Annotated in this window: 50 protein-coding genes, 3 tRNA genes, 1 other RNA gene and 2 riboswitches (2 of these 56 running past the window's edge); of the genes, 16 read left to right on the top strand and 38 right to left on the bottom strand. The window is 43.7% G+C overall.

Annotated elements, in window-relative coordinates; genetic code table 11:
• The 5 genes from QQL60_RS03820 to QQL60_RS03800 form a co-directional block, all read left to right on the top strand.
• Positions 1–1,201 carry the 3' portion of an aspartate kinase gene (locus QQL60_RS03820; protein ID WP_284722466.1) on the top strand. Its footprint begins 23 nt before the window's first position, so 1,201 of the gene's 1,224 nt are visible here — the last part of the coding sequence; its start codon lies beyond the left edge, outside the window; the stop codon is at positions 1,199–1,201.
• A gap of 242 nt (positions 1,202–1,443) precedes the next feature.
• Complete coding sequence (gene csrA / locus QQL60_RS03815) at positions 1,444–1,629, top strand: carbon storage regulator CsrA (protein WP_091711813.1); 186 nt, start codon at positions 1,444–1,446, stop codon at positions 1,627–1,629.
• 56 nt (positions 1,630–1,685) lie between these two features.
• Positions 1,686–1,775: transfer RNA gene (locus tag QQL60_RS03810), tRNA-Ser, on the top strand.
• A gap of 49 nt (positions 1,776–1,824) precedes the next feature.
• Positions 1,825–1,901 (top strand) — tRNA-Arg (locus QQL60_RS03805).
• Positions 1,902–1,977: 76 nt separating this feature from the next.
• Positions 1,978–2,054 (top strand) — tRNA-Arg (locus tag QQL60_RS03800).
• Positions 2,055–2,335: 281 nt separating this feature from the next.
• Here the strand turns inward: QQL60_RS03800 and QQL60_RS03795 are convergent.
• The gene (locus tag QQL60_RS03795; protein ID WP_284722465.1) at positions 2,336–2,911 is read right to left on the bottom strand and encodes a DUF2726 domain-containing protein; all 576 of its coding nucleotides are present in this window, start codon (positions 2,909–2,911) and stop codon (positions 2,336–2,338) included.
• A gap of 214 nt (positions 2,912–3,125) precedes the next feature.
• Complete coding sequence (locus tag QQL60_RS03790) at positions 3,126–4,826, bottom strand: methyl-accepting chemotaxis protein (protein WP_284722464.1); 1,701 nt, start codon at positions 4,824–4,826, stop codon at positions 3,126–3,128.
• Between the two features lie 265 nt (positions 4,827–5,091).
• On the opposite strand from QQL60_RS03790, the gene QQL60_RS03785 reads away from it, so the two are divergent.
• Together QQL60_RS03785 and QQL60_RS03780 are read left to right on the top strand one after the other, a co-directional pair.
• A complete protein-coding gene (locus tag QQL60_RS03785) occupies positions 5,092–7,131 on the top strand; it encodes an LTA synthase family protein (protein WP_284722463.1) in 2,040 nt (679 codons plus the stop codon).
• 65 nt (positions 7,132–7,196) lie between these two features.
• Positions 7,197–7,496, top strand: a complete 300-nt coding sequence (locus QQL60_RS03780) for a YMGG-like glycine zipper-containing protein (protein ID WP_007145415.1) — start codon at positions 7,197–7,199, stop codon at positions 7,494–7,496.
• Between the two features lie 44 nt (positions 7,497–7,540).
• Here the strand turns inward: QQL60_RS03780 and atzF are convergent, their stop codons facing one another.
• The 8 genes from atzF to QQL60_RS03740 all read right to left on the bottom strand — a co-directional run bounded on the left by atzF (position 7,541) and on the right by QQL60_RS03740 (position 19,032).
• Positions 7,541–9,340 (bottom strand): allophanate hydrolase, encoded by a 1,800-nt coding sequence (atzF, locus tag QQL60_RS03775; RefSeq protein ID WP_284722462.1) that lies wholly within the window; start codon positions 9,338–9,340, stop codon positions 7,541–7,543.
• Positions 9,340–12,930 (bottom strand): urea carboxylase, encoded by a 3,591-nt coding sequence (uca, locus tag QQL60_RS03770; protein ID WP_284722461.1) that lies wholly within the window; start codon positions 12,928–12,930, stop codon positions 9,340–9,342. The genes atzF and uca overlap by 1 nt, the downstream gene beginning before the upstream one ends.
• 72 nt (positions 12,931–13,002) lie before the next feature.
• Positions 13,003–13,641 carry an urea amidolyase associated protein UAAP2 gene (locus tag QQL60_RS03765; RefSeq protein ID WP_007145418.1) on the bottom strand — a complete coding sequence of 213 codons (639 nt, stop codon included), beginning with the start codon at positions 13,639–13,641 and terminating at the stop codon, positions 13,003–13,005.
• Positions 13,642–13,659: 18 nt separating this feature from the next.
• The gene (locus tag QQL60_RS03760) at positions 13,660–14,397 is read right to left on the bottom strand and encodes an urea amidolyase associated protein UAAP1 (protein ID WP_007145419.1); all 738 of its coding nucleotides are present in this window, start codon (positions 14,395–14,397) and stop codon (positions 13,660–13,662) included.
• Positions 14,394–15,173 carry an ABC transporter ATP-binding protein gene (locus tag QQL60_RS03755; RefSeq protein ID WP_007145420.1) on the bottom strand — a complete coding sequence of 260 codons (780 nt, stop codon included), beginning with the start codon at positions 15,171–15,173 and terminating at the stop codon, positions 14,394–14,396. Before QQL60_RS03755 ends, QQL60_RS03760 begins: the two co-directional genes overlap by 4 nt.
• Entirely contained in the window at positions 15,170–15,994 is an 825-nt protein-coding gene (locus QQL60_RS03750) for an ABC transporter permease (protein ID WP_007145421.1), read from the bottom strand. Before QQL60_RS03750 ends, QQL60_RS03755 begins: the two co-directional genes overlap by 4 nt.
• A gap of 23 nt (positions 15,995–16,017) precedes the next feature.
• Positions 16,018–17,085, bottom strand: a complete 1,068-nt coding sequence (locus QQL60_RS03745) for a putative urea ABC transporter substrate-binding protein (protein ID WP_007145422.1) — start codon at positions 17,083–17,085, stop codon at positions 16,018–16,020.
• Between the two features lie 56 nt (positions 17,086–17,141).
• Positions 17,142–17,240: riboswitch (guanidine-I (ykkC/yxkD leader) on the bottom strand.
• Positions 17,241–17,448: 208 nt separating this feature from the next.
• Complete coding sequence (locus tag QQL60_RS03740; protein WP_007145423.1) at positions 17,449–19,032, bottom strand: methyl-accepting chemotaxis protein; 1,584 nt, start codon at positions 19,030–19,032, stop codon at positions 17,449–17,451.
• Positions 19,033–19,249: 217 nt separating this feature from the next.
• Between QQL60_RS03740 and rimO the strand changes: the two genes are divergently transcribed.
• Positions 19,250–20,560 (top strand): 30S ribosomal protein S12 methylthiotransferase RimO, encoded by a 1,311-nt coding sequence (gene rimO / locus QQL60_RS03735; RefSeq protein WP_007145424.1) that lies wholly within the window; start codon positions 19,250–19,252, stop codon positions 20,558–20,560.
• Here the strand turns inward: rimO and QQL60_RS03730 are convergent.
• The 7 genes from QQL60_RS03730 to QQL60_RS03700 all read right to left on the bottom strand — a co-directional run bounded on the left by QQL60_RS03730 (position 20,557) and on the right by QQL60_RS03700 (position 29,471).
• On the bottom strand, positions 20,557–21,321 hold the full coding sequence (locus QQL60_RS03730; protein WP_284722460.1) for a TIGR01458 family HAD-type hydrolase: 765 nt from the start codon (positions 21,319–21,321) through the stop codon (positions 20,557–20,559). The genes rimO and QQL60_RS03730 overlap by 4 nt on opposite strands.
• Positions 21,322–21,411: 90 nt before the next feature.
• The gene (locus tag QQL60_RS03725) at positions 21,412–22,737 is read right to left on the bottom strand and encodes a DASH family cryptochrome (protein WP_007145426.1); all 1,326 of its coding nucleotides are present in this window, start codon (positions 22,735–22,737) and stop codon (positions 21,412–21,414) included.
• Between the two features lie 95 nt (positions 22,738–22,832).
• On the bottom strand, positions 22,833–24,788 hold the full coding sequence (locus QQL60_RS03720; RefSeq protein ID WP_007145427.1) for an alpha-amylase family glycosyl hydrolase: 1,956 nt from the start codon (positions 24,786–24,788) through the stop codon (positions 22,833–22,835).
• Between the two features lie 33 nt (positions 24,789–24,821).
• Complete coding sequence (locus QQL60_RS03715; protein WP_007145428.1) at positions 24,822–25,685, bottom strand: carbohydrate kinase family protein; 864 nt, start codon at positions 25,683–25,685, stop codon at positions 24,822–24,824.
• Positions 25,682–26,542 carry an HAD-IIB family hydrolase gene (locus QQL60_RS03710; protein ID WP_284722459.1) on the bottom strand — a complete coding sequence of 287 codons (861 nt, stop codon included), beginning with the start codon at positions 26,540–26,542 and terminating at the stop codon, positions 25,682–25,684. Before QQL60_RS03710 ends, QQL60_RS03715 begins: the two co-directional genes overlap by 4 nt.
• Positions 26,539–28,689, bottom strand: a complete 2,151-nt coding sequence (locus QQL60_RS03705) for an HAD-IIB family hydrolase (RefSeq protein WP_284722458.1) — start codon at positions 28,687–28,689, stop codon at positions 26,539–26,541. Before QQL60_RS03705 ends, QQL60_RS03710 begins: the two co-directional genes overlap by 4 nt.
• A gap of 149 nt (positions 28,690–28,838) precedes the next feature.
• A complete protein-coding gene (locus tag QQL60_RS03700) occupies positions 28,839–29,471 on the bottom strand; it encodes a 2OG-Fe(II) oxygenase (RefSeq protein WP_007145431.1) in 633 nt (210 codons plus the stop codon).
• 266 nt (positions 29,472–29,737) lie between these two features.
• On the opposite strand from QQL60_RS03700, the gene QQL60_RS03695 reads away from it, so the two are divergent.
• Positions 29,738–31,645, top strand: coding sequence for a cytochrome c/FTR1 family iron permease (locus tag QQL60_RS03695; protein WP_007145432.1), 1,908 nt, complete (start codon positions 29,738–29,740; stop codon positions 31,643–31,645).
• 47 nt (positions 31,646–31,692) lie between these two features.
• Here the strand turns inward: QQL60_RS03695 and QQL60_RS03690 are convergent, their stop codons facing one another.
• Positions 31,693–33,816, bottom strand: a complete 2,124-nt coding sequence (locus QQL60_RS03690; protein WP_007145433.1) for a molybdopterin-containing oxidoreductase family protein — start codon at positions 33,814–33,816, stop codon at positions 31,693–31,695.
• A gap of 224 nt (positions 33,817–34,040) precedes the next feature.
• Positions 34,041–34,120, top strand: a riboswitch (cyclic di-GMP riboswitch).
• A 35-nt stretch (positions 34,121–34,155) separates the two neighbouring features.
• On the opposite strand from QQL60_RS03690, the gene QQL60_RS03685 reads away from it, so the two are divergent.
• Positions 34,156–34,656, top strand: a complete 501-nt coding sequence (locus tag QQL60_RS03685) for a hypothetical protein (RefSeq protein ID WP_284722457.1) — start codon at positions 34,156–34,158, stop codon at positions 34,654–34,656.
• Positions 34,657–34,784: 128 nt separating this feature from the next.
• On the top strand, positions 34,785–35,225 hold the full coding sequence (locus QQL60_RS03680; protein ID WP_284722456.1) for a YqaA family protein: 441 nt from the start codon (positions 34,785–34,787) through the stop codon (positions 35,223–35,225).
• 52 nt (positions 35,226–35,277) lie between these two features.
• Here QQL60_RS03680 and QQL60_RS03675 read toward each other — a convergent pair whose 3' ends face one another.
• The 13 genes from QQL60_RS03675 to QQL60_RS03615 all read right to left on the bottom strand — a co-directional run bounded on the left by QQL60_RS03675 (position 35,278) and on the right by QQL60_RS03615 (position 47,814).
• Positions 35,278–36,000 carry a hypothetical protein gene (locus QQL60_RS03675; protein ID WP_284722455.1) on the bottom strand — a complete coding sequence of 241 codons (723 nt, stop codon included), beginning with the start codon at positions 35,998–36,000 and terminating at the stop codon, positions 35,278–35,280.
• 83 nt (positions 36,001–36,083) lie between these two features.
• The gene (locus QQL60_RS03670; RefSeq protein WP_284722454.1) at positions 36,084–37,700 is read right to left on the bottom strand and encodes an alkaline phosphatase; all 1,617 of its coding nucleotides are present in this window, start codon (positions 37,698–37,700) and stop codon (positions 36,084–36,086) included.
• 145 nt (positions 37,701–37,845) lie between these two features.
• On the bottom strand, positions 37,846–39,942 hold the full coding sequence (gene gspD, locus QQL60_RS03665; protein WP_284722453.1) for a type II secretion system secretin GspD: 2,097 nt from the start codon (positions 39,940–39,942) through the stop codon (positions 37,846–37,848).
• Positions 39,943–40,002: 60 nt separating this feature from the next.
• Entirely contained in the window at positions 40,003–40,581 is a 579-nt protein-coding gene (locus QQL60_RS03660; protein WP_007145439.1) for a hypothetical protein, read from the bottom strand.
• The gene (gene gspM / locus QQL60_RS03655; protein WP_007145440.1) at positions 40,578–41,147 is read right to left on the bottom strand and encodes a type II secretion system protein GspM; all 570 of its coding nucleotides are present in this window, start codon (positions 41,145–41,147) and stop codon (positions 40,578–40,580) included. The genes QQL60_RS03660 and gspM overlap by 4 nt, the downstream gene beginning before the upstream one ends.
• The gene (locus tag QQL60_RS03650; RefSeq protein WP_284722452.1) at positions 41,137–42,177 is read right to left on the bottom strand and encodes a PilN domain-containing protein; all 1,041 of its coding nucleotides are present in this window, start codon (positions 42,175–42,177) and stop codon (positions 41,137–41,139) included. Before QQL60_RS03650 ends, gspM begins: the two co-directional genes overlap by 11 nt.
• Positions 42,177–42,995 carry a type II secretion system minor pseudopilin gene (locus QQL60_RS03645; protein ID WP_007145442.1) on the bottom strand — a complete coding sequence of 273 codons (819 nt, stop codon included), beginning with the start codon at positions 42,993–42,995 and terminating at the stop codon, positions 42,177–42,179. The genes QQL60_RS03650 and QQL60_RS03645 overlap by 1 nt, the downstream gene beginning before the upstream one ends.
• A complete protein-coding gene (locus QQL60_RS03640) occupies positions 42,992–43,618 on the bottom strand; it encodes a type II secretion system protein GspJ (RefSeq protein ID WP_284722451.1) in 627 nt (208 codons plus the stop codon). Before QQL60_RS03640 ends, QQL60_RS03645 begins: the two co-directional genes overlap by 4 nt.
• Positions 43,615–43,986, bottom strand: coding sequence for a type IV pilus modification PilV family protein (locus tag QQL60_RS03635; protein ID WP_007145444.1), 372 nt, complete (start codon positions 43,984–43,986; stop codon positions 43,615–43,617). The genes QQL60_RS03640 and QQL60_RS03635 overlap by 4 nt, the downstream gene beginning before the upstream one ends.
• Positions 43,986–44,438 (bottom strand): GspH/FimT family pseudopilin, encoded by a 453-nt coding sequence (locus QQL60_RS03630; RefSeq protein ID WP_007145445.1) that lies wholly within the window; start codon positions 44,436–44,438, stop codon positions 43,986–43,988. The genes QQL60_RS03635 and QQL60_RS03630 overlap by 1 nt, the downstream gene beginning before the upstream one ends.
• Positions 44,439–44,443: 5 nt before the next feature.
• Positions 44,444–44,863, bottom strand: coding sequence for a type II secretion system major pseudopilin GspG (gene gspG, locus QQL60_RS03625; RefSeq protein WP_007145446.1), 420 nt, complete (start codon positions 44,861–44,863; stop codon positions 44,444–44,446).
• A 43-nt stretch (positions 44,864–44,906) separates the two neighbouring features.
• Positions 44,907–46,124 (bottom strand): type II secretion system F family protein, encoded by a 1,218-nt coding sequence (locus QQL60_RS03620; protein ID WP_007145447.1) that lies wholly within the window; start codon positions 46,122–46,124, stop codon positions 44,907–44,909.
• Complete coding sequence (locus QQL60_RS03615; protein ID WP_007145449.1) at positions 46,117–47,814, bottom strand: GspE/PulE family protein; 1,698 nt, start codon at positions 47,812–47,814, stop codon at positions 46,117–46,119. The genes QQL60_RS03620 and QQL60_RS03615 overlap by 8 nt, the downstream gene beginning before the upstream one ends.
• Between QQL60_RS03615 and QQL60_RS03610 the strand changes: the two genes are divergently transcribed.
• Both QQL60_RS03610 and QQL60_RS03605 read left to right on the top strand, forming a co-directional pair.
• On the top strand, positions 47,798–47,935 hold the full coding sequence (locus QQL60_RS03610; RefSeq protein ID WP_158005159.1) for a hypothetical protein: 138 nt from the start codon (positions 47,798–47,800) through the stop codon (positions 47,933–47,935). The two genes, QQL60_RS03615 and QQL60_RS03610, sit on opposite strands and share 17 nt — an antisense overlap.
• Before the next feature lie 83 nt (positions 47,936–48,018).
• Positions 48,019–48,201 (top strand): hypothetical protein, encoded by a 183-nt coding sequence (locus QQL60_RS03605; protein ID WP_007145450.1) that lies wholly within the window; start codon positions 48,019–48,021, stop codon positions 48,199–48,201.
• A 27-nt stretch (positions 48,202–48,228) separates the two neighbouring features.
• On the opposite strand, the gene QQL60_RS03600 is transcribed toward QQL60_RS03605, so the two are convergent.
• The 5 genes from QQL60_RS03600 to smpB form a co-directional block, all read right to left on the bottom strand.
• Complete coding sequence (locus tag QQL60_RS03600; RefSeq protein WP_007145451.1) at positions 48,229–48,753, bottom strand: hypothetical protein; 525 nt, start codon at positions 48,751–48,753, stop codon at positions 48,229–48,231.
• A 4-nt stretch (positions 48,754–48,757) separates the two neighbouring features.
• Positions 48,758–52,504 (bottom strand): EAL domain-containing protein, encoded by a 3,747-nt coding sequence (locus QQL60_RS03595; protein ID WP_007145452.1) that lies wholly within the window; start codon positions 52,502–52,504, stop codon positions 48,758–48,760.
• Between the two features lie 390 nt (positions 52,505–52,894).
• Positions 52,895–53,191, bottom strand: coding sequence for a hypothetical protein (locus QQL60_RS03590; RefSeq protein WP_007145453.1), 297 nt, complete (start codon positions 53,189–53,191; stop codon positions 52,895–52,897).
• 225 nt (positions 53,192–53,416) lie between these two features.
• Positions 53,417–53,777, bottom strand: a transfer-messenger RNA (tmRNA) gene (gene ssrA / locus QQL60_RS03585).
• Positions 53,778–53,832: 55 nt separating this feature from the next.
• The gene (gene smpB / locus QQL60_RS03580; RefSeq protein WP_007145454.1) at positions 53,833–54,312 is read right to left on the bottom strand and encodes an SsrA-binding protein SmpB; all 480 of its coding nucleotides are present in this window, start codon (positions 54,310–54,312) and stop codon (positions 53,833–53,835) included.
• A gap of 129 nt (positions 54,313–54,441) precedes the next feature.
• Here smpB and QQL60_RS03575 point away from each other — a divergent pair, with 129 nt between their 5' ends.
• Genes QQL60_RS03575 through QQL60_RS03565 form a run of 3 tightly spaced genes read left to right on the top strand, consistent with a single transcriptional unit; the run spans position 54,442 to position 56,570 of the window.
• Positions 54,442–55,809 carry a sodium-dependent transporter gene (locus QQL60_RS03575; RefSeq protein WP_284722450.1) on the top strand — a complete coding sequence of 456 codons (1,368 nt, stop codon included), beginning with the start codon at positions 54,442–54,444 and terminating at the stop codon, positions 55,807–55,809.
• 22 nt (positions 55,810–55,831) lie between these two features.
• On the top strand, positions 55,832–56,272 hold the full coding sequence (locus tag QQL60_RS03570; RefSeq protein WP_007145456.1) for a type II toxin-antitoxin system RatA family toxin: 441 nt from the start codon (positions 55,832–55,834) through the stop codon (positions 56,270–56,272).
• The gene (locus QQL60_RS03565) at positions 56,259–56,570 is read left to right on the top strand and encodes an RnfH family protein (protein ID WP_284722449.1); all 312 of its coding nucleotides are present in this window, start codon (positions 56,259–56,261) and stop codon (positions 56,568–56,570) included. The genes QQL60_RS03570 and QQL60_RS03565 overlap by 14 nt, the downstream gene beginning before the upstream one ends.
• Here the strand turns inward: QQL60_RS03565 and QQL60_RS03560 are convergent, their stop codons facing one another.
• On the bottom strand, positions 56,571–57,392 hold the full coding sequence (locus QQL60_RS03560) for a ferritin-like domain-containing protein (RefSeq protein WP_284722448.1): 822 nt from the start codon (positions 57,390–57,392) through the stop codon (positions 56,571–56,573).
• Positions 57,385–57,671 carry the 3' end of an ABC transporter permease gene (locus QQL60_RS03555; RefSeq protein ID WP_284722447.1) on the bottom strand. Its footprint extends 694 nt past the window's final position, so 287 of the gene's 981 nt are visible here — the last part of the coding sequence; the start codon falls outside the window, past its right edge — the gene reads right to left on this strand; it ends in the stop codon at positions 57,385–57,387. The genes QQL60_RS03560 and QQL60_RS03555 overlap by 8 nt, the downstream gene beginning before the upstream one ends.

The following is a 57,671-nucleotide window of genomic DNA, read 5'->3' as shown; positions in this document are numbered from 1 at the left end:
TGGTGGCACATCTGTTGGCTCCGCTGAACGTATCCGCGAAGTAGCCAAAAAGATCATTGATTATCGTAATCAAGGTCATGATTTAGTCGTGGTCGTTTCAGCGATGAGTGGCGAAACAAATCGTTTAATCGATTTAGCCAAACAACTAAGCGATAACCCGCGTGGCCGTGAGTTAGATGTGCTTTTATCAACAGGTGAGCAAGTTACCATTGCACTGCTCAGTTTGACACTTGCTCAAATGGGTATGCCCGCTGTTTCTTATACAGGCAGTCAAGTCCGCATCCTGACTGATAATGCACATAACAAAGCACGGATTATGGAGATTGACGACAAGAATATTCGTCAGGATCTCAATCAGGGCAAAGTGGTGGTGGTTGCAGGATTTCAAGGGTGTGATGAGAATGGTAACATCACCACTCTTGGTCGCGGTGGTAGTGACACAACGGCTGTTGCATTAGCAGCTGCACTAAAAGCGGATGAATGCCAGATATACACCGATGTCGATGGCGTCTATACCACTGATCCCAGAGTTGTTTCTGAAGCACGTCGCCTAGACTCTATTACTTTCGAAGAAATGCTGGAAATGGCCAGCTTAGGTGCAAAAGTTTTGCAAATACGCTCTGTCGAATTTGCGAGTAAATATAACGTCCCATTACGTGTCCTTTCCTCATTTACTGAAGGTGGTGGCACATTAATCGCGGCTGAGGACCCATCAATGGAACAAGCTTTAATTTCAGGTATTGCATTTAATCGTGATGAAGCCAAACTGACTATTCTTGGTGTACCTGATCACCCAGGCATTGCTTCACAAATTCTCGGCCCTATCGCAGCTGAGAACATTGAAGTCGATATGATCATTCAAAATACCGGTCATGACTCGACAACAGACTTTACATTTACTGTTCATCGCAATGACTATCAAGCTGCGTTAACTATCTTACAAAGAACGGCTGAAGAGCTGGGTGCCAGAGAGGTTAATGGTAACGAGAAAATTGCCAAAATCTCTGTTGTCGGTGTAGGCATGCGCTCGCACGCAGGTATTGCCAGCACAATGTTCGGTTCACTAGCAAAAGAAAACATCAATATCAGTATGATATCTACTTCAGAAATCAAAATCTCTGTGGTTATTGATGAGAAATACCTGGAGCTGGGGGTTAGAACATTACATAAGGCATTTAATCTAGAACAAGCACCTGCTTAAAAGCTAAATGCTTGAGTCTCGTCATGTTTTTGAGATGATTTTATCGCTTAGATGTTCTGTTCCTGATAAAATATTATCTGAACAATGGATAAAAAAGTTTTTTTTATAGTCCATGAATAAAGAGGCGAGAAGACCTCTACATAAATGAATAGGACAAAGGCACGAGGCCTGATCAATCGAAAGGAGTCATCATAATTCTCCTGATACCTCGGCCTAATTTTTGAGAGTAAGGGGAAAAAAACATGTTAATACTCACACGTCGTGTTGGCGAATCACTCATCATCGGTGACGATGTTGTTGTAAACGTACTTGGTGTTAAAGGTAATCAGGTAAGAATTGGTGTAGACGCTCCTAAAGACGTCACCGTGCACCGTGAAGAAATCTACGATCGCATTCAGGCTGAAAAAGATCAGCCAAATGTGAGTTAAATTTACAATTATCACTAGCCAAATCGTTATCATCTGATATACTAGGCGGCTTTGATGGAGAGCTGGCCGAGAGGCTGAAGGCGCGCCCCTGCTAAGGGCGTATAGGTTTACCCCTATCGAGGGTTCGAATCCCTCGCTCTCCGCCATAAATTTTATTGATGGCATCATTGGATGCTTGTATAATAAGCGGCTTTAGCGCCCGTAGCTCAGCTGGATAGAGTACCTGGCTACGAACCAGGCGGTCGCACGTTCGAATCGTGCCGGGCGCGCCATTTAAAGTACATAATCAAGCAGTCACCGAGAAATCGGGACTGCTTTTTTATTTCAATAATAGATTTCAGATAGATAGCGCCCGTAGCTCAGCTGGATAGAGTACCTGGCTACGAACCAGGCGGTCGCACGTTCGAATCGTGCCGGGCGCGCCATCTGTCTCTCCACTCCCCCTTCCCCACAATCATCAACCATAATCATTCATGATGGCTTGTTTCAGTCATCTGTTCTGAAAAACTATCTTCTGATGAGATTCACTCTATTAATAAGCGTGAGTTAGAAATATCATTTTTTTAACTCACAGAAATAATCAACCGATAAAAATAAAGGTACTTCTGCTAACTATAGCCTAGGCACCTCTATTATATGAGTATCGAATGGTGAGCAGATCAGATGAAGCTATCGAGCTATCTTGACGCAACCTGCACGACAAGAATTATCTATCCGGATTGATCAGAATTTTTATGTCATCCATCACGACATCAGATGAAAATTGAATAGCAAATTCAGGATGAATCGCATTCTTTATTTTCTCGGCTATCAATTGCGACTGATAACTTTGCTCTACTGTGAAACGTAATAAAGGCACTCTGGCAACTCGTAATACATTATCGAGGAAGTCATCACGGAGTTGTCTTGCAGGCTTGCTATGTGAAGCATCATCGAGTTCTATCGCACATAAAATATCGGCTGTTTTCGTGTCAGTCAGAACAAAATCAACGTGCTTGGACTGAATTTTGTTAAAGGCTTTTTGCCACTCAGATTTAGACTTCGTTTGCTTTACGATGACGATATCAGCCAGTCGCACTTTAGAAGAAATATCATACTGTCCATCGACGGCAAGTTTCAGGCTATGTTGGAATGAGAGTTCTGCCGGAGTGAGTAATGATGGTTGTTTACTGTAGGGATAGTCTGTTGTCTTTTCTGTTTTATCCTTGTCATCCTTCATCAAGGCGAGAAGCAGAACAGCCACTAATATGACAATAAACAATCCAATAAAAACAAATGACATCTTAATATTCCAGCTGAAAAGCTGATCTTAGAATAGATGCTCATCGCTCAGCAATGAATAAAGACATTATTCTACGATCATTTAATAACCATTTGTTTTAAATAAGAATAATTAACTGATGACGTTAATATCCATATCCGGATATTAACGTCTTATTCCAAGCCGCGACAGCAATTAAATGCATGTATACAAAGTCGCTATCAAAAATGCTCTTTTACGATACTTTAAACTGCTTGACCATACTGGTGAGTTTTTCACTCAATTGCGCAATTTCCTGGCTCGCCTGTGATACCTGCTCAGATCCTTCGGCTGTGTTTTCTGACACCTGTTGAATATTATGCACATTGCTATTAATTTCGTTGACCACATGACTTTGCTGCTCGGCTGCGGTCGCAATCAAGGTATTCATCTCAGTGATTGAGCTAACCGAATTGGTAATTTCTTTTAATGAATTAGTGGCATCTACCGCTTTTGACACAAGCCCTTCAATACTCTTCTGATTCAGTGCCATCGAGTTAACAGCATTATCTGATCCTTGCTGCAAAGTAAGGATCAGGTCTTCAATCTCTTTGGTTGAGTCTTGTGTTTTTTGTGCTAAAGAACGCACTTCATCAGCCACAACAGCAAAACCACGCCCTTGATCACCAGCTCGGGCCGCTTCAATAGCTGCATTTAAAGCAAGTAAGTTTGTTTGTTCAGCAATGCTTTTAATTACATCAAGTACGGTACCGATGTTTTCACTATCTGATTTCAGAGTTTTAATGACAGAGGTTGAAGTATTAATTTCTGCTGCAAGGTTATTAATTGAGGCAACAATTTCCTCAACAACTTTACGACCAGACTCCGAGTCTTTATCGCCTTTAATAGCCGCTTCAGAGGCCTTTTCAGCACTAATCGCAACTTCTTGTACGGTTGCTGTCATCTCGGTGATAGCCGATGCGACGTGCACCGTTTCATTTTTTTGTTTAGCAATATTCTTATTGGTTGAAATACTCACCACTGAGGTTTCTTCGGCTGCAGTCGATAATTGCTCTGATGCTTGAGTAATACTAATGACCAAACTCTGAAGTTTTTCGACAAAACGATTAAATGTTTTCCCCATCGCACCTACTTCATCAGCGCTGTCAAAGTTCATCCGTTTTGTTAAATCATTATCCTGAGCCATTGAGGTAAGAACAGCCATCACGCCTTTAATGGGGGTAACGATATTACTAATAATAATTTTTGAGATGAAAATACCAATTATTAGTGAAGCCACTGCCATTGCAATCAGGCTAAATAAACTGGAGCGCTGCACATTCTGAACATTTTTTACTGACCGGTTTGTAATATTATCAATGCTCGCTTGCATGGCTTGTAAGCTTTCAAATAATTTTGCTTCGATATCCTGTAGCTGTGCCTGCTCATCCTTTGATAAATAACCACCGCCCGACATACTTCCACCGCGTTTGATAATCTGAATCGCACTATCAACGTATTTCTGATAATTAGCCTGCTGCTCAACTACTTTAGCTGTATTTTCGTCCAGACTAAGCACATCCGCGTGTAAATCAGCATCAAGTACCTTGCCTTTCGATTTATCCAGGATAGTGACGATGTCTTGCATCGCTTGATTGGTTTGTGCAGTGATATTTTCTATGCTGGTGAAATGCTCTTTGATGATGTTTCTTCTCGCCCCTGATTTGGCATCAATCATCAACTGCTGTAATTCAGCCGCTTTTTTTAATTGAAGCTGACTCGCTTCAGACACATTTTTTTCAAGTGGCAGTGACATCTCATGAATAACAGAAAATTCCTCTGAAATATTATTCATTTTGAAGATAGCAAAAGCAGAGATGATCACTTGGGTTATGCCAAGAATAATAACCACACTGAAAATCTTTTTCCCGATAGGAAGGTTCTTAATAAACTGCATTCCAGCTCCAGCCTCAGTCAAATTTAATCGTTAATTATGTCAACCATGAATATTTCATAGTCTATGCAGAGAGTATATCGGCTGAATTTTTTGATAATTAAAATTTTTAATTGCCAACCGCTGATAAACAAGAACATAGCAGTCAATATACTGAAGGCTTCACCTTAAGTTTTTCTTAACGAAATCGATGCAAACTGGCGTTCACCGATCATTTCACTGCATCTACTAGCGATGAGTGATTCTGCTGATAACTGATGGACGCTCCATGCAAAAAAACGATAACAACAGTCTTTTTTCTGATCTTTATTTTATTTTTAGTTCAGCATTTATTTTGATGCTATTACAGACGCTATTGAGAGCAATTCTGTTGTGGCGAAACAATGATCTCAGTGCCGCCATTCCCAACCATGATCTCATTCAAGCTTTTATCACCGGGCTCCGCTTTGACTTAATCGTCACTGTTTATGTACTGCTGCCCTTAATCATTGGTTTGCTATTTAAAAAAGGGTTAAACAACCGCAAAGCCTACACGCTCTGGCTTACCTTTGTGTCCAGTGTGATGATCTTTCTCGCCATTGTAGAGCTCGACTTCTATCATGAATTTCATACACGACTAAACAGCCTGGTATTTGAATATATGAAGGAAGATCCGGCAACGGTGTTAAGCATGATTTGGTATGGCTTTCCTGTTGTCACTTATCTCATCATCATTGGTTTACTTATCACAGCATTGTTTTTTATCTTTACGCTAAACAGCCGAATTAACCAAACTAAATCTACAGATAAAACTCGATACAGCTTAAGAATGACAGCATTCTTTGTGGTCTTGCTGATATCTGTTGTTGCTGCGCGTGGCACATTACGTCAGGGACCACCACTTCGTTGGGGTGATGCCTTCCAGAGTCATTATCTTTTTGCCAATCATTTAGGTTTAAACGGTGTTTATACATTAGCTAAAGCGGTCATTGGTACTAAAAAAGGTGACAACAAATGGCTCAAGAAAATGCCAATAGCTGAAGCCGACAATACTGTGGAACAGATGGTTTTAACGCCATCGGATACACAACTAGACCCAGACTACTCGCCTGTCTTACGTACTTACCATGCCGGTACAGGTGAAAGCAAAAAGCCATTAAATGTTGTGTTCATTCTGATGGAAAGTTTTAGTGGTGAATATGTTGGTGCCTTGGGCCATGACGAAGCTATTACTCCAGAGTTCGACAAACTCGCCAAACAAGGCCTGTTATTTAATCGCTTTTTTTCTAATGGCACACATACTCACCAGGGCATGTTTGCTTCATTAGCCTGTTTTCCTAACCTGCCGCACTATGAGTATTTGATGCAACAACCTGAAGGCAGTAACCATTTTTCAGGTTTGATACAAATGACCGCCGACCGAGACTATCAAAGCATGTATGTTTATAACGGTGATTTTGCCTGGGATAACCAAAAAGGCTTTTTTGGTGCCCAGGGTATGCAACGTTTTATTGGCAGACATGACTTTGTGAATCCTGTTTTCTCCGATCCTACGTGGGGTGTATCGGATCAGGATATGTTCGACCGGGCTGCCGAAGAGTTACAAAAAATGCCTAACGATAAGCCGTTTTTTGCCTTTTTACAGACTTTATCCAATCATACGCCATATGCCTTACCTACCCCACTGCCTGTTGCAAAAGTCACTGGACATGGTGAATTGAATGAGCATCTAACAGCGATGCGTTATGCCGACTGGGCATTAGGTCAGTTTTTTAAAAAAGTGGCCAAATCAGATTATTTTGACAACACATTATTTGTTTTAGTGGGTGATCATGGCTTTAGCACACCCAATCAAGTCACCGATATTGATATGCTCAAATTCCATGTGCCGCTATTAGTGCTTGGTCCAAATGTTGTTAAAAACTATGGACACAGTAATTCAACAGTTGGTGCTCAAGTGGATATCGCACCGACTGTAGCTGGTTTACTGGGTGGAGATACTACTTATAGCTGCTGGGGCCGTGATTTACTGAATATTCATGACGCCGGATTTGCCGTGATCAAACCATCTGGTTCAGATCCGACTACAGCCATCATTGATGATAATAAAGTACTGGTTAAATCAACCGATAATTCCGCCTCGTTGTATCAATATCAGCTATTACCTATAGCATCAGCTAGTGAAATATATGACACGGCAGATACGGAAAAACTGGATCACCGTTTAGACGCCTATATTGAGTCTGCCACATCGACTTTATTACAAGGTAAAGCTGGAGTAAAAACACCAAATAAGGGCATGGCACTGAATGACCAATCCAGCGAATAATTGCCAATTTCCTTATATTTAGTTATGTTGTGCGCTAGTTATTTGCAAAAAGGCTCAATCATAATATGAACATAAGATTCCTGATTATCCCATTGTTGGTGACAACATTTGCAGCTCATGCTGATAGTTCTACATTAGATGCAGCGGTAGGTGGCGGTATTGGTGGTGCTGTAGGCGCTGCCGTTGGCAATGAAGTCGGTGGACGTGAAGGAGCAATGATAGGTGGTGCCATTGGTGCAGCCACGGGTGTAGCCGTCAATACTGATGAATCAGCAGGTCACGGTGAACATCATGAAAAACATTATCATGATGATCATAAAGGTCATTTCTGTCCTCCTGGTCAGGCCAAAAAAGGCAACTGTTAGCTCCCTCAAAAAAGCCGTCATTTCTGACGGCTTTTTTATATGCCTTATTTATTTAGCAAATACTCACGCCATGACCCGAAAGCGGTAATATCCATCGCATCATCTAAACCATAAGATTCACAAATAAAGCCTGTAACCCAACGGCCGTCTGTCACTTCTAACTTACCTAAGCCCAAAGGCGCGGCAATACCTGCCAGAAATGAGCCCAGCGTTGCCGTTGGTATCGACCAGAGCTCAATCTCAATAGCTGTTCCTTGTTTATCTCTTACTAAGCCAGGCCGCATTGGCGGGCCGCCAGCTAGGGCATAAAGCTTATAGGCATTGGCCGTCACCGTTTTCTCTAAAAAGACGCCGCCACGTTCTGTTAATTGATAATTCAGCGGCTGGCCTTGTAAATGCGCACCACACACCGCCAGCGTAATACGATCACCAGTGCCAGCTATTGATGCAGAAGAATCCGGGCATTCAAGCTCTATTGCGCCCAGTGGTAATCGCAGTGATTGCTGCATCAAATTGGCAAAGGTTAATAATCTGGCATCACTGAACGCACGGGAAAACAAGGTCACACCAAAGGGTAAGCCCGAAGTAATGAAGCCGGTCGGAACCGCTATCGCACTGCAATCAAGCAAGTTCATAAAGTTGGTGTAATGACCCAGATTACTATTGAGTTTTATGGGATCAGCCTGAACTTGTTCAATGGTATAGGTTGTTCCGGCAGTAGGCGTGAGAATAAAGTCGTAACACGCAAGCACATCCCTCACCTGCTGTCGGCAAGCTTGTAACTTATATTCGGCTTTAAACAGATCATCTGCACGTGCCTCTTCCTGCGTCGCCAGGATATCCTGAATCACCTGCAACATAGCGTGTCTGTCGACACCTTCTGTTGCCACACGCCGTTCAGCTACCCAAGGGCCTTCATAAAGCAGTCTGGCTGCCGTGAAGAATGGTTCGAAATCGATAATATGTTTCTTACCACCCAAGTTTTCCAGGTGTTTGACCGCTTTCTCAAACTGCTCGGCGTATTCAGCATTACCAAAAAAGTTAAGTTGCTCTGCCTGTGGGACCGCAAAATTAAAGGTGATATTGTCTAACTTGCCGTAATTGCCTTTATTGGTATCGACGTTAGGTCTAGCAAACGCATCATTTTGATCAAATTTCGCAGCCACATTAAACACCGTATTGGCATCATCAGTAGTCAGGCTAAAAATAGACACACAATCCAGGCTGCGACAGGCGGGTACAACACCATCAGTACTCAATAAGCCTTTGGTCGGTTTTAACCCGATCAAATTATTAAATGCGGCTGGTACCCGACCTGAACCAGCGGTATCAGTACCTAATGAGAAACTGACTAAACCTAATGCCACTGCTACTGCGGAACCCGAGCTGGAGCCACCTGAAATATAGTCTTTATCAAAACTGTTATGGCAAGGCCCCCACTTTTCAGGTGAACGCACGCCGACTAAGCCAGTGGCAAATTGATCCAGATTGGTTTTACCCAGTGGAATGGCACCGGCATCAATTAATTGCTGAACAACAAAGGCAGATTTGTCCGGTGTATACGCATACGCCTCGCAACCTGCCGTCACAGGAAATCCCGCTAATTCGATATTATCTTTGATGGCAAAAGGAATCCCATATAACGGCTTATCTACCATATTGCTGTCATCTAAGGCATCCAGATAAGGCTGAAGCTGTTCGAGACTAAATAATTCAATCCAGATATTGTGATCAAGGTATTGCTCACAACGCTCCAGAGCATCTTTAATCACTTGTTTGGGTGTCAGCGTGCCGTCTTTATAAGCTTGTTGTAGCGCGGCAATCGTCATATTTTGTTCTGACATTATTCAACCTCCAGTACTAATAAACGATCGCCCATCCCTACCTGTGAGCCGGGTTTTCTGGAGAGAGAACTGACTTTGCCGGCTTGTGGTGCGGTCACCAGGATTTCCATTTTCATCGCTTCTAAAATCATTAAGGTGTCGCCTTCTTTCACGTCTTGCCCCTCTTCCACTTCAATCTTCCAGATACTGCAATTTAATGGACTATCCACCGAAATAGCATTGTCAGCCAATGGCAATAAGGCTTCATCGACCTCCGCTTGCTGATCACCGCTATCAAAATGTAATAAACCATCACGCTTCCAGCGTTCTAATTCTTCGTTGAACGCCTGCTGGCGTGTCGCGGTAAAGGCATCAATTTCAGCCTGATGTTTTTCGATAAACGCGTTGTAGTCTTTTAAATTGAAACGGGTTTCTTCAATCTTTAATTCATAGTTACCATGAATAAAATCACGACGAATCTGCATTAACTCATCATGGCTGACTTCATAAAAGCGAATTTGGTCAAAAAAGCGTAATAACCAGGGCTGCGTGAACTCTTTGGTTTTCTCGTAACGATTCCACATTTGCAGAGTCCGTCCGATAAACTGATAGCCCCCGGGTCCTTCCATGCCATACACACACAAATAGGAGCCACCGATACCGACCGAGTTTTCTGCTGTCCAGGTTCTGGCCGGGTTATATTTCGTCGTCACCAGACGGTGTCTTGGATCCATCGGCGTCGCTACGGGGGCCCCCAGATAGACATCGCCCAACCCCATCACCAGATAACTGGCATCAAACACGATTTTTTTGACGTCATCAACGGAATCAAGCCCATTGATTCTGCGGATAAACTCAATATTGTCAGGACACCAAGGCGCATTTTGTCTGACCGACTGCATATACTTTTCACTGGCCAGACGACAAGCTTCGTCATCCCAGGAGATCGGAATATGCACAATCCGGGTAGGCAAATCTAAGTCATCCACATGCTGGATATCTTTTTCTGCTTGCTTTAACACGGCCATCAGCTCATCCAGTGATAACACCATGCTGTCATAGTGAACCTGTAGCGAACGGATACCTGGCGTCAGTTCTAAAATGCCCGTCACCGCCTGTTCCTGTAACCACAGCATTAAGGCATGCACTTTAAACCGAAGATTGATATCTAAAGTTTGCTCACCAAACTCCACCAATAGATAATGATCGCCTGCCAGTCGATAAGTGATATCCATACCGGTTGACGCATCTTTGCTGATAGCATGCACAGGTGTATCGATAACCGCAGTATCTACTGACACAACTTGTTGACTGAGGCCATCAATCGCCTGGTTTTGTGCACGTTCTAAGGCGTTCGCTGTTTCAATCGATACCGGCACAAAGCGCACCGTATCACCGGCTTTTAACTGCCCTACCTTCCATAAATCTGCCGTGATAACAGTTGCCGGACAGACAAAACCACCCAGCGAGGGGCCATCTGGGCCCAGAATAATCGGCATATCCCCAGTAAAATCAATAGACCCGACCGCGTAAGCGTTATCGTGAATATTAGAAGGATGTAAGCCAGCTTCACCGCCATCGGTTCTCGCCCACTCCGGTCTTGGGCCAATCAAACGCACACCGGTACGACTGGAGTTGTAGTGTATTTTCCAGTCCGTATTAAAGAACATCTCAATATCACTATCAGTGAAAAAATCCGGTGCGCCATGCGGCCCATACACCACATGAATGTCCCAGTGATGTTGAATTTCAGGCTGACAATCCTGGGCTAGTGTGGCTGTATCAGAAACCGGTTGTTCAGGCAGGATATGTAATACATCACCCGTTTTCAGCGTCCGCCCTACATGACCACCAAATTGGCCTAAAGTGAACGTAGAACGTGAACCTAAATATTCCGGACATTGAATACCACCAGCCACTAATAGATAGGCTCTGGCGCCAGCACCTTTGACCTGTCCTAATTTCAGCTTGTCACCGGCTTTTACTGAAATAACTTGCCATGCGGATTGTGGTTCACCATTTAACTCAATGCTCAGTTCGGCACCCGTCACCACAATGCTGGTTGCGACATTAAAACTCAGCTCAGGACCAGACAAGGTGATCTCCAGCCCCGCGCAGGATTCATCATTAGCTAATAAACGATTGCCAAGACGGAAAGACAAACTGTCGAATGGACCTGATGGTGGAACACCGATATCCCAGTAGCCGACACGTGCAGGGTAATCCTGAATGGTTGTCATCGTGCCTGGAGACAAGATATTGATAGTCGAAGGCTGGTAAACAAAACTATCCAGATAACGTGTAGTGACCGCAGCGTTTAAAAACGCCTCATCTTGTAAAATCTGACCGACATAATCAGCATTGGTCTCAATGCCATAGACCTGCAGTTCATCTAAGGCAGCCAATAATTTCTGATGGGCCAGTTCACGGCTATCAGCATGGCTGATAATTTTCGCCAGCATCGGATCATAAAATGGTGAAACTTCAATACCGGCTTTCACCCAGTAATCGACACGAATCGCGTCACTCTTAGGCCAAATGACTTCTGTCAGTAAGCCCGAAGATGGTTGGAACTGTTTATGCGGATCTTCAGCATAGAGTCTGACCTGAATCGCATGGCCTTTTGGCTCAGGCGCAGTGGCAGGTAACTGCGATTCTTTAGCACCGACTTCCACCATCCAGCGAACCAGATCCACACCATAGACTTCTTCCGTAACCCCATGCTCAACCTGCAAACGGGTATTCACTTCCAGGAAGTAAAACTGTTGATTATCGGCGTCATAGACAAACTCCACCGTGCCGGCACTGCGATAGTGAATCGCTGACATTAATCTGACCGCCACTTCCTGCATATCAGCACGGACATCGTCAGGAATATTCGGTGCTGGTGCTTCTTCAATCACTTTCTGATTACGACGCTGGCTGGAACAGTCCCGATCCCCCAGAGCAAGTACATGGCCTTCACCATCACCCATTACCTGTACTTCGATATGACGAGCACGGGTGATAAATTTCTCCAGAAATACCCCATCATTGGAAAAGTTATTGGCACTCAGATTTTTTACAGAGTTAAACGCCTGACGCAGTGAAGCTTCATCATCACAGCGGTTCATACCGATACCGCCGCCGCCAGCCGTTGATTTCAGCATCACCGGATAGCCAACTTGGCTGGCTTGCTCAACGGCTTCATCAAGTGAGCTTAATAAGCCCGTGCCTGGTAATAACGGTACGTCGTTTTCTTCTGCCAATGCCCGAGCGCTGTGTTTTAAACCAAATGACTCCATCTGCTCTGCTGTGGGGCCAAGGAAGACAATATTATTCTGCTCACATAAACGAGCAAAGCCCGGATTTTCACTCAGAAAACCATAACCAGGATGAATCGCTTCAGCCCCTGTCTGTTTCGCTATATCAATGATAAGTTGTTGATTAAGATAAGTCTCACTGGCACGGCCTTCGCCCAGTGAGTAGCTTTCATCTGCAGCACTGACATGCAATGAGTCACGATCGGCTTCGGCATATATAGCCACTGCCTTAACATTCATCTCATGCAAGGTGCGAGTAATCCGTGTGGCGATGGCGCCCCGGTTAGCAATTAAAACTTTCTTAAACATGATGGGTATTCCTATCTGGGTCGTCCCAGCTAATAAAGCGCTGTTTCAGGTCGTCCCGAAACATAATCCGTATTACCCCCAGATCACCACTTCAACCGGTGTCGGGTTATAAGCATTACATGGGTTATTTAATTGCGGACAGTTAGAGATCAACACAATCACATCCATTTTTGCTGTCATTTCCACATATTTACCCGCTTCAGAAATACCATCTGCAAAGGTCAAATGGCCGTCTTCAGTCACAGGCACATTCATAAAAAAGTTAATGTTATGAGTGATATCACGCTTACTTACACCAAAGTGCTCGTTTTCGGCTACCGCTAGCATCCAGCTATCACGGCATGCGTGCATGGTTTTTTTCTCCAGCGAATAACGCACGGTGTTGGATTCTGTTGCACAGGCACCGCCCAGCGTATCGTGGCGTCCACAAGTATCAGCAGTGATCTCTAACATGGGTCTGCCAAGATTCGACAACAATGTTGTGCCAGCAGTAAGGTAGACATTACCTTGCTCACGAAGGGTATCAATCGCACTATAGCGCTCACTGGGATCCGCTAAACTGTAAAACAAAGTATCAGCGGCCTGATTACCATATAAATCGACAATACGCAGTGTTTGACCCGCTTTCAGTTCATGCATCCAGTAATCACCTGCTAACACTTCTTCACGGTAGCTGGCTTGTTCAGGGTTTAGGTTACTTTCTTTAATCACAACGTTATCCTTTGCTCATTAATGGTGATGACCGCATTGATGGTATAGACGGTTATTGTCAAAACCACGCTGGTTTTCAGCGCAGTGATTCAAACACTCGTCATCTTCCGTCACCGGAGCAGATTTTCTTAATTGATAGGTGACAGCATGTTTAGGATAGGCATCGGCTGTATTCATCGGGTGTGGACAGGTGTGGAATAACACCAAGGTATCCATTTCAAAGCGTAAATCGATGAAGTCACCCGCTTTGCTGTTGTTTTCAACAAACTGCATATTGCCTTCAGCGTCGGTTTTGACCTGGCTGAATAAGTTGAGATTGGCTGCCATATCACGACGGTTTAAGCCATATTTAGCCAGCTCAACCAAAAAAGCATGCTCGCCGCTTAAGGTCCAGTCATTACCGGCTTCCTGATAACTTCTGTCACCCCAGCGTTTTTTCATATTGTCCGTGGTGAGATTGCCGCCAACGGTATCGTGCCAGCCAACGGTGTCATCGATAATGGAACAAAACACATGCCCCATATCTGAGTACAAACAATGGCCTTTGGTCAGCTTAAAGGTATGCTGACATTTCAAGGTATCCGGCGCGTTATAACGCTCCAGTTTATTCATCGGGTTATAAAACAACATACCGACATTAGCGCCACCTTCGTTATCAATCAGCCGCAGTGTCGTCCCTTTTCTTACTAACATTGACCAATGCGTGCCACCAGGCAATGTATCCTCATATATCAGATCGTTTTGTTTATCACTCATGGTGTTTCCTGCTTTTGTTTCATCGTGTTTGAAATGTCTTCTAAAGTGGATTTGCGTGTATCACCCACCGGAATATCAAAGGTAATAGAGGCCCCATAACGGTTTGGGTTATCTGGGTCTTGACGGTGTTTATCAAACACTAATAAGCGTGTTCCCAGATAAAAGCCTTCGGTTAAGTCATGGGTAATCATGAAAATGGTGATGCCGGTTTTTTGCCAGATATCTAAAATCAAGGCATGCATATCAGAACGAATGCCTGGATCAAGCGCACCAAACGGCTCATCCAGCAATAATACTTTCGGTTGTTTAATTAAGGCCTGCGCAATGGCCAGCCGTTGCTGCATACCGCCAGATAGTGATGTCGGATATTGATTCGCCACATGCCCCAACCCAACCAATTCAAGCATTTCCTGGGCTTGCTCACGAACCTGTCGTCGCTTGCTGCCAAAACATCTGCCCAATAATCTGGACTGACCAAACTCCACACCCAACATGACATTTTCAATCACATTAAGATGAGGGAAAACAGAGTAACGCTGGAAGACAATACCCCGGTCAGCATCGGGCTCATCACGGATGGGATCACCATCCAGTAATAATTCACCTCGAGAGGGTTTCTCGGTTCCCAGCAGCATTTTCAGAAATGTGGTTTTACCACAGCCTGATGCGCCCACCAGAGTTATAAACTCGCCTGCTCTCACCGTCAGATTGATATTCTCAAGAACGACATTATCGCCGTACTCTTTCCATAATTTTTTCAGCTCGATATTGTTCATTTAGCCCCTCCCTCAGTCTGCTGCCACGGGAAGGCATATAAGGACAAACGACGTAATAGATAATCAGTCAGAAAGGCCAATAAGGTAATCCACAATACATAGGGCAAAATCACATCCATCGCCAGATAACGTCTGACCAGAAAGATACGATAACCAAGCCCTTCTGTTGCCGAGATGGCTTCTGCGGCAATTAAAAATAACCAGGCCGCCCCCAGACTTAAACGCACTGCATCAATCAGTTTTGGTAATACCTGAGGTAAGACTACTCGTACAATCAATTGCCAGGTTGAGGCGCCTAATGTTTGTGCTTTGATGATCAATTCTTCAGGTAACGCCATGACACGTAATTGCACATCACGAATCAAAAATGGGGTGATACCCAGCACAATAAGCGTAATTTTGGCGACTTCACCTAAACCAAAAATGATAAACAAGATAGGTAAAATCGCTAATGGTGGTACCAGAGATATAACGGTGACCACTGGTGCAAAACTGGCACGCAGTAGAGGAATAATCCCAATCAGAATTCCAACGATAAGACTGATAAGCGCACTGATACCAACGCCAATCCCCAGCCGTTGCAAACTGGCCAGCGTATCGGCCCATAACAGGTATTCACCAGTACGTTTACTGGGTTCAAATGCCATCATATGAATGGCATGACCAAAGGCTTCGAAGGAAGGCATCAGCTTATCATTAGGATTCACCGCTAAGCGCTCATTCGATGCCACCAGATAAGCCAGTAAAATCAGGATAAAAGGTAAAGCACCTAATAACCATTTCCCAGCGTTACTCGGCTGTTGATTGATAAGTCGTTTCATAATAATTCTCTGGCAAATGACGGTTACAGAGAACCGTCAGCCGCCATAGACATGAAAGACGAATCAAAACGCAGCTTAACGTTCGCTGAGTTACCGACTACAGTGCCATCTGGATAAGCAATACCAATAAAGCCAGCATCCATCGCACCTTCACCTAATAAACCATGCTCGAATGAAAACTCACTCACATACTTCATGGTTTCAGGCAGTTGTTTGCTTTGAGCAAAGGCCACGGCATCTTTTGCTTCATAGAACATATTGGTCGCAGCCAATTGTGCTTCATAACCCGGCAAATCAGTGCCTGAGGCTTTAGCCATAAAGGTCAGCGCATCGGTATCTTTAGCCGCCATACGCGCCATGATTTCATACCAGGCACCGGTTAAGGCTTTACCAAAATCAGGGTTATCTTTCAGGGTGTCAGTGTTGACCACTAACATATCGATGATTTCGCCAGGAATTTGAGAAGAATCGAATACTTTTGAGGTATTAGGCATGGCAGCCACTTCAGATAACAGTGGATTCCAAGTGACGGTAGAAGTCACGTCGTCTGCGTTAAACACGGCTACCAAATCGGCATCTGAAGTATTCACGACTCTGACATCACGCTCACTCAAACCAATGGTATCTAGAGCACGAGCTAATAAATAATGAGAAACAGACAGCTCAACCAGATTAACGTTTTGGCCCTCAATGTCTTTCAGGGTTTTACCTTCGCCCTTCAGGACAATGCCATCGTTCCCATTAGAAAAATCACCAAGAATTAATGCGGTAGAGTCGACACCACCCGCAGCAGGAATAGTGAGCGCATCCATATTCGTCATGGTGCAACCATCAAACTGACCAGCCGTATATTGGTTGATGGATTCAACGTAGTCATTGATTTGAACTACGTCAATTTCGATACCGTATTTGTCCGCCCACTTTTTTACAATGCCCGCATTCGCCGCATAGTCCCACGGCATCCAGCCTGCATAAATAGTCCAGGCAATACTGAATTTATCTTTTTGTTCAGCATTCGCTGAGAAGGGAACGATAAGGAGAGAGAAAGAAAGCAGCAAGAAGCTGAAAAAACGAAGAATGGAGAACTTCATGAAGTTACCTCACAGTTAGTTAGAAACACGGTGCAAGAGATGTTTTACAAAAAACAATCTCCCGGGCTTTTATCCCTCCGTGTAACCTTCACTGTGAAGGTCGGTTACTCTCGGTCCAGACATCATCGTTGATCGGAACCCTAGAAACCTTATTTTAGTCGACAGTAGTTGGTAAACCACCTCAGCACTTAGAACTTGTAACGCAGATACCGTGCCAGTTTAACTACAATCAGAATAATTAATGTTTGATCATAAACTTAGCAGTTCAAGCTAAGTTTATATCTACCTAACAAGCCGCACCATAATGGCACAACCCTATTCTCAGGCTCACCGTAATGGTGCATAACAGACTCACCTGACCTATTAGCGAGATGAAAAACGGGTAATCATATTCAGTAGATTTTGTGATTCCTGCGCCAGATTTTCAGCGTGTACATTTACCTTATTAGCATTGCTCACCACCATTTCGGCATCAGAGCTAATTCTGACTACATTCTTATTAATGTCTTCACTCACTGCACTCTGCTCTTCAACGGCAGTCGCAATCAAGGTGTTAAGCTCATTCAGTTTCTCCACACTCTCTTTAATAGAGCTCACAGAGTCAATAGACCCTTGAATATCCTGACGGCTTGAGGAGGCAGTATCTTTTGTCGTTTCCATACCTTTCACCACTTTGACGACAGAGCTATCCAGTTTTGAAATAAGGTTTGAAATTTCTTGGGTTGATTCCTGGGTTCGTGTCGCCAATGAACGCACCTCATCAGCGACAACAGCAAATCCCCTACCATGGTCACCTGCTCTTGCAGCCTCAATCGCCGCATTTAAGGCCAATAGATTGGTTTGCTCTGCAATGTTACTAATCACATCTACGATAGGATTAATCGCACTGGAGTCCGATTCCAGCGTTTTAATATAGTCACTGATAGTATCAAATGCCCTATCTAAACTGGTTAAGCCTTTCACGGCGGTTTCAGATTTAGTCATGCTTTGTTGGGTTAAGTCATCAACCTGATTCGCTGACTGAGAGGCCAGACTGGCGTTACGTGCCAGCTCCTGAATTGTGGAAGACATTTCCGTCATGGCTGTCGCCACTTGCTCAGTTTGTGATGCCTGAGAATTAATCGATTCCATAATTGATTGTTGAGACTGATAGGTATCGCCGGCCGACTTATCAATGCTGCCAGCAGAATCTTTCATTCTCACCAAAATAGTATTCAGTCTGGCCTGCAGCAGTTTATTCACTAATACCAGTTGAGCAACTTCATCATCAGCACCGGTATACACCATACCCATCAGGGGATTATTGACCTCATCATTAGCTTCTTTTATGGCTCTATCCAGTGATGCAAAGACCCAATTTTTGAGTAACAGAAACGATGCCAGGCCACCTAATACCGCAATAACCACTGGCAGATAAAAGGGCAATTGTTGAATGGTACTGATTTGATTTACAACGCTGGCCACAATACTACTGAGCACCACTGATAATGTGGTTTTATTTTTTAGAGACAGTCGTGTGAAGACGTTACCGAGTTTAGGCTTCTTACCCTCGTTAATTTGTTTATAAAGCTGTTGTGCACGCTTAATCTCTTGTTTTTGGGGTTTACTACGAACAGACTCATAGCCAATTACTTTATCGCCATCAAAAATTGGCGTGACATACGCATCTACCCAGTAAAAATCGCCAGTCTTTGTTCGATTTTTGACCATCCCCATCCAGTGTTTACCCGATTTTACGGTAGACCAGAGATCAGCAAATGCAGCCGGTGGCATATCTGGATGACGAATGACATTGTGATTCACGTTCATCAATTCATCAGCAGAAAAACCACTAACGTACTCAAACTCTCTGTTAAAGCTCGTTATGATGCCTTTGAGGTCAGTTGTCGAAATCAGCGGATTATCGAAGGTAATTTCTTTATCTGTGACTGGCAGATTTTTTTTCATTGTGCTTCACCCTGATAAAAATGAGTGGTAAATACATATTGCGTATACCTATATCGGCAGCTCATCAAAGTAACTTAAGTGTTCACAATAGTTTAATGCGTAACATTCTGAGTTATTAAGTATTTTTATTTTTATTCTTTAAAATTAGTTGAAGTGATACAAGCTATATCAATAAAGTTTATTTAAAATACCCTCTTTCTGATAATTGGTAACTCACATGAAAGCACCTCAAGTTGGATTCGTTAGCCTCGGATGTCCAAAAGCCCTAGTTGATAGCGAACGAATCATCACTAAGCTCCGTTCAGAGGGGTATAGCATTACGCCAACATATGATGATGCTGACTTAGTTGTCGTGAATACCTGTGGCTTTATTGATTCTGCTGTTGAAGAATCTCTGGGTAGTATTGGTGAAGCCATCGCTAAAAATGGCAAAGTCATTGTAACGGGTTGCCTTGGCAGCCGTGACAACACCATTCGCGAAAAACACCCTCAGGTTTTAGAAATTACCGGCGCCCATGCCTTAGAAGAAGTCGTCAGCGCAGTTCATAAACACTTGCCTCCCCAACATGATCCTTTCGTCAGTCTGGTTCCACCTGAAGGAATCAAGTTAACTCCGCGTCACTACGCTTACCTGAAAATTTCTGAAGGTTGTAATCATCGCTGTACTTTCTGCATTATCCCTTCTATGCGTGGCGATCTGGTCAGCCGCCCGATTCATCATGTCATGATTGAGGCAAAACGCCTTGCTGACGCTGGCGTCAAAGAGCTTTTAGTGATCTCTCAAGACACCAGTGCCTATGGTGTAGATGTGAAATATGAGACTCATGAGTGGAATGGTCGTGAGCGTGCAACGCGTTTTTATGACCTTGCCGAAGCCTTGGGGGAACTGGGAGTTTGGGTAAGAATGCATTACGTATATCCCTACCCTCATGTTGATGATGTGGTGCCATTAATGGCTGAAGGGAAAATCCTGCCTTATCTGGATATCCCTTTTCAGCATGCCAGCCCACGTATTCTGAAATTGATGAAACGACCTGCTTCCTCACAAAATAACCTGGAACGTATTCGTGCCTGGCGTGCAGTTTGTCCTGACATTACTTTACGCAGTACTTTTATCGTTGGTTTTCCTGGCGAAACGGAAGAAGAGTTCCAGGAATTACTCGATTTTCTCACTGAAGCCCAACTGGATCGGGTGGGTGCTTTTGCTTACTCACCGGTTGATGGTGCCACAGCAAACGAGTTACCGGATCAAATTCCTGAAGAAGTAAAACAGGAACGTCTTGACCGCTTTATGGCACATCAGGCTGAAATCAGTGCCGCCAGACTACAGTTAAAAGTGGGACGTAGAGGCCGGGTTATCATTGATGAAGTGGTAGAAGAAGGTGCTGTCGGACGCAGTGAAGCAGATGCACCAGAAATTGATGGCCAAGTATTTATCGATGGTGCCACCCACTTAAAAGTCGGTGATATCGTTGATGTCGAATTCGAAGAAGCTGATGAATACGATCTCTGGGCAAAACTCGTCTAAAAATCTAAATCAAATGCCTGATTGACCGCCTCAACTACCGAGTTGGCAATCAGGGCATTGGATGCTTTTGCCTTGGCTTCATCCTGAGGTAAGAACTTACCTGTCCGAACTAAACAAGCTTGCAGACCTGCATCAATAGCACCAATAACATCTGACGCCACATCATCGCCAATCATTATAACTTCATCAGGTCTGACGTTAAGCGATGACACCGCCTCATGGAAAAAACGGGTATCGGGTTTGCCAATGATCTGAGCTTTCACATCTGCCGCATATTCCAGTGCCTGAATAAACGGCCCTGCATCCAGCTGTAAACGACCAACACTTTTAAAATATCGGTTACGTCCAATCCCAAGAAGCACAGCGCCATCCATCAATAATGAGAAAGCATGATTTAATTGTTCATAATTAAATAAATCTGCGGCATCGGTGACAATCACGGCATTCGGTCGGCTTTGATCTAAGTCACTAAACTCGGGCATTAAATCAGGATGGATAAGACAAAACGGGCGATACCCCTTCGCCTGGCAAAGGCTTTTCATAGCCACCGGAGCCGTGAATACTTCCTCTGGCTTTATATCAAAACCCATCCGAATAAGTTCATCAAATACAGACTGGCAGGTTGAACGTGAAGTATTGGTTACAAAGCGCATCGGGACCGAGTGCTGCCTCAGCATCATAATCAGTTCTACCGCACCGGGTATAGGCTGACCATCAATATATAAAACACCACTGATATCAAACAAAATTGCTTTAGTCATCACAATGGCCTCCACTGTATGCAAGCAGTGATTTGAGTATGCAATGCTTCTTAAATGAACTCAATACGCAGTCAGACTGAATACGGTTATTTATTCATCCTTGTTTGGCATGATCGGCCAGTCCGCCGCATCAACTGAATCAAGCGGGTATGGATTCGCTTCGCCTTTCCATTGTCGAATAAAGTGACCTTCTGCATCATAAGTAGCTGTTTGCTTGTCCAGATTGAAATGACGGCCACCACGGGGATCAGCCCCTACTCCAGCAATATACTGCCAATTACCCCAGTTTGAAGCAACATCATAGTCAATCAATTGCTGCTCAAAATAGGCGGCACCGAAACGCCAGTCTAATTGCAGTTCATTGACAAAACAGCTGGCGACAATCTGACGACCACGATTAGACATATAGCCCGTTTGATTAAGTTGTTTCATACAGGCATTCACGATTGGGTATGGCGTATTGCCATTGCACCATTTCTGATAACGCTCAGGATAAAAACAACAAGATATTTTTTGTTTGTTTATCCCTTCAGCTTTGAATAACTTATGTTGATAACGCTGGGCATACCACTGAAAATATTCACGCCACAGCAACTCATAATAAATCCAATACGTGGATTCATTCGCCGTTTTCTCAGTCTCATAGCGTTTCAATCGCGCTACCAGCTTACGTGGCGATAATGCACCACAGGCTAACCATGCCGACATTTTTGTTGAGTTTTCCCAGCCATCGAGTTCATTTCTTACCGTTTTATAATTTGCTGGTAAATCAGATGAAAAGTATTGCTCAAGATGATCGAGTGCCGTTTTTTCACCACCAAAGCCCTTTATTAACTCGCCATAATCTGTTTCAGTTTGATGCGATAAGCCAGTCAACGCTTTTACAGGAGGAGCTAACCATTGTGGCATAGCTAAGGGTTTATCAATGGCAATAGTTTCGCAGAACTCTTTAAAATCCGTAAATGTCGCTGGTAAATCATTTATCGAAAAGGGTAATTGTTCGGGACGAAATAAAGTATGTGTCCAAACAGAATGAAATACCGTACGGGGAAAATCGACTTTAAGGTGATGCCACTGCCGGGTTTCAAAAACCCCTACATGATGACTGCGGTAAACTGCATCAATATCATGATTTTTTATCAGAACAGAAATCGCCGAAACGGGATCCGCTGTCATTACAATCAATCGTTGCCCGCGACTCTTTAATTCTTTGCCTAAATCATGCAGGGTTTTATTGAGAAATTGACGACGCACAACGCCCATGGATCTTGCATTCAAACGACTTTGTCTGAACCAGGTAGGATCAAAACAATACAAACAAATGAGCTGTTCGCAATTTAGGCTTGCTTCCAGAAGCGCTGCATTATCGTGAATACGGAGATCATGTTGAATCCAGTATAAGCCGGTTTTATACATTTCTACTCCTAATAAGCAACAATACCCTGACTGCAAAACTAGACGGTTTATTGTCGATATTTTGTGAAGCTAGCAAAATCAATGAATGTATAAACTTAGCTCTCTTGTAGCCAATAAAAACTAAAAGCCGGTATGACCAATGCATTTTTAAACAAATCCGGACGCTGGCCACTAAACAAATCATAAAGCTGCCCATTCTGTGGATTGCCCCAGCTACCTAGTTCATCTAAATTCAGATGTTGGGGTTTACCATTGAAATTCGCCACTACCAGAACCCGTTGATGCTGCTGTTGAATGCAATAGCGTTCGAAGACAAAAAGATGCTCATTACCCACATCGATCAATTCCCGATTATTAAAATCAGCAAACACATCAATTTCTTTACGAACAGCAATCATCCGTTTTAAGGCGGTAAATATTTCATATTGTGGGTGTCCGGGCTGATTTCGCAGATCGGCTTTATCCCAATTAATAACAGGACGATGCACCCAACGTGAGTCGCCTTTTTTGTAGGGATCATCAAGGTAGGAAATATCGTTCGTCGTACCCACTTCATCCCCGTAATATAGAAGTGGTATACCACCAAACGACATAATCAAACTATGTAATAACAAGATAATATTGATCGAGTCTTCAATGGCTTGTGGATCACCCTGCTCCAAGGCATATTCCAGTCCAACCAGTGAGGCTAATGAACCTGAAATACGTGCATCCCCGGTCTTCTCATTTTCACCAAACGGTAAGCCTCTGGCATGTGAATGGTCAAAACGGCCCATGTAATAATCAATCAAAAACTTACGATGTTGTGCCGGTTGGTAACCAACCAGTTCAATATCACGATCATCAAAACCTAAACCGATATCATCATGGCAGCGGATATAATTCAGCCATGTTGCTCTTTCCAGTTTCACTGGCAAGCTTTTAATACCCTGATTAAGTAATTTAGTATTTTTTGTGGCGACGGCATCCCACATTAACGCCATATAGGTCGCGTTGTAGGCAATCTCACACTCTTTAGCAATCACCGCATCTTCACCAAAGTATTTGGTGACTTCAACGGGAGCCACAATGGCTTCAGCAATATATAAAACACCGGGAGCAACCACCTGGCAACAGTCTTTGAGCAGTTGCAAAATCAAGTGAGCTTCACGTTCATTCTGGCAGGTACTACCAATTTTTTTCCAAAGAAAGGCAACCGCATCTAAACGCAGGATATCAGCACCTTGATTGGCCCAGAACAAAATGACGTCGAGCATTTCAATAAACACAGAGGGATTGGAATAATTCAGATCCCATTGATAACTATTAAACACCGTCATCACCCAACGTTGCATTTCCTCATCCCAGGTAAAATTACCCGGTGATGTTTCTGGAAACACTTCAGGCATGCTTTGCTCAAACATATCAGGCACATTGCGGTTTTCAAACGTGTAGTAATAATCCTGATACTTGGTTTCACCTTGTCGTGCTTTTTGCGCCCACTCATGTTCATCGGAGGTGTGATTCAGTACCACATCCATCGTCAGCAAAATATCGCGTTCATGCATACTGCGTGCGAGTTCGTTTAAGTCTTTAAGACTGCCGGCACGCTCATCGATCTTGCGGAAATCGCTCACCGCATAACCACCGTCACTGCTGCCTTTCGGACATTGCATAATGGGCATGATATGCACCAGGTTGACGCCCAGCTCCTGGAAGTAATTCAGATGAGTTTTCATGCCCTGCAAATTACCGGCAAAGCCATGACTGTACAGAGCCATGCCCACCCATTTTTGACTCAAAAACCAGTTATGGTCGGCTTCACGTTCAATATCTTTCTGACGTAAATCTTCCGGACGGCGAATATACTGCCATGCCATGGCTTCAACTAATTTCTGCGACTGGGCTTTGAAGTCATCACGATGCCCATACAAACGCTCAAATAACGAATGTATGGCGTAAAAATTCGCCCCCAAACGCGTATAGAAATAGCGTAAATCCTGCTTTGAAATACCGGCCTCAATTTCATTGAGGATATCGTTCAACAATGTGTGGGCTTGCTGCTCGTACATGCTTAACCTTGTTTGAATTATTCTGAATAAGCGTTATTTATAGAAATCAGGATCTTTACTGATGGCACCACGCTGTGTGACGACACGACATGCAAAAGCTTGGGCTTTTTCCAATGTTTCTTCAATATCCCAACCAGCCAGTAAACCATGAATATACATCGCAGTAAAAGCATCGCCAGCACCCACGGTATCCACCACTTGTTCTTGATATGAAGGTGCAACTTGATGAAAAACACCGTCAGTGTCGCGAACTATCGCGCCTTTTTCACCTCTGGTCACGATCAACTGGTCAAGATGAAAATGCGTATGCATTCGGGTCATATCCTGATGCAAATCAGCAGAATGAAATCCGAGTTCGTATAGCTCGCTTTCATTCAGTTTTACCCACCTTGCTTGTTCGAGCCAGTGATATACAGCTTCTTTTTGCCACCAGGGTGAACGTAAATTCACATCAACAAAAATATCCAGTGAAGGATTTTCTGTCAGTTTTTCCAGTGTTCTATTGGCAATATCACGGCGAGCAACCAAAGTACCATGATAGAAGAAACCAGATATGTCCTGCGTAGGTATTTCAGATAAGTCAATAAAATCCCAGGCATTATCTTCAGCAAAGGTATAAATGGGTTCATCATTCTCAATACGAATATCCACCCGCCCTGTCTGATGTTCACTATCCTGCTGGATCGCTTTGGTCGTCATTCCCCAACTGGTCATTTCTGACAAGATGATGTCACCTAACTCATCCTTGCCGACCCGACTGATAAACAGGGGGTAATCGCCTAATGCCTGAAGATGCCAGGCGACATTAAACGGCGCGCCCCCTAATACGTTTTCCCCCGTCGGGAAACAATCAAATAAGGCTTCACCAAAAATAGTTAGCTTGCTTGATGATTTCATGATGATGTTTCTTTATTGATTGGCGTAAAAAAATGCGGTGCAAAATGCGCCACTCCCTGCAACACACCTGCCGAATAATTACCATTATTATCACTGTGGCTACTACTTGCCAGAAACAAGGCCTCAACATTGCCATTGTGTTTTGATAACTCCAGCGCAGCTTGTTTGATTTCTGCACTGGCATTGTCGACTAAAACTGACGGTATATGACTGGTCAGTACGGGTAAGTCATTGCCACTATCGCCAGCAAAAATAACTTCGTCCAGTTTATAGCCCAGTTTTTGTTGTAAAAATTCAATGGCGTGCAGTTTGGTTGCATGTTCCGGTAACACGTCTAATAAGCCGATATTTTTGGGTTCGTCGACACTCCAGAGAATACTGGCCGCCACATTAGCATCTTTCAAAAACGCTTCGATACGAGCAATGATCGTGTCTTTGTCCATATACAGCGGCAAGTAATAACTTAACTTATGTGTGTTTTGTTTGGTACTTTCCTGTAAGCGTAGCTCTTTGATGGGCCGTAAAATCTGTTTTAGTTGTGCATGCGTTTTGCCGTTCCAGTCTTTATCAATTTCGGCTTCCCAATCCGCCATCTGTTGCCAGCTGCCCTTACCTATTTGATAGATTTTGGTGCCAACATCAGTAATCGCAAAATCAGGTACAGGTAAAGCATAGTTTTTAATCGCACGTTTAACTAAAGAAACATGACGTCCGGTCACATAGGCTAACTTCACATCCTCACGTTCACAAAAGTTTGAAAAGCGTTTACGGGCATCAGCAGGTTCCGGCTGAAAACCATTGGGAATAATGGTTCTGTCCATATCAGTACACAGTAAAACTTTAGCGGGTGTCATCATGATGTTTTCTTTGTTTTTGCCTGATGAAAGAACTGGTAGTGCTCAAGCGATTCCAAAATGCCGGCGGCAAATGGTTTATCAGCAAAATAAATCCGGTCAGTATCAATCAATTGTGATAACTCCTCATTATGTCTGTTAGCCACAACAGCGGCGAGCGTATTGCCGCGCATCATATCTTCGTCGGCGCCAGAACCACCGGCCACAAAAATATGCTCAAGTGGTATTTGCCAATGATCGGCAACATAGCGTAGAGCCATCCCCTTTGATGCTCTAATGGGTAAAATGTCTAAATATTGCCCAAATGCCAACTGTACATGCACGGATTGTTCTTCCTGATGTAACAGCCGCTTTATCTCTTCTATATCAGCTTGCTCAGGATCAATGTAATAACTTAATTTAAATCGACTCTGTTCTGCTTTTGGCTGTTTCTCCAGACCAGGATAATCATCAAGTAATTGACGAACCTTATGGGGCGTCCAGTGATAATCGATATGTTGAGCCCACGAGGTATCTGGCGTTAACTTCGGTGCGTAATAAATTTCAGTCCCCGAACTGGTAATCAGAATATCAGGCTCAGGAATCTGATGTTTTTTCATCATTCTTAATGCCACATCCAATCTTCGACCTGTAGCAATAGCAAATTTCGTGGTTTTCCGATTCTCACGAATCAGATTAATGAGTTTATGTAACGACACATCATCACCGATAAGGTTCAAATCCAGATCAGTGAAAATTGCCTGTTCTGCATAAACATGGCTGGTTCTTTCAAGCGGTTGACGTTGTAATAATTCAGCACGTTGAGCCAGTGGTGTAACCAACTCAATATAACGCTTGGCGTGAGCCTGCCATGAATAACATTTGGCCACACCTTCCAACCCGTTACTGGAATAGTCATTCCAAAGCGCATTATCGGTGAGCAGCTTCAGTAAAGCGTCAGTAATCGTTGACGTTTCTAGCGGGTCAATCAAAATACCATTATGACAGTTACCAATAATATCCCGTGGGCCACCATCTTCGGTCGCAATAATCGGCACGCCAGAAGCAGCGGCTTCAATCAAGGTTAGACCAAATGGCTCTGTCAGTGCCGGATTCACGAACACACCACCTGATGCGGCAGCAATGCGATACATTAACGGGACTTGTTCACGTTTGTGATGCTTAGGCATAGCGACTTTGCCATACAGATCATAACGATCAATTGCCACAAGAAGCTCATGGAATACTTCCTGTGCACCGGCTTCCAGATCATCGATATCATCACGGTTACCCGCAATAATCACCAGATTAGCCAGTTGTTGCAATCTTTCCGACTCACCATAAGCTTCAATAAGCACCGCAATATTTTTGCGTTTATCTGGTCGGGATAACGCTAAAATCACCGGTTTATTGGGTTCAACAAGTTGGTGGGTTAATTTACCGAATAGCTCAGTTTCTAACTCATTACCTTCTGGTGGCTTAAATTGTTTGATATTGGTGCCTGGCGGGATAACACGCATCTGATCAGGCTGATAATAATCATAAATTTCGTACTGCTCTTCAATTTCCTGATGAGTACTGGTAATGACTCGCTCCGCGGTAGCTAGGGTAATCTCTTCCGCCTCAATGCGTCGAGTCATATTATAGAGCGACTCAATTTGCTCGGTCGTCAGGCCACTCGCCAATAAGCGTCTCCGCTTCACTCGACCAAGTGAATGGCCGGTATGGACCAGCGGAATCCCCAACAGATTGGCAACGTGAGATCCAACTAGACCGGCATCGGCATAATGGCTGTGTATCAAATCAGGAATATGATCTTGCTTTCTGAAAAAATCAGCGAGGTTATCAGCAAACCCGTCCAGATGTTCCCAAAGCTGTTCCTTATAAATATATTCTTCAGGACCAGCATCAATCCGGACAATCCTGAACTTCTCATTCACCACTTCAATAGGTTCAGCATAATCAGCATCAACATGACTATCGATAATGCGGCGGGTAACAAGATCCACCTGAGAGACATTGGGTAATTCAGAGAGAGCCTGAGCCAATTCCAGCACATAGAGGGTTTGTCCTCCAGTATCAGCATCTCTGCCAAGTTCCAGATTATCAGCTCGTATGAGCCCATGCACACTGATCAGTGCGATATACATCTGCTCAACCGTGTCCCCCATAAAACCTGCTTCTCCCTTTATTCGTGTATGCGCTCTGATATCGTCTTACTCATTGATACTATAGCATCACACTATCTTGATAAAGATTAGCTTAGGTTAATTTTTACGGTGTGTCCGTGTATATAAAAACCGTTTAGAAATAAATTAATTCACTTTCTGCGTGAAACTAAGCGTTTCAATTTTGCACTCAAGCGGTGAAAGAATCGATGTTTGTTTCCCGCAGCGGCACTGGTCAGGAAATTGATTTGTATAGACTGACGCTTACCTTCAAAGGCCGGATAGCCATGCCAGCAATTGTCAGTCACTTTAAATGCCAGCAACGTGCCAGGTCCCGGGCTTATCTCATCGACATAATCATCCATATCATGTCCGTTATTCAAGACCCGAAGTTTACCCGTGTCTGCTTCCCATTTTTCATTCAGATAAATCAGAATAGTGGCCACTTTGGTTTTGGAGTCGGTATGAATCCGGCCATCCTTTTGTCTGGAATAGCCTCTGAGCGTGATCATCATCGGCAAATCCATCACTTGTACATCAAACTTCTCACAGATAATGCGGCGGAATTCAGGTGTGTCAATCGATTCAATGAGTGACTTGAATGGTTCATCTAATACGACATCATCCACATTGTAACTTCCCCCATCTGGAATATCAGGAAAGCTGTTAATGATGCCCTGAATATAGTCAGGGTATATTGACTCTTCTACTTTAAAATAAGGAAATGGCACCGTTTGCAAAGGCGCATTATCGAGCGAATCCAGCTTAATTACATTCTTCATCATCTTGTCATCAAATCGTCATAAATGATCACATTATCACTTTCTGTACCTCACATACACAAGCTAAAGCCTCTCATAACGAGTTATAACAGCGCTGTTGATATATTACTTTTCGCTCTACTCATCATTGAGAACTTCTTTACGTCAGTCTTATCTAAGAAATCATTGACTCGTAATAGTCAGTAACGTTTATAATGAGTATGATTCTCATTTAGAACTTGACTAAGTAATACATCGACTTAACAACCAAAGCTGGAGCGGTTAAAAACGTGTTTAAACTCGACCTTCGTAAAACCTCAGGTCTCATTATCAGTCTGATAATGTTCTTCTCATTTATATATACGGCTCATGCGAACGATGCTCAGAGTGATACACGTCAGCTGATGCAGATGGCTGAGTATATTGGCGCTGACTACAGTGCTGCTGTAGCTAATGGGGAAGTCATCAATGAGGCTGAATACAGTGAGATGACAGAATTTTCTGCACTTGCTGTAGAAAAAACGCGTCAACTGGAAAATGGTCAGGACGCTGTAGAAGCTGCCCTAAAATTACAAAAGGCTGTTGCTGACAAACAGAACCCGGATGTGATTCATCCTATTACGGTTGAACTGCGTAATATTCTGATCAAACTGTCACCGGCCGTTTCATTACCCAGCGAATTATTACCTCTACAGCAGGTTCAAGCCCTTTATCAGCAAAATTGTAGTGCCTGTCACGGTGCTAAGGGTCAGGGTAATGGTGAACTTGCCGCTACGCTTGATCCAACCCCAACTGATTTTACCGACAAAGAACGTGCGATGAACCGGTCTTTAATCGGTTTGTACGATGCCATTACTAATGGTATCGACGGCACAGCAATGGTCGCACTGAGCCACCTGAACGAAAAACAACGTTGGTCTCTGGCTTTTTATGCTGGCAGCATAGCGTTTCAGGATAATAAAGGTCTCGCCACTGTTCCTGCAGGTATGAGCATTCAAGACTTTGTCAGTAACAGCCCGAATACCTTATTAAACAAATATCCTACATTGGATAACCAAACCGTCGCAGAACTTCGCTCAAACCCTCAGCCACTTTTCGCTTCTAACGACCCTCTCGCCATGGCTAAACAGCAGCTTAATGCTTCTCATAAAAGCTATATGGCAGGCGAATATAAAACCGCTCAAGGCTTAGCTGTTAGTGCCTATCTTGATGGGTTTGAACTCGCTGAAAACGCGCTGGATGCATACGATCCAAAATTAAGAAAAGATATTGAAAAATCCATGATGGCGTTCAGGCAGTTAACAAGCCAGTCTGAGAAACAAGACGAACTGACCTCTTTACTTGAACAAACTAATCAACAGTTGAGCCAGGCACAAGAAATGCTCTCTGCTGATACCCTTTCCGACTCAACGCTTTTCACTGCCAGCTTGGTTATTCTGTTACGTGAAGGCTTGGAAGCCATGCTGGTTGTGCTGGCGCTGGTCACAGTATTAGTGAAAACAGAGCGTCGTGATGCAGTGAAATATGTTCATGCTGGCTGGATTTTTGCCCTGTTTGCTGGTGTAGCTACCTGGTGGGCAGCTCAAAACCTGATCAGTATCAGTGGTGCCAGCCGTGAAATTATGGAAGGTGTCGGTGCACTGATGGCCGCAGTCATTCTATTCTATGTCGGTTTCTGGATGCATAGTAAAACCAACGCCGCAGCATGGCAGGCATACATCAATCAGCATATTCACCGCCACTTAAGCACAGGTACATTGTGGGGATTAGCTGGACTGTCCTTCATTGCTGTCTATCGTGAAGTGTTTGAGACAGTACTGTTTTATCAGGCCTTAATGACGCAATCAGCAGCCTCTCAGTCAATGTCTATCGCTACCGGTTTCATAACAGCCACAGTGATATTGGCCGCATTGTTCTGGGTCATTATTAAATACTCTTTACGTTTACCTATCAGAAAATTCTTCACTTTCAGCACATACCTGATGCTGGCACTGTCCTTTGTTCTGATTGGTAAAGCTGTCGCGGCATTGCAAGAAGCTGATTTAATCAGCATATCGTCTTTCCCAATTGACTTTACCTTATCCTGGATTGGCGTTTATTCCACATGGGAAGGATTAGCAGCGCAATTGGCTATTCTGATTCTGTCAGTATTGATTTTGATAGGCATCAGGCCTTTCGGCAACAGAGAAACAGCCTAAAATTCAACATAAAAAAGCCCGCTTTCGCGGGCTTTTTTTCGAAATGTTCAGGCTGACAAAGCAACCTGAACCAAATTATCTGTAAACGTAGGTGCATGGCCCATATCCACAAACTCAGCCGAGCTGACACAATTCACTGTGCCGTTATTTAATTGTCGCCAATATCCGAGTGTTGCCACCACAATACCGGGACTGACATCATCTGTAATTTGAGCTAAAGCCTTAAACATCCCTCTATCGTTGAATACAGAAACCACATCACCACTCTGAATATTTCTCAAATCCGCATCAATAGGACTTATCATCACAAACTGTTCACCCTGACCTTTAATCTTATTCTCCATATTGGCATAACAAGAATTAAGGAAACCATGACTTTTCGGCGAAATAATATTGAGTGGATATTTTTCTGCTAACTGAGGGTTTGCCTCGGGTATTTCCCGTGATGACACATAATCAGGCAGACTGTCTAAGGCCTCACCAGGCTGAAAGCCGTCATACATTTGTCGGAAAGGTCCGGCGACAAAATTGGTGGCACCTTTAATTTCCAGCTCACACTTACCACTGGGTGTGGGAAAATTACCCTCACGATGTGGGGCACGATCATCTTTTGTGCCGACCTTTAATTTGGCAAAACCATGTTCACGCAAATAAGCCAAATCGATGCCTTCGCAGGCTGGCGAGTCCCAATCAACATAGTTTTCCAGACATTCGCTATCTGACCAGCTAAAGTTCTCTTCTTGGTAGCCCATTCTGGCTGCCAGACGTCTGAATATCTCATTATTGGGAATAGCTTCACCCGGCGAATCCACACATTTTTCGTTATAGGTAAGATATAGATGTCCCCATGACAGCACCATATCTTCCATCTCCGCTCCCATCGAAGCTGGCAAGACAATATCAGCGAAAGAGGCGGTATCAGATAAGAAATGCTCTGCCGCCACCAGGAAAAGGTCTTCCCGCATTAAGCCTTCGACAATTTTATTAGTTTCAGCCGCCTGAGTGACAGGATTAGCATTCCAGCACATCATCGATTTTATGGGCGTATCGAGTTTCAGTTCCCCAGTCAAAGCACGTCCTATCTGAATTGCATTGACCACTGGCGTGCCTTCAGGAATAAGATCGGGACGACAAATCACATCAAATTTATAGGGGTGCTCCCATACCGGGAACTGCAAAGCACCGCCGCCGACATGCCGCCATGCGCCGGTTAATGCTGGCAAACAAGTAATCGCACGGATGGCCTGACCACCACCATAGTTGCGTTCAACCGCTACCCCAAGGCGAATTGCAGCAGGTTGAGTCGTGGCAAACTCACGGGCAAATTGACGGATATCATCCGCGGAAATCCCCGTGATAGTCGCAGCCCATTCAGGTGTTCTGGTCTTGGCTCTTTCTGCCAAGGCATCAAAACCAACGGTGTAGTTGTCAATATAGTCCTGGTCCTGTAAACCTTCTTTAATGATGACATGCATCATCGCCATGGCTAGTGCACCATCGGTACCGGGTTTTGGCGCGATATGCCAGTCAGCCTCTTTAGCGGTTTTGGATTTATACGGATCAATCACCACCACCTTGGCACCATTTTTCTGTGCATCTTTCACGATATGCCAGTGATGAACATTGGTGCTGACAGAGTTACAGCCCCAGATAACGATGTATTTAGAATGAATAAAACTCTCGGGATCGACACCTGCAGTCGGCCCTACAGTCAGTAACCAGGCCGTGCAGGAACCTTCTCCACAAAAAGTACGTTCGCAAACAGTTGCCCCCATTTTGTTAAAAAAGGCATCGCCACCATTCAGGCCATGAACTAAGCCCTGATTACCCAAATAACTATAGGGAATAATGGCATGAGGTCCATACTCATCAATAATTGCTTTCCAGCGCGTGGTAATTTCATCCAGTGCCTCATCCCAGCTAATACGCTCAAACTGACCACTGCCTTTGGGACCGCTACGTCGCATCGGATACAACAGACGATCCGGATGATAGTGACGCTTTTCATAGTCTTTGAGTTTGACGCATAAGCCGCCACGCGTCATCGGATGTTCTTTATTGCCTTTGACTGAAGTTAATTGACCGTTTTCCACCTCATAGACCATCGAACAGGTATCCGGACAATCATGTGGACAGCCACCATGATGCGTCGTTTTTAGTACGCTTGCCATATTGCTCTCTCCTCTCTGATATATATTTTTTTATTATTATTTTCAGACTATACACCAGTTTAAAACGGGAAATATGCCCGTTAAGTTATTCAACTGACTTGATAAAAATTTTATTTAAATCAATTACTCACTCTGACATTTTCTTGTAATAGAGCCTCTATACACTAAGCGGCAGATGAATAATTCACCACTTTACCAGTTGGGTGGTTTATCACTTTCATCCATTTAATCAAAGCCAAACTCGTCGTGAGGCGGGGTCGGAAAGCCACAGATCTTCAAATTTGAAGATGGCTGGGTTGCATTGCTTGTTTTTTCAACTTATGCAGAAGGAAAATTATCATGAAAAAAGCGATGCTATTTGTCATAGCACTATTTTTCTCTGTTGCCGCCAACGCAGCAACACTTAACTTAACAAAAGGTGACCCAGCTTTCACCAATAATGCTACTCAGGAAATTGATCTTGCTAATGGCAGCACTGTATTAGCGAGTGGTACTACAGGTAATGGCGCATGGGAATCTTCGTTCAGTTTATTTACTAATGACGCAACACCCGTAGTTATTGAATGGTCATTTAATCCAGAGTCTAATCTTGATAATGCAACTATTGCATTTGGTGTTTTAGGTGGTGCTATTCAAAATTTCAACATTACAGGTGATTTCAGTTTCACTGCAGTATTAACAGCAGGTCTGACTTATGTGTTGGATATCTATGACGCAACGGGTAAAGCTTTAAATTACAGCCTATCTGTTTCGGCTGTACCTGTTCCTGCGGCACTTTTCTTATTAGCACCTGCTTTATTAGGTTTCTTAGGCTTTCGTAGAAAAGCGATTGCTGCATAATCCAGATTTAGAAAATCGTCGTTCAAGATTAGGGAGCTTAGGCTCCCTTTTTTTATGTATGATTCGATATTTCCAAGGAGTGTATCAGTTTGACTTCTCCACCATCACGCCATCGAGTAACCGCCTGAATGGATTATTTTGTTAGCCTGGGTTATCCAGGGCTTTTTATCTCAGCCTTTTTATCTGCCACGCTACTGCCACTTAGCTCTGAATTCGTTCTGAGCACACTATTAGTCAAAGGATTATCACCGACTTTACTCATCAGCACAGCCACCGTGGCAAACGTGCTTGGATCAATGCTGAATTATGCTTTAGGTTATTGGGCCAGTTCTGCAGTCATAAACAAATGGTTACGGATATCAGAAAGCGATATCAGAAAAGCGGAAAACCGGTTTAAGAAATATGGTCTTATTTCCCTGTGTTTTGCCTGGCTGCCCGTCATTGGTGATCCATTAACTGTTATGGCAGGACTCATAAAAATACATCTAGGCTGGTTTGTCGTGTTAGTCACAGCTGGCAAGTTGATTCGCTATATCGTCATCAGTCAGGTAGCACTATCGCTAAATTAAAAAACCCCGTTTCAGAGACTGAAACAGGGTTTTAACTGGGTTTCACTTTTACTTAATGATGATGCGGATGACCGATATCCTCACCTTCACTGTTATAAAAACCGGAAGGACCATGGTCGATATAACCCTGGTTAATCATCTTCGCTATAAACGGATCTGATTCACTATCACCAATATCGGCATAATCTGTTGTTTGATAATCATCGCGCATTTTAAAGCTGGCATTAACAGCGTTTTCATCTTTAATCAGCTGAGTTAACTGCCATGTCTGTACATGACCGTCAGTATCATTTTTCCAGCTTTTTACCAGTGATAATGCAGGTAACCATTCAAGTTGCAGTTGGCTATCACCCTCAGTTAACTGATAGGTTTCCACTTTGTCACAACCTTCACCTGAGCTTGAAACCAAGGTCATATTGCTTTTCAGATTATCAGTAATTAATTCATGCACTTGCTGCCATTGACTATCCGCATTGGCATATTTCACTTCTCCTGGCTGATATTCAATAGCATGTTGCTCTTTATCAAAAAACCTGACCATTCTTAGTTGGCCATTATGCGTGTGTTCCCACATGTCAGTTATGCCTGACTGAGTAAATTGATTACTGACGCGCTGATGTTGACGCCATAACATCATGGTCGCTTTTTTATCAGAATCGCTGTCGGTCATTTGATAACTAGCGCCTAACACCTCGGGATCAATTGAACAGCTGTCATTAGCTTGGACCAGCAATGGGGATGCTAATAATAGACTCACTAATAAACGATATTTCATCTCTATAACCTTAAATTGTTGATGTGTGCCAACGAAAAAAAGGGGCGGACTCACGTCCACCCCTCTCTTTTTCTACGTTGATGTTACTTAATCGCTTTTTCTGCTTTAACTTCCAAACGTGCTGCCTGGTTCATAATGTGATAAATCAAGTTTTGTTCATTCACACCTGTCACCGCATTGGCACCTGGACCAGTAGCAAAAATCGCCACATCTTCACCTGCATGTGTTTCAGAACCCAGTGGAACTAATGCTTCCTGGTGATAACCTGACAGCTCTGTATTCACTGCTGTTAAGTCTTTACGACCAGTATCAGGACCTGCGCTATAGCTCGCATCAGCATCTGTTTCATTACCTAAGTCACGGAAACCAAGACCGTTGGTGTAACCCAGAGTGGTATAAGGTTTACCATCAGCAGCTAATGCAGGCTCATTTGAACCAACGCTGACCACTTTACCTAAAATAGGATTACCACGTTTTGGATAACCCGCCATTGTGAATACATGGCTATGATCCGCAGTCACGATAATCAATGTTTCTTCAGGATTAGTGTTTTCTAATGCTGTTTTAACCGCATGAGCAAACTCAATAGTTTCATTTAAAGCACCATGTGCATTACCCGCATGATGAGCATGGTCAATACGACCTGATTCCACCATTAAAAAGAAACCACTATCGTTCTTGTTCAATACTTTAATAGCTTTTTCCGTCATTTCAGATAATGAAGGTTCACCGGCAATGTCATTGCCACGGTCAGCTTCATATTGCATATGTGATTCATTAAACAGAGCAAAGATTTTATCGGTTTTCGCTGGGTCAATCGCATCAAATCCTGCTTTATCATAAACATACTTACCTGTTGGGTAAGTTGTTTGCCATTCAGCAACTAAGTTACGACCATCTGTTCTGTCACCTTCAACTGAGCTGACTGCATCAGGGCTATTAAAGGCAGGATTTTTTGGTAAGAAGTGACGACGACCACCACCCATAGCGACTTCGATACCGTTAATACGTTTTGCTGTTGGATAACGATTTTTCAGGTTGCTTTCAAATTCAACCAATTGTTTGGCAATATCTTTACAGGGTAAGCCACGGCGGGTAACTGACGCAGGCATATCTGAAACGTCTTCCCAGTCACGATCCACTGATTTTGCATAAGTCGCTGCAGGTGTGGCGTGAGTGATACGTGCTGTTGTGACGATACCTGTTGATTTACCAGCGATTTCAGCCAGCTCAAGCGCTGTCACCAGTTCATGGCCGTTCATTGTTGAACACACACCACGGTGAACATCTTCACCAATACCAATGATACCGGCATCTGTTTTAACACCACTCATCATGGCCGTCATCGTACCAGCAGAGTCAGGTGTTTGAGCATCAACGTTGTATGTTTTTGCCAGGCCTGTGAACGGAAATGTTTCAAAGATCAGGCGGTTTTCTTCACCTGGTTTGCCATTTAACTGGCCTTCTAAAATACGGGCAGCTGTAATAGTAGAAATGCCCATACCGTCACCGACAAATAAAATCACATTTTTTGCTTTGTGTGCATTTTTATAAGCTGGTTTGTTATCCATTTTTTCAACAGCGTCGGTATACCAGTCACTGTTAACTTGATAATCAGTTAGAACAGGTTGTTTAGCATAAGCTGTTACGCTTAATGCTAAAGTTGCTGCACCCAATAATAAAGGTAGCTTGTTTGACATGTGTCTCTCCCATAAGACAATTTAAAGTGTTTGGTTGGCTAACGGATACAGCGTAATTGTTATTGATGACATCCAAGTTAAGCATTGATGACAATTATGTGAACTGAGTCACATTCGCCCCAGAAACCAGACTGAGGTATGAGTTTTATATTTTCCCTGAGACAGATGCCGGGATTTCTTCTATTGTCAGCATTTTGTTTCTTAACTCTTCGGTTACCGCCTGCGCCGATGTGCGGTCTCGAATCACTCTTGGTGTGATTAATACCAATAGTTCCGTTCTTCTCACCGCGTCTGAGGTTTGCCCGAATAAATACCCTAAAACCGGTAATTTATGTAGTCCTGGTACGCCGCTGTCATTATTGGTTTTGCTGTCCTGAATTAAGCCACCAAGCACAATGGTTTCACCAGAATTGATAGCAACCACACTTTGAATTTCTCGTTGCTGGATGGTGGGGGCGTCAATCGTCGAGGTGGTTGTTTGCACGGCATTACTGACTTCCTGACGTATTTCCATAGTAACAAGACCACTATTATTGACACGTGGTAATACGGTTAACGACACACCAGTTTTACGAAAATCAATTTCATTGACTGTTGGTGCAGTGGCATCAGTATTACTCACTGATTGTCGGGTGGGGATAGGAATCTCATCACCAACATTGATTTTGGCAGGTTGGTTATCCAACACCATCAAAGACGGCGACGATAAAACATTCAATTTTGATTGAGCGGCAAGTGTATTCAACGCAAAGCGGACATTGCTTAAGCTGTCCACCACGGTAAACGAAAAGCCCGGTGTTTTAGCATTAATGCCAGAATTACCTAAATCCAGTTGACTATTACCTTGCTTGCTACCTATACCATTTTTAAAAAACCACTCCACACCAAAATTAAGCTCATCTGATAAGGTGACTTCAATTATGCTGGCTTCAATTAATACCTGCATCGGCACGGTATCAAGCTGTTTAATCGTACGCTCAATCATGTCGTAATCTTTGGCTGTAGCCATAATTACCAGCGCATTACGCACATCATCGGCAATAATATCGACCTCATCATTTAAGAAACGCGCTTTATTCGCTTGAGATGCAGATAAGCTCTGGTCTGGATTATTTAATGTTGTCTGTGTTGAGCCCAAATGGACTTGGGTTTCACCTGGGGCCAGTGTTTGTTTTTCTGTCTTAGAATCTGCCAGCTGTTGGATATTGGCACCAAACACCTGAGCCAGAACATCCGCCAGCTGCTTCGCCTTGGCATTCTGGACTTTATAGACATACAGTTGCTGTTTACCTAGATTCGAAGCCATATCTAAGCGCTCAACCCAACGTTCCACATTTAACAGCGATGCTCGGTTTGCACTGATCGCTAAAATACTATTAAGACGATTAATAGCCATTAAGCGCACGGGACCATTAGCTGACGGCTCATTATTGTCTGCCGCAGCTGTTAACAGAATAGTTTCCAATTCACGCTGAATGTCGTTCACAGAAGCATTTTTTATTGGATAAATACCGACAGACATCCCCGCCAGCCAGTCGACATCAAACACAGAAATCGTCTGCGTCAGTGTTTGCACATCCTGTTGATTGCCACGTAATAAAACCAGATTACGCTTTTGATCAACTTGGATATCGGTATCCTTCCCAGCATAAGGCATTAAAATCTTCGCCATTTCAGCAGCACTGATATAACGCAGAGGGATGACATGCACCCCATAACCTGACTGGGTATTACCTGATGTACGGGATAATGCCTGATCGGATGCCACCACCTGATAAAAGTCATGGTTCACCATTAATCGAGCATTATTCATTGCCAATACACTTTCCAGCATCGGCAATACTGCTTCTTTTGCGATGGGACTTGGTGTTTGAATAGTGACTTGCCCTGTTAGGTTTTTATCCATTGAGTAATTCACTGCCAAAATTTCGCCTAATACAACACGGACAAAATCAGCCAGCGCGACGGCTTCAAAATTGAGCGTAATATCGTTGTGTTCAGCATTGCTAGAAAACTGCTGGCGAGGAATTTGCGATGTGGGATTGTCTCCATAAACCACCGTTTTCTGCAGCGGTTTCGTATCATCTGAAGATGTAATGTGCTGACTGATAGGCGTAGTTGAAACGGGGGTATTGACACTATTGCCTGCCAGTTTGGCTGGCTGTTGTACTTTGGTGCCAGTCAGATGCTGACACCCCGCCAGCACTATTAACGATACGACTATTGCTGCTAGCCTAATCATGTGTTTGTATCACTCGCTTATTGAATTCATAACCGACAAGCATATGAAATGAATGTGACATTATTGATACGGATCGTCATCCAAGGTAGTGCCGGATACAAAAGTGGGCGAACTTTCCCGCTCAGTTGTGATGACATCTGTAGAAATCGTAGTTGCTAATGACGGTTTTTGCGGATTAAACAACATCACACGACGCCGCTTATCGGCTTTACTGAATACGGCTGCTATCGATGAAATATCCTCTAATGTCCAGCCATCCAGCTCATCGTTTAGCTGTAAATGTTTCACCTTGTTGGTTTTATCATCTGTCATTAATACCGTTGACGAGTTTTCACTTATGGCCACCGCTGAGAGACGATAATGATTTAAAAATATGGTGTGTTCAGTCGGCTCCGCGGTTTGCTGTATCGATGCCTCTACAGAACGGCTTGATGAGAAAATCGCCTGGGTTAACAAAGCATCAGTAGCAGACGGTGACGGTAAATTAATAACAGTGCTCTGCTTATCAGACAAAGTCTGCTGACGGTTAACCGGAGCATCAGTAACAGCAGGTTCAGCATGAGCATGTCTGTACTCGATTGCCACACTCACCATTGATAAAATGATTAGCAGCCATGAGCTAATAACAACCCAGCTCATGATGCCTTCTCCGTTTTCTCTGTTTGATAAAAGCCGGTCATCATGGTTTGTACTTCAAGCTGGGGGGATGATGACTGAGTGTTATCGTCATTCACCACAATAGATAATTCATCAATGAGCAGTAACGGTTGCTGTGATTCAATACGGGATAAAAAGGCCACTAGACCTTTCAAATCGGTCTGGAACTGAAGACGTAACTGAATCTGGTCAAAGCCTTTGTCCTGCTCGACAAGCGTCGTCTCGGCACTCATTTTAGTCAGGCCCAAGTCATCCAGATGTTTAGCTACCAATGACTGCATTTGTGCAGCCATCAAGGCTTTTGATTCACCATGAAATAAAAAGCGATCTGCCAACTGCCTCGTTTCATCCTCAGTCAGCAATACTGATGGTTGTTCTAACTGACGCGATAATTTTTGCTGCATAAATCGAGTCTCTTCCAGTGCACTGGTGTAGTGCTGCCGAACAGACAAGGCCGGATTGATAATCACCAGCCAGAAAAATACAATGACCAGAATGAGTACTGACCAAGCTAGTGCCGGATAAAAACGTGATAGCTCAGCTCGCATCGGTGGCTCGCTTCATGGTGATAAAAAACCTTTCTTTGCCCAGTTGCTTATCAAAGGTCACAGGCGCCTTGAAAGTCACGTCGGTAAATTGTTTTGTCTTAGCTAATAAGGAAAGCAGTGTGGTTGCTGATGTCGACACGCCCTGAATCTCAATGGTGTTGTCTCTGACCTGGAAGCGTCTTACCCAGGTGTCTTTTGGCAACACCTCACTCAGGGTATTAAGCACAGCTAACCACTGCTGCTGTCGTTGTTGCTCTGCTAACTCACGAAATTGTGCCAGCGTATATTCACCATGTTGTTGCTTCTTCACATCATGCATTGCCTTTGTACGTAAAGCCGTCAGACTTTTTTGTTGCTGTTGCAGCTGGGTTTCATAAAAAGACAAGGGCAGATAAAGCGCACAAAGTAGGCAGACCAGGGCCGATGCGGGCCAAACATACGCTGACCATGCGTTTTTTGAAGACAGTGAACCTAATAAATTCACCCGATCACGATATAGACTGTCTTGAACAGACACCCTGTCGATACTAATGCCTAAAGGTTTCAGGCGTTGTTGATGCTGTTCGATATCTTCACGCAGCATGACAAACAAGCGAAGCTGAATCAGCTCCGGATCGTCTTGTTCTTCCAGCTCAACCCAGTCAAAGCTCACCTGCTCGGCCTGAAAAGGCGTGAACTTATCCATTTCAAAGCACAATAGCTCGGCAATATTGTGTTTTGCTGAACGTGGAATCGTTAGTTGACGAGACAATACTTGCTGTTCATCAAGCAATAAGACACTCTTGTTCGGACTCGTTTTTTTAGGCAGGGTGAGCTTATCAGCACGCTTTGTTGTGGCTTGCCAACGAATGTCATCTCCAGCCTTAGACCATAGCGTTAACTGATAACGATCCTCATGGAAGCTGATACATAATCGTCGACGGCGAATATCAGTTTGATATTGCCAGCGTTTAGGCAGCCCAGCATTAAGCTGTGACAACCACCATTTCCAGGCAGACGCAATGCCTTGTCTGAGTTGTTGCCAGAACATCAGGACTCAACTCCTGTGATAGCCTGCCAGGACAAAATTGCATAATCCTTGGTTTGCTCCGGATTCAGCAATACCGCCACTTTCAGACTCGCCACACTTTTTTTAACCTCGGCGCGACTGATGATGACAAAACAACGACCGGCGGGAAGTCGTTGTAATTGATCATTAGGCAGTTCACTAAGACGTTTCCGCTCATTTTCACTGTAGAGACTTACTGGTAGTACAGATAAGTTAAGACCCGATTGTTGAGAATACACCGTCATCAACGGGGCTATCTTTTGATAATTCTGCTCGTCCATCGACAACAGCAAACGCAGCTCTTCAAGACTATTAAAAGCGGCATTTTTGGGTGAGTTATCTCGCCCGGCAGATCGGTAATGTAAACGTTCAGCTCCGGCGGGGAGACGTTCACTATCACGGTCACGCCAATCAACAATTTGATCGGCATATTGTTCAGCCGCATGTGAAGACCAGCCTTTTATTTTTAATACGGAAGTGATTAATTCAGCCGGGGCGTAATTAACATCAAGCAATCCATTTTGGTCCTGAATCTGGAGAAATAAGGTGCCTTTATCCGTCATCATCTTGTACCGGGTGCCATTGGTCAGTCTGTCACTACGCTCATCAACTAATGCTTGGATCACCTGCCACACGCCATCCATTGCCAGATATTTACTTGCCAACGCCTCCTGCTGCTGTTTGATTTGTTGCGTTTCAATACGCATGGTTTGGCTAAAACTCACGGCTAAAATCATCAAAAGCGCGATCATCCAGAGCACGATCAATAACGCTGCACCTTGCTGTTTGACTGAGCTCATGAGTCACTACGCTGCACACTGAGATGATCCCGCATCCGCGTCACCTGGGCAGGCAAAGACACCACGATTGGATATTTTTCTGCCTGGTTTTTCTGTGCCAGAGTCATTGAAATCATTGGCGGTAGTTTCTGACTTTTTCGCCAGGCTGAATGCCATTTTGGTGTGATGTTGTTATGAAGTTCTGCATAGGAAAAATCCAATGATGCCACGCCATTTAACAGCGTAATCTGCTGAATATCCTTATGATTTTTATGCAGACTCAGTAATGGCTGATAATTCATCACCAATTGGTTTTCTTTAAGCATCAACTCAACCCAATACAGACTGTTACCACCGGCATGAGCAGGTAAAGTAGAGACAAATCCAAGCTGATGTTTTGCTCCTGAAAATAACACAGGATGTGAGGTGCCCTGATTCATCACAATCGGTGATGTCTGACTGATAAGTCTCCTGACAAACTGAATCACCAGCCGGATATCATCATTCATTTGCACCTGATCAATGCCAGACTGAGTCTGTCCACTGAGCGTACGTGAGGCACTGAACAACAAACCCAGCATAATCGTCATCAAACTGATGGCAATAAGCATCTCCAACAAGGTAAAACCTGACTGTTTTTTCATGGTGTGGCCTTGCTGACAGGCACTAACGTAGAAAGATGTACATGGTACGGTTTACCTGAACGTTGCCATGACACATTGGCGCTGACCTCTCTCAATGGTAGTTTTGATTGCATATTGCCGTTTGTCGGCTGAATCGTTAACTGCCAATGAAACTGCTTCTCGGTGATGCCAGATTGTTGTGTTCCACTGGTTTGATATGTCGCCTGAGCAATCAATGACTCTGCAATCGTTGTCGCCACGTTGTAATCATTGCCTAAGCGTATAACCTGCTGGCCTTTTGCATATAACTGAAACAGGATGACTAAAGACACACTCATCAAACTAAAAGCCACCAGTAACTCAAGTAAACTAAAACCACGCTGTTTCATCACATTGGCAACTGTTTACTTAACTGAATTTGCCCGGTCACCCAGTTCACATCGATGCCATAGGCATAATGTTTGTCTGTCAGCACTAATTGACCGCCACTACTACTGCCATCGGCATAAAAAACAATGCTTCCCTGGTTCTTTGCATTTGTCCGGTCTGCTACATAGGCATCCAGATTTGTGCTCGCCGCCAGTTGCATACGCTGATTGTTGTGAGCAATTTGTTGGTTGGTGACATTCAGCTCAACGTATTGCGTTTGTTGAGTCAGCATCGCTTCATTGCGGGCTTGCCGCATTAACAACACTAAGCGCTGAGATTCCGCATACAGACTATGGTGTTCCATCACCGGACGAAATAACGGAGGTAATAAAGTCATCAGCATGACCATCAGCGTCATCACGACTAATAGCTCAATTAAGGTAAAGCCTTTTGCTATTGCCGAGCGTGACAATATTGTTACTCCCAGCTATTGATATCTTGATCGTCACCACTACCACCCTGCTGATTATCGGCACCTAATGAATACAAGTCATAGTCACCATATTTACCGGGTGAAACATAATGATAGGCATGCCCCCAGGGATCGACTGGGACTTTTTTCTTTTTGAGATAAGGGCCATTCCAGCCAGAGAGATCAGCCGACTTTTCAATCAGTGCATTTAAACCTTGAGCAGAAGTGGGATACACGCCCATATCCAGATAGTAGATATCAAGTGAGGCTTGCAGGTCAGCGATCTGTAACACAGCCGTATCAGCTTTCGCCCCACCTAACTGTTTCATCACTCTAGGACCGACCAGACCGACCAGCAAAGCTAAGATAGCCAGCACCACCAGCAATTCGATAAGACTAAAACCACGATTATTTTTTTTCATCATCAGCGGAATATAACCACTAAAAATGAAACTTTAATGACAGGCACTAACGGACCAAATCATTTAGTCCTAACATCGCCAGCATAATAGAAATAATGATGACACCAATAATGCCACCCAAACCAATGATTAATACAGGTTCAACCAGGCTTAATAATTGTTTGGTCCTGTCTTCGACTTGCAGTTGATAGGCTTTTGCCACCTTGCTGAACATCGGCTCCAACTGGCCGGTTTGTTCGCCGATTTCTACAAGCTCTGTTAACAGACTTGGAAAACAGGAAAACGACTTTAATGCTTTGGCAAGCGAACTGCCATGGCTTACTTGCTTCGATACTTCAGCCAATGCCTGTTTAATTTTGCCATTATTAATCGCACCGGATGCCATATTCACGGCTTCAATTAAGCCAACACCATGAGTCAACATCGACGCCATACTCTGAGAAAAGCGGCCAATATTCACAACGGTTATCAGTGAACCTATTATCGGTAATTTGAGTATTTTGCCATCCAGCCAAACCTTACCTGCTGGATGCTTTTGTATACCATCCACAGCCAGAGCCATCACAATAAATATCACTAAAGGTAGCCACCAGCTCTGCTCAAAAAAATGAGCAACGGCAAATACCTGTTGTGTCAGCCAGGGAATCGTTTGCTCCGCCCCCTCAAATAAGGGTACAAACTTAGGAATAACGTAGGTCATCATCATCACAATCGATAATATCGACATAACCAGTAATATCATGGGATAGCTTAGTGCCGACATCAGTTGTCGACGCAATGAGGCCATTGTTTCCTGGTAATAAGCCAACTCATTCATCACCTGGGGTAAATGTCCACCCGTCTCACCCGCCAGCACCATATTGATATGTAAATCAGTGAAACGTTGTCCCTGAGCGGCCATGGCTTTTGCCAGACTATCACCAGCGGCTACTCCCTGATGCAAGGCAGACAGCGTCTCTTTTAATGGTGTTGAACTTGTCAGTCTTTCCATGCGTTTTAATGACTGATCTACCGGCAGGCCTGCATCAAGCAAGGTAGCCAGCTCACTGAAAAAGGTGAGTAACAATGTTTGTGATAGCGGTGCTTGCGGCTTTTTTCTTTGTAGATTGAATGAACCTGTCAGCCACGACTGTTGGCTGATGGAGACCGGAACATAGCCTGACTGACGCAGGAATTGCACCACGGCAGTCTGATCGACTTCCTCTTTACTGCCGGTGATCATCTCGCCTTTGGCGGATAAAGCTTTATAAACAAACTTAGTCATGTGTATGGTCAGACTGAGTTAACCGTAACACTTCATCAACACTGGTCATGCCAGCTAACACCAAGCGAAAGCCGTCCTGTTTCAGCGTCTGCATACCCTGCTCAATCGCCTTCTGTTCAATAGTTTTGGCATCGGCTTTTTGTAATATCAATTGGCGGATGGCATCCGTCATAATCAATAATTCACTGATCATGGTGCGTCCGTGATAGCCACTATTTTGACAAGCATCACAGCCAACAGCGCGATAAAACCTCGCCTTGTCATCAAACGGAATCGAATCTGGGATGAGGGTACCCCAAGTACTTTCATTAATTGGCATTTGTTCACGACACGACAAACACAGGCGACGAACCAAACGCTGCGCCATCACTGCATTCAGCGATGCGGCCAGTAAATAATGCTCCAGTCCCATATCCAAACAGCGTGTTACCGCACTGCTGGCATCATTAGTGTGCAGCGTTGAAAACACCAAATGGCCGGTTAATGCTGATTGAATGGCTATTGAGGCGGTTTCTTTATCCCGCATTTCACCAATCATCAGTACATCCGGATCTTGCCTCACCAGCGCACGAAGCGCTTCGGCAAAACCTAGGCCGATACGCGGTTTGACCTGGATCTGGTTGATGCCAGTGAGTTGATATTCAATCGGGTCTTCGACGGTTAGTATTTTTTTCTCTTCGGTATTTAATTGCTGCAAAGCAGAATATAAGGTCGTGGTTTTACCACTGCCGGTGGGGCCCGTCACCAGAATAATGCCGTGTGGTTGTTTAATTTGTTTTATCAGCCCGTTTAATGATTGGGGTGACAAGCCCAGTTGCTGAATATCCAGCGTCACCTTCTGTTTATCAAGCAAACGAATCACAATACTCTCACCGTGCAGTGTGGGCGTGGTGGAAACACGGCAATCTATCAAACGACCATCAGCATGAATTTGCAGCCGACCATCTTGCGGCAGCCGTCGTTCAGCAATATTCAGCTCTGCCATTATTTTGATACGGGATATTACGGCAGCACTGGATTTAACAGGTGGAGAATCGAGCTGCTTTAATACACCATCCATGCGATAGCGAACCGCCAAATGATGCTCAAAAGGTTCTATGTGAATATCAGAGGCATTAAGCTCAACAGCCTTATTGAGCAACGAGTTAACCAGCTTCACCACGGGCTCTTGTGATGCCATATCTTTCAGGCGATTAACCAGTGAGGAATCATCATCGGCATCTGTGAGTGTGCGATCAGAATGAGCAACACGCTTATCCTGCTGCTCAGCATGCCATTGGTGGTATAACTGCTTAAATTCACTCTGAGTAATCACCAGCCTTTTTACCCGTTTCTTAGTTAGCTGGGCTATCGACCGACAAGCAAAGCTATCTTCCGGATTCACCATGGCAAGCGTGAGTTCAGCCTCGTCGATAAAAACAGGCAAACATTCCGCTTCTTGCAGAAATCGTGTGGCTATCTCATGCGATGGTGCTTCGCTTGGCAACGTTTTGATGTCACACTTTTCTATGCCATGCGACTTCACATACGCCGATACCATCTGTTGTTCAGAAATTAATCCTAAGCTGACCAGCAAAGACGGATTCTGCATTAATTGCTGTTTATGAAACGATTCAGCCGTATTAAAAGAAAAGCTATCCACCAGATGGTTATCGAGTAAAAATGGAATCACCTTGGATGAATGGGTCATGCTCGCTGCTGTCATTGGCTTTATGCAGTTGGATTACAATCCTGAAAGTCAACCACAGCGTGATGTCAAAACGATGACAAAAAATCAAAAAGCATTTGATTCTAAAGTGTTATGGCAATAGGCCGATATAAGAATTATGTGAACTATTTATCGTAGAAGATAACTAAGGTCATGTAAGATGGCACAAAAAGTAGGAGGTAAGAAATGAGTATTTCAGCAACACAAGGCAGCCCGAAAATCAGTATCGATGATTATCTGATGGTCAAAAGTGCTCAAATGAGTAATAACAAAGCCAAGTTAGATGGTGCCAATGCGTTAAAACTGATTGAATCTGCTGTCCCTGCACCTACTGCCACACAAGGCAATAATCTAAACGTAAAAGTCTGAGTTTCTCAGACTTTTTTTGCCTGCTATTCAGCCAGGCAACTCAATCTCACTGTAAAAATCCTGATACACAATCTCCACCCGAAGTCTGTCCCCCTCTGATAGTATATCCTGTGGTTGGCTTACTGCTGTTATCCACTGCTGCGCCTGTTCTTGTTTGACCAGATTACAAATATCACCGATAGGCCAGTGGAAATACACTTCATGTTGTTTTTTAATGGCCAACACATCTTTGTCTGTGGATTCAGGAATCGGTAAATAAGAACTGAATATTTCCAGACCACCTTGCTGTTCCGGATCATGAGCAAAATACTCGACACTAATATCCCAGCCCCGAATCAGCGCCTTCTCGTCATCACCGCGTTCCACACTAAAGCCATACATGGCTAAGGTGCCATCGTTTATTTTGGGCAGCTTATTTAATACCTGCTGAATGGATTGCACGGCTTTTTTATCATCTTCTGATAGGGAAGTCTGAGTTGATAACCAATTACCAAATTCAATCGCTGATTGAATGAGTTTTTTATGTGATTTATCAAGCAGAATATTGGCCATAAACTTAGTTCTTCCTGTGCGCATTTTCATAGTGTTTTACCCACTCAAGCACTTCGTCTGCTGGCATGGGCTTAGCAATAGCGTAACCTTGCGCAATATCACAGCCCATATCCATCAGCGGTTTAAAATGCGCTTCAGTTTCAACACCTTCGGCGATGATATTGCGTTTAAAGACTTGAGCTAGCTCAATCACCCCTTTCACAATCGCCATGTCTTCTTCATTACCCAGCATATCCCGGATAAAGCTCTGGTCAATTTTTAAGGTTCTGACTGGTAGTTTTCTCAGATACGACAACGAAGAATAACCGGTGCCAAAGTCATCCAGAGCAAACGGTACTCCCAAATAACTACTTGCGGCCGCCACAACCTGCGCTGTCTGAACCGTTTCCAGTGCCGAGGTTTCCAGAATCTCCAGCTCGATATCATCTGCCGCTATAGTCTTGTATTGCTTCAATAATGATTCGAGTTTGTTTAAGAAGGCATCATGCTGAATGTGTCTGGCCGATACATTGATACTGACTTGAATGTGCAAATTGTTTTCATGCCATGTTTGTAATTGGTTGAACGCCGTTTTTAATACCCAGTCGCCTAACTCAATACTGAACTCATGATCTTCAATAATAGGCAAAAATTCCATGGCACCCAATAAACCTCTTTCAGGGTGTTGCCAACGGATAAGGGCTTCTACACCTACAACACGGTTATGGCGAAGGTCCACTTTTGGCTGATAATAAAGCCTGAACTCTTCACCAATCAATGCCAGATGTAATCGCTCCAGTTGGGAATGGTATTCATGCATCTGCTGATCCAGCTTAGCATCAAAGATATGATAGCCATCCCTCCCCGCCTGTTTAGCTTCATACATGGCCAAATCCGCATGACGAATCAAGGTATCACCGTCCACATTATCTAAGGGATATATAGCCACGCCGATACTGGCTGTGACGTGATGTTTACGATGGTTAATCTTGATCGGCTCAGCAATCTTCTGGCTGAGTCTTGTAAGAATGGGGTCCAGCTCATCGATATTGTTTATGTTACTGATAAGTACAACAAACTCATCGCCCCCCATTCTGGCAGCTGTATCCCCGGAGCGAGTAACTTGGGCTAGTCTTTCAGCCACGGCAATCAACAGTTTATCGCCAATTTCGTGACCGAATTCATCGTTGACAGGTTTGAACCCATCCAGATCCAGAAAACATACCGCCAGCAATTTTTCACTTCGTTTAGCAATGGCGATAGCTTGCTCGAGCCTATCTGAAAGTAGTGTTCGATTAGCGAGCTGTGTCAGGGCATCATAATGGGCCATATTGACTAACAGATGCTCTGTTTTTTTAATCTCCGTAATATCAACAAACAGCCCAAGATAATTGGTAATCTCGCCCTCATCATTTTCTATTGCGCTTACGGTCAAGATTTCAGCAAAAAATTCCCCATTTTTCTTCCGGTTCCATATTTCACCACGCCAACGCCCTTCGGTATGGATGCATTCCCACATTTCTTCATAAAACTCTGCGCCCTGTCGACCAGAAGCAAGAATTTTAGGATCTTCACCGATTAATTCTTCCTGTGTGTATCCAGTGATCTCACTAAATGCGCGGTTCACGCTAATAATACGGTTATCTTTGTCAGTAATCAGAATGCCTTCCCAGGCATCATCAAATACGCTGGCATGTAAACGCAGTGCTTCCTCGTTTTTTAGACGATCAGTAATATCGTAGAACCAACCGATATTGCATTCCTCACCACCATATTTAATTGGCAAGTAAGAAGCGAGTGTCCATTTTGTTCCTTCTCCGTAGATATTAAGCTCTGTCAGTTGGTTATAGATGGTTTTACCTTCAGCGATATGATTTAAATAGGTTTTCACCACTGTAGGATCAACGTAAAAGGCAAAGGGATTGAGATCGTTTAATTTGTCTTTATCCTGATTAACCAGCTCCGCATAACGTTTATTCGCAAAGACAATTTTTTTGGTGGTATTGGTAACAATTCGAACAGCAATCGGGCTATATTCTAGTAATTCTCTGAGTTTGGCTGTATTAGTGCGTAACTCATCCTGAATTTTCTTGAAGTAGGAAATATCAGTACTGGTACCAATCATACGTAAAGGTTGTAAGTCTCTATCACGCTTGATGATCATGCCGCGCGCCATAATCCACTTCCATGAGCCATCGCCACACAGCATTCGGAATTCATCTTGGTAATTGGCATACTCGCCTGAAATATATCCTCTGAAACGCAGTCTGGCCTGCTCTCTATCCTCTGGGTGTATGTATTCGGAAGTCTCGTCTAGCGTGTCTGGGAAACTGTCATCCATATAGCCCAGCATTTTCTTCCAACGCTCGGAATAACTTGCTGTGCCAGCTTCAAGATCGACGTCCCAAACACCGTCACCGGTAGACTCAAGTGCCAGCTTCCAGCGGCTTTCACTTTCAGCTAATGACTTTTTGCTTTCCGCAATACGCGTTAAATATGAATCGATACGTTCAGCCATAGAGTCGAATGCTCTGGCTGCAGTGGTAATTTCATCATTCCCTTTTAGCTCAGCTGTCAACGCCACTTTTTGTCCGGACTCAAAACGTGTCATTTCTCTGGTCAAGCGTGTGATACGTGAAATCACATTCTTATTCACAGCAACGGTAATCAACCAACCAGAGAAAATAGTGACCGCAAATAATACGGCTATCAGAATCGCTAATAAACGATTAACGGGTTCAATCAAATCATCTATTGGAATGAGTTTAAAGTAGCGCCAATTAACCGGAACCACCGACATGGATATGGCAATATACTTTTCTCCATTTACGATAATATCTTTTGACGCAATCTGTGGACTATCTTTAACAGGCTGTTTTAACATGACTTTAAGCGCATTCTCTTTATCGAGAAAATCTGTCACCTGTTTTTCATCACCTGACTCAAGCTCTGCCTGCCAATGGCCTGCAAGAATGAAATTCCCTTGCTTATCCAACAGGAAATGCTGTGTATCTGGGTAAAGTTGTTGCTCATTGAAAGTAAAGCCCAGCACATTGCTTAATTGCATATCCTCACCAAGCGACCCCACCCACTTTCCATTGACATAAAGCGGGTATAAGGCACTTACCATCCAAATCTGATTAACAGGATCAAATAAAGGCGGTGTAAAGGTATATTGCTTGTCGGGATTTTCAGAAGGAGAAGTTAAGCTTACCCAAGGCGTTTGCGTGTAATCATTGTCAGCCTGCTGAGTAAATATAAATTGAGGATAATGAGAATCAAAAATAACTTCACTGCGTAAATCAGGTGACAGATACCACACATTTTCAAATACACGATTAGCAGATGAGCCAAAAACATCCATCACCTGCTTGATGCGTAAATGCATCACTTTCTGTTTATCTGTTAAATCAGCTGAGTCAGGAATGAAAATCCCGGCATTGACCTGACCATCAAACTGGTCTTTCTTATTACGCCAAACCCCGTCACTATTCAGCTCTATTGTTTGATAGAACTTGTCTATTTCTTCCTTTGTAACCGGTTTATCTAATTCACTTTGTAGTAAACGGGCTAAGCCTTTTAATTTAGGTTCTGCATAACTGAGCTTCTGAGAAGTGATATCGACCTGATTCTGAGTCACAGCCAGTAGATTATTCACCTCTCGGTTAAGAAGCTTTTCTTTTGAATAAGCACTTACCCAAATAGCGGCGGGTATGGAAGTCAATAGAATACTGACGATGACGATTAAACTGAGTTTTTCTCTAATCTGCATTGAGCATTGTCTTTTTGAGTCCCCTTGTGTGCACGCGTTGGGGTGTGAATCTTTTGTAAAGCCAGTCTACACAACCTTATTAAAGATGTTTAGTTTTGCCCGGTAAAAGATGACATTGATAATCAAATAAAAAAGTACAGAACAAAGACCATAACTTCTGCACAACTATTTAAACTTACAAATAATACGTCTTCTCTAGTAAAAACTATTTATAAGCAAATGAAAATAAAAAAGTATTTATTTGCCTATTTATCGCCTGCCTGCATGGCTGAAAACAAATGTCAGCAAGCGAAATAGAACATTAAGCTCGATAAACATTAACCGTTGTAACTCAATAGTAAGAACTTAAAACTATTTGCTGCGCGGTAAATCCAGCCTGATGCGACCTTTTTACTGAGCGTTTTTCAAACACTCATCTTCAATTAGTTCAGCAAAATGATCGATAACAGCTTGCTTTTCACCCTCATTTTCAGCAACCGGTTCATTATAAGCACGCAACATCAATCCACGAGAAAAATTGCCCACCGTCATCTTCATCGCCTCATGGATAGGCACATTGTTTTGCCGAACCTCCATAAACTGCTCGGCTTTATTTGCCCAGCCCTCACAGGTTTCTTCTTTTGTCAGCTCGTCGGCATGAGCAAAAACACTAACGAACATTAGCCAAGCTAGCGCTAATTTTTTCATGGTTATCACCTCAGACGATATTGATATAACCCGACTATAAACGCTTCAACTAAATCCCTCAGAAAAAGTTGAGTTAAACATAATCGGTAGGTTAAGTTGCAGCATGAAACCCAACAAAAGATCATTATACAAAGTCTCAACTGTTGGGTTTCGCTATAGCTCTACCCAACCTACTTTCCAGATCGTTAGGCACAAAAAAACCACCCGAGGGTGGTCATTTATGTTTGGTGGAGGCGGCGGGAATCGAACCCGCGTCCGCAGATCCTCCGCCTTCGGATCTACATGCTTATTTCATCTATTAATTTAACTACCTGCTACCCGATGAACAGGGAAAACAAGTAGCGATCTTGTAAGGTTTTAATCTCTTAGTACCAAGCATACCTCGAGACGATCTTGTGAGAGTCGACGCCCGATACCAGACGCACAAGCACGGATCTGGTCGAACGGCATTCACTGGTTATTAAGCAGCTAGTGCGTAGTTGTTATCGTTAGCAACTAATTTAATTCCAGTCTTTTTTACGAGAGAACTGAAGTACTCGGCATGCACCTTAGGTTTTGTAATCCCCGTCGAAGCCAGGTCGCCCCCAAAGTGTTGAACTCTTATATTGTATCGGATTAGGCGTTTTTCAACCAGTGAAAACTTATCTTGCTTTCAGAATTCTGGCTTTGTCACGATTCCAGTCGCGATCTTTCTCAGTTGCGCGTTTATCGTGAAGTTGTTTACCTTTGGCCAGCGCAATTTCAATCTTGGCCATGCCTTTTTTCCAGTACATATTTAATGGAATCAGCGTGTAGCCTTTACGCTCAACCGCACCAATCAATTTGTGTAATTCTGCTCTATGCAGCAGTAACTTACGGTCACGTTGTGGCTCTGGTTTGATATGTGTAGATGCGGTTTTTAACGCAGTAATAAGTGCGTTTGCTAACCAGGCTTCACCATTGCGAACGTGGACATAGCTTTCGTTGAGCTGCACTTTTCCATCACGCAGGCTTTTCACTTCCCACCCTTCGAGAACCAGTCCTGCTTCAAATTTATCTTCGATGAAAAATTCATGCCGTGCCTTACGGTTCACTGCGATGGTGTTTTCGCCTACTTTCTTTTTATTCTTTTTCGCTGCCATGTGCATATTATAGAGTGTTTAAACAGCGGCTTCATTATTTATCATTCACGAAACTAAAATGAGTGCGGTTTGTTGAAAGACAAAAGTTTTGGGTACAATCGAGTGAATTTACTTTTTTGAGGCGACCGAATGGCTAGACCTACAAAGTCGATTCATGGCGAGTGGACATCTCGCTGGGCATTTATTCTTGCAGCAACAGGATCGGCTGTTGGCCTGGGAAACATCTGGAAATTCCCATACATCACGGGTGAAAATGGTGGTGGTGCCTTTGTTCTAATTTATCTGCTGTGTATTGCCATTATCGGCGTTCCGCTGATGATGGCTGAAATTCTTATCGGTCGTCGAGGCCGACAAAATCCCATCAATAGTTTGAAGTCGATTGCTGACGAAGAAGGCCGAAGTACAAATTGGCAATGGCTTGGTGGCATGGGTGTGCTGACGGGGTTTTTGATTCTTTCCTACTATAGTGTAATTGCCGGCCAGGCTATGGCGTATATTCCGCGCGCTTTTTCTGGTGTATTTGAAGGGGTCACCGCTGATGGCGCAATTAGTATCCATAAAGCCCTGGTCAATGATCCGGAACGTTTATTAGCCTGGCATACGATATTTATGCTGATGACGGTCGGCATTGTGGTGCGAGGTGTGCAGCATGGTTTAGAAAAGTCTGTGCGCATTATTATGCCCGCCCTGTTTATCATCATATTGATGTTGGTTGGCTATGGTTACAATACTGGGCAATATTTTGATCAGAGTGTGCAGTTTTTATTTGCCATCGATTTTTCTAAATTAACGCATACTGGCGTATTGACTGCGATGGGTCATGCCTTTTTCACCTTAAGTTTGGGGATGGGCGCGATTATGGTTTATGGGTCATACCTGCCTCAAAAAGCTTCTATTTTCAAAGTCTCTCTGACCATATCTGTAATGGATACAGGCGTGGCATTACTTGCAGGCTTGGCGATCTTCCCTCTCGTATTTGCCAATGGTTTAGAACCAGGACAAGGACCAAGTTTAATTTTTGATACGCTACCGATTGCCTTTGGTCATATGCCGGGCGGTGAGTTCTTTGGTGGTATCTTTTTTGTCTTATTATTATTTGCTGCCTGGAGTTCTGGCATTTCACTGGTTGAGCCAATTGTTGTATGGTTAGTAGAAAATAAGAATATGACAAGACTCCGAGCCAGCGTGTACTCAGGTGCCATAATCTGGTTATTAGGTCTGCTGACAATCTTCTCATTTAACATCGGCCGGGAATGGACATTATTCGGATTAACGATGTTTGAGTTGCTTGACTACCTTACAGCGAATATTATGTTGCCTTTGGGCGGATTACTGATAGCCTTCTTTGCAGGCTGGGTAATGAAGCGACAGAGCTCGATGGATGAGCTGGGATTGGGCAATGGAGTGCTGTATTCGACTTGGCGAGTACTTGTACGTTTTATTACACCGATTGCAATTATGATTGTCTTTGCCAATCTTATCGGTCTTCTGAATTAATTAATGACGTAACCGGATTTCAATGACTACCATCACACGAAGCTCTCTGGTCATGTACACACCTGATCAAATGTTTGATTTGGTTAATGATGTTGAAGCCTATCCACGGTTTTTGCCTTGGTGTCGCGACAGCAGAATTATCAGTAAAAATGAAGATGTTATTTGCGCCTCACTAGATATAGCCAAAGGCGGCATTCATCATGAATTTTCCACCAGGAACGTGCTCGATCATGGCAATGCCATTCGGATCGAGTTAATTGACGGCCCCTTTCGTCACTTAGAAGGCCATTGGCAATTTAAACCTATTGGCGATAACCAGGGGTGTCGTGTCCAGCTTGATATGGACTTCGAATTTTCTACCCGCTTATTAGATTTAGCATTAGGCCCTGTTTTCACTCAAATCTCAGGCTCATTGGTAGAAGCTTTTTGTAAACGTGCACAGGAAATCTATGGAAAACGCTGATTTAATGCTAATTGAGGTAGCTTACGCGCTACCGAATGAACAAGTCATTATTCCTATCGAAGTCCCTAAAGATTGCGTCGTAGAAGAAGCAATCAAACGTTCTGGCATCTTAGAGCGTTTCCCACAAATCGATTTAAAAACAGATAAAGTCGGTATCTTTGGCAAGATGTGTAAGCTGAATGCCGAGTTGAATGATAAAGACCGTATCGAGATCTATCGTCCATTAATTGCTGATCCGAAAGAATCCCGTCGGCAGAAAGCAGAAATGGAGAAAAAGAAAAAAGCAGCGGCTGAATAATCAGCCCTGCTTTTTGTATACGGCCTGAGATTCCAGCAAATCCATTTCCTGCTGTGTAAACCCTGCATCTAATCTGGCCTCCGTGTGAAACGGGCCACGAATCTCACCATTGAAGTAGGTATGAAGTAAGGTTTTAAACGTCTCGAAAGGGTCCACGTCCCGTTGCTCGCACAGAAAATTAAACCAACGAGTACCGATGGTCACGTGACCAATCTCTTCTTCCAAAATCAGTGTCAAAATATCAAACGCTTTATGATCACCAGAGTTTTTTAACTTCTTCATCATCGAAGGAGTGACGTCTAATCCCCTCGCCTCTAACACGCGAGGCACTAATGCCATCCTTGTCAGTGGATCATGATGTGTTTTCTGCGCCATTTCCCACATACCGTCATGGGCGGGAAAATCACCATAATGAAAGCCCATGCTTTGCAAATGTTCATCTAATAATAAAAAATGATGTGCTTCTTCATAGGCGACTTGCATCCAGTCCAGATAAAAAGCCTCAGGCATATCAGCAAACCGGGCTGTCGCGTCCAGTGCCAGATTAATCGCGTTAAACTCAATATGACATATGGCGTGAATCAGTGTGGCATGACCCGTTTGTTGATTATTACGTCGACGCGGTAATGCTTTGGGTGGGACTAAATCTGGCTTTTCTGGTCTGCCCGGTATCGTCGGTACATCAAGTGATTGTCGATTTAAATAAAAACCTTCTTTGCTTATTTGCTCGTAGAGTGCTCTTGTGTGCTGTGCTTTCTGCCATGGGTCACTCATCAACAAGCAGCTTAAGGCTTGTTGACGTACATCAATCTTATCAACCATCTAATCTTACTCTTGGGTCCACTAACGTATAGGAAATATCTGTCAGTACCAGCCCCACAATGTACAAAACCGATCCCAGAAAGACCATTGAACGCACGATAGCAAAGTCCTGGGCCTGGATAGCATCAATGGTGTAACTGCCTAAGCCGGGAATACCAAAGAAGGATTCAAGGATTAAACTTCCCATAAACAAGGTAGGTAAAACCACTACCGCCCCAGTTAGGATGGGTATCATGGCGTTTTTCAGCACATGTACAAATAACACTCTGATTTCAGATA

This window comes from Methylophaga thalassica (assembly GCF_030159795.1).
Classification (GTDB): Bacteria; Pseudomonadota; Gammaproteobacteria; order Nitrosococcales; family Methylophagaceae; genus Methylophaga; species Methylophaga thalassica.
The sequence above is the reverse complement of the archived record's forward strand: the minus strand, read 5'-3'. Positions and strand labels throughout refer to the sequence as shown.

Excerpts from the sequence above, each read along its gene's own strand:
- QQL60_RS03570 (WP_007145456.1), top strand. The coding sequence starts at position 55,832 with ATGACTACCATCACACGAAGCTCTCTGGTCATGTACACACCTGATCAA.
- smpB (WP_007145454.1), bottom strand. The coding sequence starts at position 54,312 with ATGGCAGCGAAAAAGAATAAAAAGAAAGTAGGCGAAAACACCATCGCA.
- QQL60_RS03560 (WP_284722448.1), bottom strand. The coding sequence starts at position 57,392 with ATGGTTGATAAGATTGATGTACGTCAACAAGCCTTAAGCTGCTTGTTG.
- QQL60_RS03605 (WP_007145450.1), top strand. The coding sequence starts at position 48,019 with ATGAGTATTTCAGCAACACAAGGCAGCCCGAAAATCAGTATCGATGAT.
- gspD (WP_284722453.1), bottom strand. The coding sequence starts at position 39,942 with ATGATTAGGCTAGCAGCAATAGTCGTATCGTTAATAGTGCTGGCGGGG.
- QQL60_RS03575 (WP_284722450.1), top strand. The coding sequence starts at position 54,442 with ATGGCTAGACCTACAAAGTCGATTCATGGCGAGTGGACATCTCGCTGG.
- QQL60_RS03780 (WP_007145415.1), top strand. The coding sequence starts at position 7,197 with ATGAACATAAGATTCCTGATTATCCCATTGTTGGTGACAACATTTGCA.
- gspG (WP_007145446.1), bottom strand. The coding sequence starts at position 44,863 with ATGATGAAAAAAAATAATCGTGGTTTTAGTCTTATCGAATTGCTGGTG.
- QQL60_RS03690 (WP_007145433.1), bottom strand. The coding sequence starts at position 33,816 with ATGGCAAGCGTACTAAAAACGACGCATCATGGTGGCTGTCCACATGAT.
- QQL60_RS03670 (WP_284722454.1), bottom strand. The coding sequence starts at position 37,700 with ATGTCAAACAAGCTACCTTTATTATTGGGTGCAGCAACTTTAGCATTA.
- atzF (WP_284722462.1), bottom strand. The coding sequence starts at position 9,340 with ATGTCAGAACAAAATATGACGATTGCCGCGCTACAACAAGCTTATAAA.
- QQL60_RS03700 (WP_007145431.1), bottom strand. The coding sequence starts at position 29,471 with ATGATGAAGAATGTAATTAAGCTGGATTCGCTCGATAATGCGCCTTTG.
- QQL60_RS03635 (WP_007145444.1), bottom strand. The coding sequence starts at position 43,986 with ATGAAACAGCGTGGTTTTAGTTTACTTGAGTTACTGGTGGCTTTTAGT.
- QQL60_RS03740 (WP_007145423.1), bottom strand. The coding sequence starts at position 19,032 with ATGAAAAAAAATCTGCCAGTCACAGATAAAGAAATTACCTTCGATAAT.
- QQL60_RS03790 (WP_284722464.1), bottom strand. The coding sequence starts at position 4,826 with ATGCAGTTTATTAAGAACCTTCCTATCGGGAAAAAGATTTTCAGTGTG.
- QQL60_RS03720 (WP_007145427.1), bottom strand. The coding sequence starts at position 24,788 with ATGTACGAGCAGCAAGCCCACACATTGTTGAACGATATCCTCAATGAA.
- QQL60_RS03705 (WP_284722458.1), bottom strand. The coding sequence starts at position 28,689 with ATGGGGGACACGGTTGAGCAGATGTATATCGCACTGATCAGTGTGCAT.
- QQL60_RS03675 (WP_284722455.1), bottom strand. The coding sequence starts at position 36,000 with ATGAAATATCGTTTATTAGTGAGTCTATTATTAGCATCCCCATTGCTG.
- QQL60_RS03650 (WP_284722452.1), bottom strand. The coding sequence starts at position 42,177 with ATGTTCTGGCAACAACTCAGACAAGGCATTGCGTCTGCCTGGAAATGG.
- QQL60_RS03755 (WP_007145420.1), bottom strand. The coding sequence starts at position 15,173 with ATGAACAATATCGAGCTGAAAAAATTATGGAAAGAGTACGGCGATAAT.
- QQL60_RS03785 (WP_284722463.1), top strand. The coding sequence starts at position 5,092 with ATGCAAAAAAACGATAACAACAGTCTTTTTTCTGATCTTTATTTTATT.
- QQL60_RS03685 (WP_284722457.1), top strand. The coding sequence starts at position 34,156 with ATGAAAAAAGCGATGCTATTTGTCATAGCACTATTTTTCTCTGTTGCC.
- QQL60_RS03725 (WP_007145426.1), bottom strand. The coding sequence starts at position 22,737 with ATGTATAAAACCGGCTTATACTGGATTCAACATGATCTCCGTATTCAC.
- QQL60_RS03595 (WP_007145452.1), bottom strand. The coding sequence starts at position 52,504 with ATGCAGATTAGAGAAAAACTCAGTTTAATCGTCATCGTCAGTATTCTA.
- QQL60_RS03680 (WP_284722456.1), top strand. The coding sequence starts at position 34,785 with ATGGATTATTTTGTTAGCCTGGGTTATCCAGGGCTTTTTATCTCAGCC.
- QQL60_RS03715 (WP_007145428.1), bottom strand. The coding sequence starts at position 25,685 with ATGAAATCATCAAGCAAGCTAACTATTTTTGGTGAAGCCTTATTTGAT.
- QQL60_RS03565 (WP_284722449.1), top strand. The coding sequence starts at position 56,259 with ATGGAAAACGCTGATTTAATGCTAATTGAGGTAGCTTACGCGCTACCG.
- QQL60_RS03730 (WP_284722460.1), bottom strand. The coding sequence starts at position 21,321 with ATGACTAAAGCAATTTTGTTTGATATCAGTGGTGTTTTATATATTGAT.
- QQL60_RS03615 (WP_007145449.1), bottom strand. The coding sequence starts at position 47,814 with ATGACCCATTCATCCAAGGTGATTCCATTTTTACTCGATAACCATCTG.
- QQL60_RS03750 (WP_007145421.1), bottom strand. The coding sequence starts at position 15,994 with ATGAAACGACTTATCAATCAACAGCCGAGTAACGCTGGGAAATGGTTA.
- QQL60_RS03745 (WP_007145422.1), bottom strand. The coding sequence starts at position 17,085 with ATGAAGTTCTCCATTCTTCGTTTTTTCAGCTTCTTGCTGCTTTCTTTC.
- QQL60_RS03760 (WP_007145419.1), bottom strand. The coding sequence starts at position 14,397 with ATGAGTGATAAACAAAACGATCTGATATATGAGGATACATTGCCTGGT.
- QQL60_RS03590 (WP_007145453.1), bottom strand. The coding sequence starts at position 53,191 with ATGAAAAAATTAGCGCTAGCTTGGCTAATGTTCGTTAGTGTTTTTGCT.
- csrA (WP_091711813.1), top strand. The coding sequence starts at position 1,444 with ATGTTAATACTCACACGTCGTGTTGGCGAATCACTCATCATCGGTGAC.
- QQL60_RS03795 (WP_284722465.1), bottom strand. The coding sequence starts at position 2,911 with ATGTCATTTGTTTTTATTGGATTGTTTATTGTCATATTAGTGGCTGTT.
- rimO (WP_007145424.1), top strand. The coding sequence starts at position 19,250 with ATGAAAGCACCTCAAGTTGGATTCGTTAGCCTCGGATGTCCAAAAGCC.
- QQL60_RS03710 (WP_284722459.1), bottom strand. The coding sequence starts at position 26,542 with ATGATGACACCCGCTAAAGTTTTACTGTGTACTGATATGGACAGAACC.
- QQL60_RS03600 (WP_007145451.1), bottom strand. The coding sequence starts at position 48,753 with ATGGCCAATATTCTGCTTGATAAATCACATAAAAAACTCATTCAATCA.
- QQL60_RS03645 (WP_007145442.1), bottom strand. The coding sequence starts at position 42,995 with ATGAGCTCAGTCAAACAGCAAGGTGCAGCGTTATTGATCGTGCTCTGG.
- QQL60_RS03620 (WP_007145447.1), bottom strand. The coding sequence starts at position 46,124 with ATGACTAAGTTTGTTTATAAAGCTTTATCCGCCAAAGGCGAGATGATC.
- uca (WP_284722461.1), bottom strand. The coding sequence starts at position 12,930 with ATGTTTAAGAAAGTTTTAATTGCTAACCGGGGCGCCATCGCCACACGG.
- QQL60_RS03660 (WP_007145439.1), bottom strand. The coding sequence starts at position 40,581 with ATGAGCTGGGTTGTTATTAGCTCATGGCTGCTAATCATTTTATCAATG.
- gspM (WP_007145440.1), bottom strand. The coding sequence starts at position 41,147 with ATGCGAGCTGAGCTATCACGTTTTTATCCGGCACTAGCTTGGTCAGTA.
- QQL60_RS03640 (WP_284722451.1), bottom strand. The coding sequence starts at position 43,618 with ATGAAAAAACAGTCAGGTTTTACCTTGTTGGAGATGCTTATTGCCATC.